This window comes from Pseudomonas sp. MEJ086 (genome assembly GCF_030209025.1).
GTDB lineage: Bacteria > Pseudomonadota > Gammaproteobacteria > Pseudomonadales > Pseudomonadaceae > Aquipseudomonas > Aquipseudomonas fulva_A.
Window position 1 is genome coordinate 1 of the sequence record NZ_JARVSV010000014.1, and the last position, 55,093, is coordinate 55,093.

Below are 55,093 nucleotides of genomic sequence, written 5' to 3' on the forward strand. Positions count from 1 at the left end.
CCGGAAGTGGTGCGCATTATAGGCCCCCACGAAATCAGGTCAAGGGCTTATTTCATCCAATTGCAATAAAACCGCTCAGTCGGCTTTCCCTCTATATAAGCAGCAGCTCAGAAGCCGCTATCTGAGTCCCAGGCGCTTGGCCAGGCGCTGCAGGTTGGCACGGTCCATATCCAGTTCGCGGGCTACATCGGCCCAGCGCCCGGCATGGCGAGCCAGTGCAGCCTCTATAAGGCGCCGCTGGTAGTCATCCACTGCATCGCGCAGCCCTAGGCCAGCGCTCGACGCTTCGGCAGCATCGCTCACGGGGCGCTCTTCTTGCCCTGGAGTCACGGTGGATGGATGCAGGTCCAGTGCGCGGCTATCGATGGTGAGTATCTGCGGGCGTTCCACGCAGGCCGACAACGCCTTGATGGCCGCGCGGCCGATCAGGTGCTCCAGTTCCCGGACATTGCCCGGCCAGTCATGCTGCAACAGGGTTTTCTGAGCATCGGCCGCGAGACGCAGGCTACGCAGCCCAAGCCGTGCCCGGTTATCTTCCAGGAAGTAGCTGGCGAGTAGCAGCACATCGCGCCCCCGCTCGCGTAGTGCCGGCACCTTGAGCGGGTACACGCTAAGGCGATGATAGAGGTCGGCGCGAAAGCGCCCGGCGCGCACTTCTTCGGCCAGGTCACGGTTGCTGGCGGCCAGCACCCGCACGTCCACACGGTGCTCGCGGTCCGAGCCTACCCGTTGTAGCTGGCCACTCTGCAGCACCCTCAACAGCTTCGACTGCACGGCAAGCGGTAGCTCGCCCACCTCATCGAGAAACAGGGTGGCGCCATCGGCCACCTCGAATTTGCCACGCCGCTCACTGACAGCCCCCGAGAATGCCCCACGGACATGACCGAACAGCTCGCTCTCCACCAAGGTATCGGGCAACGCCGCACAGTTGATGCTGACCATCGGCCGCGATGCACGCGCGGATGCCGCATGCAGTGCTTCGGCGACCAGTTCCTTGCCCACACCGGTTTCGCCACTGATGAGGACGGTCAGGTCACTGCCGCCGACCAGCGCTATCTCCTGAAGCAGGGCCTTGTGCCTGGAGCTCTGACCGATCATCTCCCGGGGGCGCACGGCGTCGGCCGCCTGCTTATAGAGTTCGGCGCGGCGCTGTTCGTCCTCCACGCGCCCCATCAGCAGGCTGATCCGCTCGGCGGCGGCCACCGTCGCGGCGGCCAGGCTGGCGAAAGCCTCCAGCATGCCAAGATCGACACGGCCAAAGCTGCTCGACTGCAGCGAGTCCAGGGTCAGCAGCCCCCAGAGCTGCTCCTTTATATAGAGCGGACAACCCAGGCAGTCATGAACCTCGAGATGGCCATGCTGCCCGTCGAGCAGCCCATCATAAGGATCGGGCAGTTCGCAGTCTGCGGCGAAGCGGGTGGGGCCACGGTGCTGCAGCAACTCGTGCAAACGGGGATGCTCGCTCACCTTGAAACGCCGGCCCATGGTATCGGCACTGAGCCCCTCCACCGAGAGCGGCACCAGCACGTCGCCATCGAGCCTGAGCAGTGCCACCGCATCACAGGGGAACAGCTGCCGCAGCGCAGCAAGCAGCCGACGATAGCGCTCGCTTTCGGGTAGTTCACGGGACAGGTCATCGACCAATGGCAGCAGAGAGACAAGCAGGGGGCTGGAGGTCATAAAGACACCAAGAGAGTCATATAGACGCTAAATAGAACGGGTCGAAAAGACTCATAGCACGCGCAAGCCCAGCAATCCAGCGGCTTTGCGAGTTGGCACGGGATCTGTAATGACCAAGGCAACCAATCTTCATGCCTTGCGACAGGAACCATCACCATGCTGACCAGCCAACAACGCACCCTTATCAAAGCCACCGTCCCATTACTGGAAACCGGCGGTGAAGCGCTGACCCGACACTTCTACGCCATGATGCTGAAGGAGTATCCCCAGGTTCGCCCGCTGTTCAACCAGGCCCACCAGGCCAGCGGCGACCAGCAACGTGCCCTGGCCAACGGCGTGCTTATGTACGCCCGGCATATCGACCAGCTCGAAGCACTCGGGCCGCTGGTGGGCCGCATCGTCAACAAGCACGTGGCCCTGCAGATCCTGCCGGAACATTACCCCATCGTCGGCACTTGCCTGCTGCGCGCCATTCGCGAGGTACTGGGCGAGGAGATCGCTACCGATGAGGTGATCGACGCCTGGGCTGCCGCTTACGGGCAGTTGGCAGACATTCTGATCGGTGCCGAGGAAAGCGCCTACCGCGAACACGAGCAGGCGCCGGGCGGCTGGCGTGGTTCACGGGACTTCAAGGTGGTGGCCAGAACCGTGGAAAGCGAGGAGATCACCTCCTTCCATCTGGCGCCCATCGATGGCGGTGACGTGCTGGTTCAGCAGCCCGGCCAGTACATCGGCCTGCGCCTGGTCATCGATGGCAAGGAGCAGCGCCGCAACTACTCGCTGTCCGCGCGGGGCAACGGCCGTGAGTACCGCATCAGCGTCAAGCGCGAGGCAGGCGGCAAGGTTTCCAACTACCTGCACGACCACGTCCAGGTCGGCGATACCCTGGAGCTGTTCCCGCCAGCCGGTGACTTCGTGCTGCGCCAGTCGGACAAGCCTCTGGCGCTCATCACTGCAGGCGTGGGCATCACGCCGGCACTGGCGATGGTCGAAGCCGCCCGCGAGAGCGGACGCCCCATCCACTTCATCCATTACGCGCGCCATGGCGGTGTACATGCCTTCAGGCAATGGATCGAAGAACAGAGCCGCGACTACCCGCAGATCAGCTATCGGTTCTGCTACAGCGCGCCGCGCGATGGCGACAGGCCACACGGCCAGGGCGTGATCAGCCGCGAGCAACTGGCCGGCTGGCTGCCTGGAGAGCGCGACATGGATGCCTACTTCCTGGGTCCGAAACCCTTCATGGCTCAGGTGAAGCGTCACTTGCGGGAACTCGGCGTACCAGCGGAGCAGTGCCACTACGAGTTCTTCGGCCCGGCCTCCGAGCTGGATGCCTGACGCGCGCTTACTAATAGAAGCGGGTCAGATCACTCCCTGACGGCGTAGCGCCTCGATCTGGCTGACGTCCAGCCCAAGCACTTCGGCGAGGACGCGTTCGGTATGCTCGCCCAGCAGCGGAGGTGCCTGGCGGTACTCCACCGGGCTGGCCGACAGGCGCAACGGGCTGGCTACCTGCGGCGTGCTACCGGCCAGGGGGTGTGGCAGATCGATACGCAAACCGCGGGCGATCACCTGAGGGTCGGCGAAGACCTGCTCAAGGTCGTTGACCGGCCCGCACGGCACACCTGCCGCCTCCAGCAGGCCGACCCACTCGACCGTGGTGCGGAACACCGTGGCCTGGCGGATCAGCGGGATCAGCTCGGCACGATGGGCGACGCGCTGACCGTTGCTGGCGAAACGTGGATCGACACCCCACTCGGGATGCCCGGCCACGTCGCAGAACTTGCGGAACTGGCTGTCATTGCCAACCGTGAGGATCAGGTCGCCATCGGCGGTGGGGAACGCCTGATAGGGGACGATATTCGGGTGAGCATTGCCCAGGCGCTTCGGCGACACACCGGTGGTCAGGTAATTCATCGCCTGATTGGCCAGGCAGGCGACCTGCACGTCGAGCAGCGCCATGTCGATGTGCTGGCCTTCACCGGTCTTTTCCCGGTGGGCCAGGGCGGCTAGCACGGCGACCGTCGCGTAGAGCCCGGTAAGGATATCGGTGAGCGCGACGCCGACCTTGACCGGCCCACCGCCCTCCCCGCCATCGGGCTGGCCGGTGAGGCTCATCAGCCCGCCAAGCCCCTGGATCATGAAGTCGTAGCCGGCCCGCTTGGCATAGGGGCCGCTCTGGCCGAAACCGGTGATGGAGCAGTAGATCAGCCGTGGGTTGATCGCCTTCAGGGTGGCGTAGTCCAGCCCGTAGGCAGCCAGGCCGCCAACCTTGAAGTTCTCGATGAGGATGTCCGACTTGCCCGCCAGCTCGCGCACCAGGCGCTGCCCTTCCGCCTGTGTGAAGTCGAGGGTCAGCGACTGCTTGTTGCGGTTGGCCGACAGGAAGTAGGCCGCTTCGCTGGTATCGCGCCCCTCATCGTCGCGCAGGTAGGGCGGGCCCCAGTGGCGGGTGTCGTCGCCGACTTTCGGGCGTTCGACCTTGATCACCTCGGCGCCGAGGTCGGCGAGGTTCTGCCCGCACCAGGGCCCGGCGAGCACGCGGGACAGGTCGAGCACACGGAGATGGGAAAGAGCACCGGACATCGCGGAGGCCTCGTGCAAGCGTGACGCGGAGCGTCACCGGCGGCGTTCCCACGCGGACGGTTCGACGCCTCGACATGGGAACGATCAACAGTCAGAAGAACGCCTGGATCCCGGTCTGCGCGCGGCCGAGGATCAGCGCGTGCACGTCATGGGTACCTTCGTAGGTGTTCACCACCTCGAGGTTGACCAGATGACGGGCCACGCCGAACTCGTCGCTGATACCATTGCCGCCGAGCATGTCGCGAGCCATGCGGGCGATATCGAGCGCCTTGCCACAGCTGTTGCGCTTCATGATCGAGGTGATTTCCACCGCAGCGGTGCCTTCGTCCTTCATTCGGCCCAGGCGCAGGCAGCCTTGCAGGGCGAGGGTGATCTCGGTCTGCATGTCGGCCAGTTTTTTCTGGATCAACTGGTTGGCAGCCAGCGGGCGACCGAACTGCTGACGGTCCAGGGTGTACTGACGCGCAGTGTGCCAGCACGCCTCGGCGGCCCCCAGCGCTCCCCAACTGATGCCGTAGCGGGCAGAGTTGAGGCAGGTGAACGGGCCACGCAGGCCACGTACGTCAGGGAAGGCGTTCTCTTCGGGACAGAACACGTTGTCCATGACGATCTCGCCGGTGATCGAGGCGCGCAGGCCGACCTTGCCATGGATCGCCGGTGCCGACAGCCCTTCCCAGCCCTTTTCCAGCACGAAGCCGCGGATCTCGCCGGCGTCATCCTTGGCCCAGACCACGAAGACATCCGCGATAGGCGAATTGGTGATCCACATCTTGCTGCCGCTCAGGCGGTAGCCGCCGTCGACCTTCTTCGCCCGGGTGATCATCGAGCCCGGATCGGAACCGTAGTTCGGCTCGGTGAGGCCGAAGCAGCCGATGTAATCACCGGTGGCCAGTTTGGGCAGGTACTTCTGCTTGGTGGCTTCGTTGCCGAATTCGTTGATCGGCACCATCACCAGGGACGACTGCACGCTCATCATCGAGCGGTAGCCGGAATCCACACGTTCCACTTCGCGGGCGATCAGGCCGTAGCACACATAGTTGAGACCACTGCCGCCATAGGCTTCGGGGATGGTCGCGCCGAGCAGACCGGTGTATCCCATCTCACGGAAAATCGCCGGGTCGGTCTTCTCATGACGGAAGGCCTCGAGAACCCGCGGCGCCAGCTTGTCGGCGGCGAACTGCTCGGCGCTGTCGCGCACCATGCGTTCTTCTTCGGTGAGTTGCTGATCGAGCAGCAGCGGGTCGATCCAGTTGAAGCTTGCCTTGGCGGCCATCGCAGAATCCTCGTGCATGAACAGGTCTTGTTGGGCTTAGCCTAGGCAGCTAGCCGCCTCTCGGCAAACGAGTAATTCGCACGCAGTTGTGCACCACACTCACTCCGAGATAGCCTGAACAGCCTATAAAAGCACCGATTAGTGAGGTGTTCGCATACATGCGCCGCAAGATCCCCAGCACGGCAGCGTTGATCGCCTTCGAGGCCTCGGCACGCCATCAAAGCTTCACTCGCGCAGCGGACGAACTGGCGCTGACTCAGGGCGCCGTTTGCCGGCAGATCGCCGGGCTGGAGGCGTTTCTTGGCGTGGAGCTGTTCCGCCGTTCGCGAAGGGGCGTAGTGCTTACCGAAGCGGGCACTGCCTATGCTGGCAAGGTCGCCGCCCAGCTCGATGCAGTGGAGCGCGACACCCTTGCGCTGATGGGGGCTCAGGGCGCCATGAGCCTGGAGCTGGCCGTGGTGCCGACCTTCGCCACCCAATGGTTGCTGCCACGGTTGGCGGATTTCCAGCGCCTGCACCCGGAGGTCACCGTGCACCTGACCAACCGCACCCGCCCTTTCCTGTTCGCCGATACCGGTTTCGACGCGGCGATCTACTTCGGCGATGGCGACTGGTCAGGCACTGCGGCGTACTTTCTGATGCACGAACACCTGATGCCGGTGTGCAGCCCCGCGCTGCTCGACGGTGGCGCGGTGAGCGCCGAGCGGATCGCCGAACTGCCGCTGCTGCAGCAGAGCACACGGCCTTACGCCTGGCGCCAGTGGTTCGCAGCGCAGGGGCTGAATGTCGGCCGCGACATGACCGGCCCGCGTCTGGAGTTGTTCTCGATGCTCGCCCAGGCGGCCTGCCACGAGATGGGCGTGGCGCTGATTCCACCGTTCCTGATCCAGCGCGAGCTGGCCGACGGCAGCCTGGTGGTCGCCCTCGACAGCCCGGTGCCGGACAACGGCCGCGCCTATTACCTGACCGTACCGGAGCGCAAGGTCGAGTCCGCGGCGCTCAAGGCCTTCCGTGACTGGTTGTTGGTTGAGGCCCGGCACTATGGGGCATCGGCCTGAGCGGCGCGGTGGGCTGCGAAAAACGGCCGCGCCGGTCGATTTGCAGGGCTGAAGCCCACCAACTGTCGGCCTCAGCGCCCCGATGACGAATGCAACTGCACGCCTGATCGGAGGAAGCCGCACGTGCGCGGCAAATGCAGTATCCTGCGTGTCGTTCTTGACCACTGCCAGAACCGCCTTGTCTCTAATCACCTCCAGCAAAAGCCTCGTTTTCCGGATCATCGCGCTGATGCAGCGCCATCCCGGAGCGATTGCCATATTCGGTTTTCTGTCCGGGTTGGCGAGTTTCGTACTGGTCGACCGCCAGGCCGGGCTGGCCAAGGTGCTGGCTCTGGTGCTGCTGGTCAGCTGGCTGTGGCTCATTCTGGAAAACGTGCTGCGCGAACGCATCGCCGCCCGCTTCGGCTTCGAGCTACCGCGCCCGCTGCTGCGCTACGCCACGCAGATGATCCACCAGGAAAGTCTGTTCTTCGTCCTGCCGTTCTTCTTCATCACCACCACCTGGAACAGCAGCCAGGCCCTGTTCAGCGGGCTGTTGGCCGCGGCGGCGCTGGTCTCGATCACCGACCCGCTCTACTACCGGTGGCTGGCACCACGACGATGGATCTTTCTCGCCTATCACACCCTGGCGCTGTTCGCGGTGATGCTCACGGCGCTGCCGATCATCTTCAAGCTCAACACCACCGAGAGCTATCAGTATTCGCTGGCGGCCGCCGTGCTGCTGTCGTTCCCCAGCCTGTTCAGCATCATCACCGTACGCAAATGGTGGCGCGGCCTGCTGCTGGTCGGCCTGACCCTGGCTATTGGCGCATTCGGCTGGGTAACCCGAACCTGGGTGCCGCCGGCCACGTTATGGCTGACCGAGGTGGCGATCACCACCGAGTTCGACAACCAGAACCGCTCGCCCGGCGAAGGGATCGATCAATTGAGCGCCAGCCAGCTGCGCAGTACGGGTATCTATGCCTACACGGCGATCAACGCCCCGCGCGGCCTCGATGAGCGCATCTATCACGTCTGGGAGCACAACGGCCAGGAGCTGGAGCGCATCGCACTGGATATCCACGGCGGTCGCGAGAAAGGCTATCGCGCCTGGACGCACAAGAAGAACTTCCCGCAGGACGTGGAAGGTGACTGGCAGATCCAGGTGCTCACCGACGCTGGCCAGATGATCGGCGTACTGCGTTTCGAAGTGACACCCGACGCCACTACACAGACGGGCAATCAAGGAGGATTGAATGAACCGCTACCTGAGCAGCCCCCTGCTGCTGATCCTGACGCTGACGATCAGCGCCTGTGACTTCAATGCCGTTCCAGTGGATGAGGAGCGCGAACTGCTGCTCGCCGACCGGGACTTCGCTCATCTGCGCAAGGGCCGGGGCGGCCACTACAGCAAGAACGTGCAATACCTGACACGCACCGTCGAGCTGAGCTACACCTACAACACCGACGACAATTTCTACCTGTACAGCGCAGTGACCATTTACCCCACGGCTGGCGATGCACTGGTCAGCGGCTATGCGGGTAATTTCGGCGCCAGCTACTCATTGAAGAGCAACGGCCTGGAAAAGCGCGCCCTGGCCCTGAGCCCAGGCCACGCCAAGGACTCCAGCCTCGATTTGCTCACCAGAGGCGGCGAGCCGGTCGGCAATCTGTTCTTCACCCGGGTGGCGAACAAGAGTGTGTTCATCCTGTTCACCGGGGTGTACTTCGAGCAGGCCGAGCAGTTCGAGGACTTCATCGCCCCGCGCCTGCAGCGGATACACGACTTCAAGCCGCGTGACCCGCTGGTGACCTGGGCCGGAAGCCTGTTCGGCGGCAGCTCTCAGCCGAAGAACCAATAGCACACGGCGATCGCGGCGACCACGCCGGAGAACTCGGCCAGCAGCGCACAACCCACGGCGTGCCGGGCACGCTGAATGCCCACCGCGCCGAAGTAGACGGCCAGCACGTAGAAAGTGGTCTCGGTACTGCCCTGAATGATCGCCGCAGCCAGAGCCGGAAAGCTGTCGACGCCCTGGGTCTGCATGGTTTCGATCAGCATGGCCCGCGCCGCGCTTCCGGAGAATGGCTTGACCATGGCGGTCGGCAGCGCGTCGACGAAGCGGGTATCCCAGCCGCCCCAGGCGACGATCCAGCGGATGCCGTCGAGCGCCAGCTCCAGAGCACCGGATGCACGCAGCACACCCACCGCGCAGAGCATCGCCACCAGATACGGCAGCAGGCTCTTGGCCACGTCGAAGCCTTCCTTGGCCCCTTCGATGAATTGCTCGTAGACCTGCACCTTGCGCAGCGCTCCGATCACCACGAAGGCGATGATGATGCCGAACAGCGTCAGGTTACCGAGCAGCGATGACAGGGCTGCCAGGGCGGTGGCGGACATGCCGGCGAGCATCGCCATGAAACCGCCGAGCAGCAGCGCGCCGGGAATCATGTAGGCCAGCACGACCGGGTCCCACAGACGCAGGCGCTGCATGATGGCCACGGAAAACAGGCCGACCAGGGTGGAAACGCTGGTCGCCAGCAAAATCGGCAGGAACACCAGCGTCGGGTCCGGCGCACCTTGCTGGGCGCGGTACATGAAGATGGTCACGGGCAGCAACGTCAGCGACGAGGCATTGAGTACCAGAAAGAGAATCTGTGCGTTGCTCGCCGTGGTGCTGCTGGGGTTGAGTTCCTGCAGGGAGCGCATGGCCTTGAGACCGATGGGCGTGGCCGCGTTGTCCAGCCCCAGGCCGTTGGCGGCGAAGTTCATGGTGATCAGGCCTAGGGCCGGATGGCCGCGCGGCACTTCAGGCATCAAGCGTGCGAACAGCGGGCCGAGCACACGCGCCAGGGCGTCCACAAGCCCGGCTTTCTCAGCGATGCGCAACAGGCCAAGCCACAAGGTCAGCGTACCGAACAGCAGTACCATCACCTCGACGGACAGTTTGGCCATGGCGAACAGGCTTTCCACCATCGCCCCGAACACCGCCGGATCGTCAGCCAGCAGCCAGCGGCTGAGCCCTGCTACCGCCGCTACCACGAAAAAGCTCAGCCACAAGCCGTTGAGCATAAGTCACCCCCTAGAACATAGCGGCTGATGATAACGCGGCCAGGCAGGGGATGTGGAAGGGAGAGATAGGGGGTCGAGACGTTTTACCGGACTACAGATAGAGCAACGGCGCCAGAAGGCGCCGTCAGCAGCATCAGTACCAGTTGGGGTCTTTCTTCAACTGTTCCTGCAGCAGTTGCTTGATCCCGTCGTCCGGCTCACCGAGCCAACGCAAATCAGCATGCTCACTGGGCGTCTTGTCCTCGGGTAAACCCTCGGGCAACTGCACCCAGAGTGCGTACGCATCGTCCCGGTCCGGCGTGAAGGCGACGTACAGGCGCTGGTTGAAACAATTGGATGTTTCGCACAACTGCCCGACCAGATACTGGTCGCCGTCTTCTTCCAGCGTCTTCATCGGCGTGGCAACGCCGCTGAGGTTGATCACCCACTCGGGCAAACGCTCCTCGTCCTGGATGAGCTCCTTCCAGGCTTCACGATAGTCAGGATTGCTCCCAAGCAGATCGTTCAGACGGAATTCCCCATCGTTGGCGGCCAAGGCCGCCGCGCTACCGCCCAGCATCAGGGCGGCAACGAGCGTCTTGAATCGATTCATCGTCATGGCCTAGCCCCGAGGGCGGCGACCCATGATGAACGAAACGATGAACATGACCAGGAACACCACGAAAAGGATTTTCGCGATACCTGTGGCAGTGCCTGCGATACCACCGAAGCCCAGAACGGCAGCGACAATGGCGATGATCAGAAAGGTAATGGCCCAACTCAGCATGGCGTTTCTCCTTGGTTTTTTGAGGTCTTGCGGGTGTAACAGTTAAAAATCGGTAGGCGTCTCAGAACACCCAGCGGGTTTGCTTGACCGGCGCTTCCACGGCTTCGGCACGAACCCAGTCACCCGTGGTCCGGGTCTGTGCACTTACGGTCTGCAACGAGGCCGGAGCAGCGGAAGCGGCAGCAGGTTGAACGCTAGCCGGCACATGGGCCTGGCTGGAAACCGGCGACTCGACAGCCTTGGTTTGGGGAGCCTTGAACGACACGCTCATCATCAGGACCAGAACAGCGGCAACCGCAATGATCAGAATCTCGGTGTGGGCGCGGTGAAGGTTCATGTAAGGCTCCTCAAGGTCGTTGCCGAACGGCTAAGCGTTCTTTTCATGACTAGGTAATTGCAGCCTGCGTGCCAGCTCGAAACAAAAATAAAATACTTAAAAATCAACAACTTAAAAAACAAAACCAAGTGCCATCATTGGCATCCTGCACGATCGCGTTACAAAGCTCGGGCGTTCTGCACGACGCCAGGGGCGGCACATCCCTGTGCCAGGTGGGGTTACATGGCGTGTTTCAGGTCACGCATACGGTCATGGCAGGCACGTACCTTGGGCATTTCCACGGCGAGCAATGCGCGCACGTCCGGCTCAGCGCTCTCCAGCGCATCCTCGAAGGCGTGCAGGATGCGGTCTTCCGCTTCTTCCAACTGAGCCACGTAGGTGGCCTCTTCATCACTGGACAGGGTGGCGCGAGCGTCGGCATAGGCCTGACGCAGCTTGCCCACCACGGTGCCGCTGGAGGTGGGCTCCTCCTGATTGGCGGCGACCTTGACCGAAAGGGCCTGAATCACCTGGTTCTTGGTTTGCGACATGTCACGGAACAGTGCCTGCAGGCGCACATCCTTGACCTCATCATGGGCGTGCTCGTAGAAGCGCTGGCCGTCACGGATGATTGCGATCAGTTCGTTGAGTTGCTCGGTCTTGTTGCTCATGGCGATATTCCTGTCTTTATAGGCAGTGCCGTCAGCGGCCCTGCATAGAATGGCGGTCGCTGGCGACCACCTCCCTTGCTGCTCTTTAGCTGGCGATGCGCAGGGCGTCGGCATCGACTCCACGCACGCCACGAATGTTGCGCGCGGTCTCGACGGCGAGGCGCTTCTCGGCATTGCTCAGCACGGTGCCGCTGAGGCTCACGAAGCCCTCGCGGGTATCGACCTTGATGTTCAGGCTGTCGAGGTTGCGGCTGTACAGAAAGCTGGACTTCACCTTGCCGGTTATCCAGGTGTCGCTGATCGACGCAGCGGCGTCGTTGGCAGCGTTCTGCGCCTCGGCCGACGCGCTGTCGGCGGTGTTGATGCTGAGGTGGTTGTGCACCTCACGAACGCCTTCGGTATTGGTGACGAGCTCACCGGCCAGCTCCTTGGCCACCGGGGTACCCGCATTGCCACTCAGGCTGACCACGCCGTTTTCGGCACGCACCTGAATGTCCAGGCCCTCGGTGTTGCTGTTCCACAACAACTTGGATTTCACCGTTGCGGCCAGGGTGGCATCATCGAAACGCTGGGCCAGCGTCTTGTCGGTGGTGATTCGCGCCTGCTCGTCGACAACTGCAGCCTCGATGGCAGGATCGACCTCGAGCTCATTGTTCACCTCACGAACGCCGTCGATACTGCCAGCCAGCTCGGCGGCCAGCTCGCGCTCGGCGGAGTTTTCCACCGCCCCCTTCAGCGTGGCGGTGCCGCCATCTACCGAGACCACTATTTCGAAGGGATTGAGGTGCCGGTTCAGGGCGAATGCCGTATCGATGGCACCCTGCTGCCGGGCATCGCTCAGTTGCCGATCAATCCCCTCCTCGGCCGCCTGTGCAAGCGGTGCCAGGGTGATAAGACCGGTGATGGCAATGGCCAGTGCGGATTGTCTCAACAGCATGTAACGCCTCCTCCTGTGATTCACGAATGCCGCAGCAATGCGGTCAGGAAGGAGTCGCAAGCGTTATGCCAGCCGCCAAAAAAATAAAAACCAACTAAAATCAGTTGTTTAAATCCAAGTCATGGCAGCTGGCCGCTTGCACGATGCAAGATCACGTCATACTTGCCGTGCAACTTGCACGAAGATTCCCAGACTAATCTCTGCCATTCACCCCATGGAGCATGTAAATGGAAGCAACAGGTCAGAGCGGGCGCATCCTGCTGGTCGACGACGAAGCGGCTATCCTGCGTACCTTCCGCTATTGCCTGGAAGACGAGGGCTATCAGGTCACCACTGCCAACAGCGCAGCGCAAACCGAGTCACTGCTGCAGAGGCAGGTATTCGACATGTGCTTCCTCGACCTGCGCCTTGGCGATGAGAACGGCCTCGACGTGCTGGCGCAGATGCGCATCCTCGCGCCCTGGATGCGCGTGGTGATCGTCACCGCGCACTCGGCCATCGACAGTGCCGTGGATGCCATGCAGGCAGGCGCCGCGGATTATCTGGTCAAACCATGCAGCCCGGACCAACTGCGCCTGGCCGCTGCCAAGCAACTGGAAGTACGGCAACTCTCCGCACGCCTGGAAGCCCTGGAAGGCGAAGTGCGCAAGCCCAGCGACGGCATCGACTCGCACAGCCCGGCAATGATGGCGATCCTGGAAACCGCCCGGCAGGTGGCGACCACCGATGCCAATATCCTGATCCTCGGCGAATCCGGTACCGGTAAAGGCGAGCTGGCGCGCGCCATTCACGGCTGGAGCCGCCGTGCCAAGAAATCCTGCGTGACCATCAACTGCCCGTCGCTGACCGCCGAGCTGATGGAAAGCGAGTTGTTCGGTCACAGCCGCGGCGCCTTCACCGGCGCCAGCGAAAGTACCCTGGGGCGGGTCAATCAGGCCGATGGCGGTACGCTGTTCCTCGACGAGATCGGCGACTTCCCGCTGACCCTGCAGCCCAAGCTGCTGCGCTTCATCCAGGACAAGGAATACGAGCGCGTAGGCGACCCGGTGACCCGTCACGCCGACGTACGCATCCTCGCGGCGACCAACCGTGATCTCGCTGACATGGTCAAGGAAGGACACTTCCGTGAAGACCTGCTGTACCGCCTCAACGTCATCACCCTGAACCTGCCGCCACTGCGCGAGCGCGCCGATGACATCCTTACCCTGGCCGACCGTTTCCTCGCTCGCTTCGTCAAGGATTACGCCCGCCCGGCCCGCGGTTTCAGCGAAGAGGCGCTGAAGGCGCTGCTCGACTACCAGTGGCCCGGCAACATCCGCGAGCTGCGCAACGTGATCGAGCGCGCCAGCATCATTTGCCCCGGTGAATGGGTAGAGGTCGCTCATCTGGGGATGAGTGCGTCGGTCACCAACAGCGCCCCGCGTGTGGGCGCCGACCTGAGCCTGGAGGAGCTGGAGAAGGCGCATATCTCGGCGGTGCTGGCCAACAGCGAAACCCTCGACCAGGCAGCCAAGACGTTGGGCATCGACGCCTCGACGCTATATCGCAAACGAAAGCAGCTCGGCCTATGAAGCTGCGCAGCAAGCTGTTCCTCAGCACCAGCGCCCTGCTCACCGTTGCCTTGCTGGGCCTGATGCTGGGCATTTTCAGCGTGCTGCAGCTCACTCAGTCGCAAAACCGCACGCTGGCGCACAATCTGGAAGTCATCAGCGATAGCCTCGATCTCCGCCAGGAGCTGGGCAAGCAGCTATTCATGATGCTTGGCGAGGACTTCGACCAGCAGACGGTGCAGAGCCTGAAGGAGTCCGACCAACGCATCCGCAGATGGATCGACGATGGCTTGCAGGCCAGCCCGACGGAAGCCGACCGTCAGGCGATCGTCGATATCCAGGCCGCCTACCAGAACTTCAGCCGCCTGTTGGAAGACCCACTGACCGTACGCGGCCAACTGCTTACCAACGATGATTTCGCCAGAACCATCGAGACCGTTCGTGACCGCCTCAACGCCCTGCAGGTGAGCTACGTGACGGCCGTCCAGCAGTCGGAAGCCGAAGCCCGTGACCGTGCCTGGCTGATCGCCGGATTGCTGGGGCTGGTCGGCCTCGCCGTGCTGGTGATCGGCTTCATCACCGCGCACACCATCGCCCGCCGAGTCGGTCAGCCGATCGATGCCCTGGCCCGCGCTGCAGACCAGATCGGCCGCGGCGACTTTCAGGTGACCTTGCCGATTACCCCGGTTGCCGAACTGTCCGCACTGAGCCGCCGTTTCGGTCTCATGGCGGAGAGCCTGCGCCAGCTAAAGAGCAGCAACGTCGAAGCGTTGATGGCTGAGCAGCACCGCCTGCAGGCCGTGCTCGACAGCATCGACGACGGCCTGCTGATCTTCGGTCGCGACGGCCTGCTCGAACACTTCAATCCGGTCGCCCAGCGCCAGCTTGGCTGGCATGACCAGCCCCTCGGCCAGAGCCCAAGCCAGGCACTGTCTCGCCCGGAGCTGGATGATCAACTGCAGCACGTACTGCAGGGCCACAGCCTGGAACAGCGCCTGGCGGACCTGCAGGTCGAGGCGAATGGCGAAACCCGCCTGCTCAACTACAGCCTGACACCGGTCAGCCAGGGCCAGGGGCAAATCCTCGGTGCCGTGATGGTGCTGCATGACGTGACCGAGCAGCGTGCCTTCGAACGGGCCAGAAACGAATTCGTGCTGCGCGCCTCCCACGAGCTGCGCACTCCGGTAACCGGCATGCACATGGCGTTCGGCCTGCTGCGCGAGCGCAGCAAGTTCGCCGAGGAGTCCCGCGAAGCGGATCTGGTGAGTATCGTCGACGAGGAAATGGAGCGTCTGGTGCACCTGATCGAGGATCTGCTGAATTTCTCCCGCTACCAGAGCGGCGTGCAGAAACTCGAACTGGCGCCTTGCGACATTCCCGACCTGCTAAGGCAGGCGGCCACCCGGCATGTCGGCAAGGCCCAGGCGCGGCAGGTCAGCCTGGCGCTGGAAAGCGCCGAGGGGCTGCCACGCATTCATCTGGATCAGGCGCAGATCGACCGGGTACTCGATCACCTGATCGATAACGCACTGCGCCACAGCCCAGAGTCAGGAACCATTCGGTTGCTCGCGCAACGTCAGGAGGACAGGCTGCTGATCAGTGTCGAAGATGAAGGTGAGGGCATCGCTTACGGCCAGCAGGCCAGGCTGTTCGAACCCTTCGTGCAGATCGGTCGCAAGAAGGGCGGAGCCGGGCTCGGCCTGGCGCTGTGCAAGGAAATCGTCCAGCTGCACGGCGGGCGCATCGGCGCCGAATCCCAGCCGGGCCAGGGCGCACGCTTCCATATCTCCCTGCCGCTTTAAGCGGCAATCAAGGCAGGGCGCCAGAGCTTCAGGCGCCCTCCCCGCCGGCCTGGTGTCAGGCCTTGCCCATGCGGTTGAGCACCAGAAGAAGCGCGGCGGTTTCCGCGTCGGGCTGACCGTCGTAGAGGCTTTGCCGGTACTTCATCTGGAATGCGCGGATCACGTTGCGTGTCGCTTCGTCGAGCACGCCGCTATCCGGCACCACGTAGCCCTGCGCGGCCAGCTGCTGCTGGAACCACGCGACGTCTGGCAGGCTGAGGGTGTAAACGGCCTGCTCACCGGCGACTGCGGCGGCGTCCGGCCAGGGCATCAGGCCAGCATCGGCCAGTTGCTTCCAGGGGAACAGAGGGCCCGGATCGACCTTGCGCTGCGGCGCGATATCGCTATGACCGATGATGCTGCCAGGCGGCAAGTGGTGACGCGCCATGATGTCCTTGAGCAGCACGATCAGCGCGTCGATCTGCTGCTGGGCATAGGGCTGCCAGTAACGGCCCTTGGGCGTATCGAAGTAACCCTGGTTGATCAGCTCGATGCCGATGGTGGTGCCGTTGAGCCAGGTGCGCCCCTGCCACTCGCTGACGCCGGCGTGCCAGGCACGGCGATCCTCATCGACCAATTGGTAGATGGTCGGCGGCACGGCGTTGATCAGGTAGTGAGCGCTGACCTCTTCCTTGGTGAGCAGCTCCAGCGAGCGTGGCAGGTCGGCCGAGGTGTAGTGCAGCACGATGTACTGCACTCGGCTGCTCTGGCCGCTGGAGGTGTAGCTGTGGTCGATGCGCGGCCCGCTGGCGCAACCAGCGAGCAAGAGGGCGAACAGGACAAGACTTAGGAATTTCATGGCTGGATATGCAATACGCTTTGTAGATTGTCCAACAGCATGTCGACGCTGAGCATGATCAACAGCATGCCCATCAGCCGCTCCACTGCGGTCAGCCCGCGAGGGCCGAGGAAACGCTGCAGGAACGAAGCCTGCAACAGGATGAACGCTGTCGCGGCCCAGGCCAGGATCAGCGCGAGGTAGAGCTCCCAGAGCTCGCCTTCGTGGGTGTTACGCAGGGTCATCAGCACCGCCAGTGCAGATGGCCCGGCCACTGCAGGCGTGGCCAGCGGCACGAGCATCGGTTCACCGTCCGGGACATCCCCGAGCACGCCGTGCGGGCTGGGGAAAATCAGCCGCATGGCGATGACGAACAGGATGATACCCCCCGCGATGGCGGTTGCCTCCCGCGACAGGCCAAGCGAGCTGAGCACTTTGTCACCAAAGGTAAGGAACAGCAGCAGTAATCCCAGGGCGAACAGCAGCTCGCGCGCGGCCACCCACAAGCGCCGCTCGGGGGCGACGTTCTTCAGGGCGGCAATGAAGATGGCAATGTTGCCAAACGGATCGGTGACCAGGAAGAGCAGCACGGCGATGCTGAAGATGTCCATGTTCGGGCTCCAGAAAACAGCCGCACAGTCTAGTGTCTGTAGGAGCTGCCGTCTGTCAGCAATGCGCCTTCGTATTACCGGGCAACGCCTGCCACTGGTCGGCGCCGGACGGCGCTGAACTTGTCGTACCTCTAAACGATCCATAATCAGACGACTATGAGGGAACATTCCATGCGTGCGCTGCTCTGGTTCAAACAGGACTTACGCCTCGACGATCACCCCGCGCTGCAGGCTGCCCTCGGTGCCAATCATCTTGTGCCTCTGTATGTTCTCGATCCGGCGTTGCTGCAACTCGACGAGTTCGGCAGCCGACGCATTGGCGTGCACCGCGCGCGCTTTCTGCTGGAAAGCCTGACAGCGCTCGACAGCGCCTTGCGCCAGCGTGGCTCGAAACTTCTGGTCATCACCGGAAAGCCGGAAGAGGTGGTCGTGCAGGTGGTCGAGCAGTTCGACCTGCAGCAGGTGCTGACCCTCGACGAAATCGCCCCTCAGGAACTCGCTCTGCTCGCTCGTGTACGCGACAGCCTTGGTGGCGTTCCCCTGCGCACGGCGCAAAGCAACAGCCTGTTCAGCGAAGCCGAACTGCCTTGCCCGCTGGCGCAGTTGCCTCAGGTGTACAGCCAGTTCCGCGCACTGGTCGATGCGCGCCAGTACGTGTTCCAGCCGCAAGCAGCGCCGGATCAACTGCCGCCGTTGCCAGATGGCGCCGATGCCCCGGAGTTCGGCCTGCCCACCCAGTCCCAGTTCGGCCTTGGCGATGCCCTGAGCATCGCGCCGAGCGCCTTTCCCTTCTCGGGTGGCGAGGCAGCGGCCCAGGCCCGACTGCGTGATTACCTGTGGGACAGCCAGGGGGTCAGGCGCTACAAGGAAACCCGTAATGGCATGATCGGCAGCGAGTATTCGTCGAAGTTCTCGCCCTGGCTGGCCAACGGCAGCCTGTCGCCACGCCGCACAGCAGCCGAGCTGCGCCGCCACGAATCGCTCTATGGCGCCAACGAATCCACTTACTGGCTATGGCTGGAACTGCTGTGGCGCGAGTTCTTTCGTTGCACCTTGCAGCGCCACGGCCAGGCGCTGTTCGAAGCAGGCGGTTTGAAAGCCACCGAACGCGCGCCGCAGCAGATCGACGAGCGATTCGAGCACTGGGCTCAAGGGCGTACCGGCATGCCGCTGGTCGACGCCAACATGCGCGAGCTGATCGCCACGGGTTTCATGTCCAATCGGGGGCGCCAGGTGGTAGCCAGCTACCTGGTCAGTGATCTGGAGCAGGACTGGCGTCATGGTGCGGCCTGGTTCGAGGAGCATCTGATCGACTATGACCCGGCCAGCAACTGGGGCAACTGGGCGTACCTGGCAGGCGTCGGCAGCGATCCGCGGCTCAAGCGCATGTTCAATGCCCTCAAGCAGGCTCGTCAGTACGATCCTCAGGGGGAATACGTCAGCCTGTGGATACCGGAGCTGCGCAGCCTGCCCGAACACCTGCGCCACACGCCGTTCCTGCTACCGCATCTGCAGCTGGAGGCGATCAACTACCCAAGGCTGGAGCAGATTCCCGAATCCTGGCAGCCGCACCTTCACGCCGTGGCCTGAGGGGAGAACCGAGCGGCCCTGACGGACTGCTCAGCGTTGACCTGCCTACCGAGGATGGTGCTGGTGCGGCTCAGCCGCCTGGGGTGAAGTGCTTCTGAGTGGTGCCACGGGCGATCAGCCGGGACAGGTAATCCAGCTTTTGTGGATCACGGTCCACGAAGCGCAACACCACCTGCAGCCACTCGCTGTCAGGCTTCGGCTCGAAGGCGGCGACACTGTGCAGATAGCCGTTGAGGCGCGCCACTTCGGACGACTCGCCCTGCTCCAGATCGAGCACCACGCTTTCCAGCACTTGTGGAATCAGCTCGCCACGTTTGACCACCAACAATGCTTCCTTGAGGCTCAGTGCCTTGACGACGCAAGCCATGGTGCCGCCCGGCAGGCGCAGTTGGCCCTGGCTGCGGCCCATGGGCGTGCTTGAAGCGGCTTTGGCAGGAGCCGGGCTGGCACTGAACGCCGCCGCTGGCTGAGGCGCAGCGGCCGGACGGACGGTTTCCGCTTTGCCGGCGGTCAGCGCGGCCAGCGAATCATTGGCGAAAGCCCCGGTGCTGAGCATTTTCGGCGGCGCGGCCGACATCAGTGCGGCCAGCTTGCCGCTGCGCTGCAGGGCTTTCTTGACCTTGGTGATCAGTTGCTCGTTGGAGAACGGCTTGCCGATGAAATCGGAAACGCCAGCCTGAATGGCCTGCACGACGTTTTCCTTGTCGCCACGGCTGGTGACCATGATGAACGGCACGCCCTTGAGCGTTTCCTGCTCACGGCACCATTGCAGCAGCTCGAGACCCGACATCTCGGGCATTTCCCAATCGCAGAGGATCAGGTCGATCGGGTTGCGGCCGAGCACCTGCTGGGCCTTGCGCCCGTTGACCGCCTCCTCGATCTGGATACCGGGAAGATGGTCGCGCAGCCCCTTCTTCACCAGATCGCGGATAAAGGTGGCATCGTCCACCACCAATACACTGACTTTGCTCATCGACCACTCCCTCGAATGGCCATTAGCATAGACGCCCGCACTGGCCTAAGGCCAATACTAAAGCGTAACCCTGCGGGAACGCGTGAAGGCAACCGACCGGTGCCGGGCATTCACGCGCGCTCAGGGTGCCAGAGCAACCAGGATCACTCCTTGGCGCCGCCCTGCACTTCTTCCTGCATGCGAGTCAGGCCGATGTGTTTGACGTCGGTGCCGCGTACCAGATAGATGACCAGCTCGGCGATGTTGCGGGCGTGATCGCCGATGCGCTCCAGCGAGCGCAGGGCCCAGATCACGTTGAGCACGCGGGAGATCGAACGCGGGTCTTCCATCATGTAGGTGACCAGCTCACGCAGTGCGGTCTTGTACTCACGGTCGACGGTCTTGTCGTACTGCGCCACGGAAAGCGCCAGGTCAGCGTCGAAACGGGCGAAGGCGTCCAGTGCTTCCTGCACCATCTTGCGAACCTGATCGCCAATGTGGCGAACCTCGACGTAGCCGCGCGGCGACTCGCCTTCCTCGGTCAGCAGGATCGCGCGCTTGGCGATCTTGGTCGCCTCGTCACCGATACGCTCCAGATCGATCACCGACTTGGAAATGCTGATGATCAGACGCAGGTCCGAGGCCGCCGGCTGGCGACGGGCGAGAATGCGTACGCACTCCTCGTCGATGTTGCGCTCCATCTGGTTGATCTGGTCGTCGATCTCGCGCACCTGCTGGGCCAGGCCGGAGTCGGCCTCGATCAGAGAAGTGACGGCGTCGTTGACCTGCTTCTCGACCAGACCGCCCATGGCCAGGAGGTGGCTGCGGACCTCCTCCAGCTCGGCGTTGAACTGCTGGGAAATATGATGGGTCAGGCTGTCTTTGTTGATCATCTGTTTCGCTCCGCGAAGGCTTCAAGCTCCGAGCTTCAAGCTACAAGTCATTGTCTGCGAATCACCCAGGATGGCCGCGTAACACTCGCGGCCCTAGCGACTGTCAGCCGTAACGACCGGTGATGTAGTCTTCGGTCTGCTTTTTGGCCGGGTTGGTGAACAGTGCATCGGTATCGCCGAATTCGATCAGCTTACCCATGTACATGAACGCCGTGTAATCGGAAACCCGCGCAGCCTGCTGCATGTTGTGTGTAACGATGACGATGGTGTACTTGGACTTCAGTTCGTAGATCAGCTCTTCGACCTTCAGGGTGGAGATCGGGTCGAGGGCCGAGCACGGCTCATCGAGCAGCAGGACTTCCGGCTGCACTGCCACGGTACGGGCGATCACCAGACGCTGCTGCTGACCACCGGACAGACCAAGGGCCGAATCATGCAGGCGATCCTTGACCTCATCCCACAGCGCCGCGCTCTTCAGGCCCCATTCCACGGCCTCGTCGAGCACACGCTTCTGGTTGATGCCCTGGATGCGCAGGCCGTAGACCACGTTCTCGTAGATGCTCTTGGGGAACGGGTTGGGCTTCTGGAACACCATGCCGACACGGCGGCGCAGTTCGGCGACGTCTTCACCCTTGCGGTAGATGTCGCGACCATCGATGTTGATCTCGCCTTCCACGCGGCAACCGTCGACCAGATCGTTCATCCGGTTGAAGGTACGCAACAGGGTCGACTTGCCGCAACCGGACGGGCCGATGAAGGCGGTCACGCGTTGCTTGGGGATGTTCATCTTGACGTCGTACAGGGCCTGCTTGTCGCCGTAGAACAGGTTCAGGCCGGGTACTTCGATGGCCACGGTTTCGTTGGCCAGGTTCAGGCTCTGCTTGTCGCGGCCAAGGGCCGAGATGTCGATGCCGTGGGAAGCGGTTTCGTGTTGCATAAGTGCTCACTCCGTTCGCAGCGCCAAGCTGCAAGCTGCAAGCTGCAAGCCCGTTCGCCGCGCTTCTGCTTGAAGCTTGCGGCTTGGGGCTTGCGGCTCGGATTTAGTGGTCCAGGGCCTTGTACTTCTCGCGCAGGCGGTTGCGCAGGTAGACGGCCGTCAGGTTGAGAATCGCGATTACCATTACCAGCAGCAGTGCGGTGGCGTAAACCAGCGGTCGCGCCGCTTCGACGTTGGGGCTCTGGAAGCCCACGTCATAGATATGGAAGCCCAGGTGCATGATCTTCTGGTCGAGGTGCAGGTAAGGGTAGTTGCCATCCACCGGCAGGCTCGGGGCCAGCTTGACCACACCAACCAGCATCAGTGGCGCCACCTCACCCGCAGCGCGGGCCACGGCGAGGATCAGACCGGTCATCATCGCCGGGCTGGCCATTGGCAGCACCACGCGCCATAGCGTTTCGACCTTGGTGGCACCCAGCGCCAGAGAACCTTCGCGCAGTGCCCGCGGAATCCGCGCCAGGCCTTCTTCGGTGGCGACGATCACCACCGGCACGGCGAGCAGTGCCAGGGTCAGCGAGGCCCACAACAGGCCAGGCGTACCGAAGGTCGGTGCCGGAGCGGCCTCGGGGAAGAACAGCCGGTCGATCGAACCGCCGAGCACGTAGACGAAGAAGCCCAGACCGAACACGCCGTAGACGATTGCCGGGACACCGGCCAGGTTGTTCACCGCGATCCGGATGACCCGGGTCAGCGGCCCCTGCTTGGCGTATTCACGCAGATAGATCGCGGCGATCACACCGAACGGGGTGACGATGACCGCCATGATCAGGGTCATCATGATGGTGCCGAAGATTGCCGGGAAGATGCCGCCCTCGGTATTCGCCTCACGCGGATCGTCGCTGACGAACTCCCACAGCTTGCTGCCGTAGAAGCTCAGCTTGTCGAGGTTCGACATGGCGTTCGGGCGAAACGCGCGGACCACTTTGCCGAGGCTGATTTCCAGCTCGCGGCCATCGGCGGAACGCACGGTCATGCTGTCGCGATTGAACTGCTGGTGGCGCGCATTCAGCTCGGCCTCGAGCACCTTGTATTCGGCATCCCAGCGGGCGCGTTCGGCAGCGAGGTCAGCCTGAGCGGCCTCGGTCAGCTCACCGCTGAGTTCGAGCTTGCGGGTCTCCAGACGTACGCGCTCGAGACCGGCGTTGATACGGCCGATGTCACGCTTCTCGAGTTGCACGATCTGGCTGTGCAGACCGTCGACGCGGGCGATGCGTTTCTGCAGCTCCGCCCAGGCAGCGTCGCCTTCGGCAATCAGCTTGCCGTCTTCCTTGACGTTGATCAGGTAGCCGTAGAAGTTGCCCCACTCGCGGCGCTCGAAAGCGCTCAGGGTTTCAGGCCTGCGCTGCTCACCGAGCCATTCGCCGACCACCCAGGAGAAGTCGGCGCCGTACAGATCACGGTTACCGACCTTGAGCAGCTCGCGGGTCATGAACTCGCCGCCGTCGACATTTACCGGCAACCCGGCGGAGGCCAGGCGGGCACGGGGAATCTCTTCCTTCTGCACCACCTCGCCCGCCATGATCTTGGCTTCCTGACCAGGGATCTGGTAGGTGGCCTCGATGATGTCGGACGGCCAGAAGTGGGCCAGGCCACGGGTAGCGATCACGGCCAGCAGACCCAGGGTCATGATGATGGCGATGGATACCGCACCGGCGTTCATCCAGATCCAGGGCGAACCGCTCTTGAACCAGGATTTCATGTTGTGCTGTTTCACGGACATAGTCTTGCAGTCCTCAGAGCGAAGCGTACTTGACGCGCAGGCGCTGACGCACCAGCTCGGCCAACGTGTTCATGACGAAAGTGAACGACAGCAGCACCAGGGCGGAGAGGAACAGCACCCGGTAATGGGTACCGCCGACTTCCGACTCGGGCATTTCCACCGCCACGTTGGCTGCCAGGGTGCGCAGGCCTTCGAAGATGTTCATGTCCATGATCGGCGTGTTGCCGGTGGCCATCAGCACGATCATGGTCTCACCGACGGCACGGCCCATGCCGATCATCACCGCCGAGAAGATGCCCGGGCTGGCGGTCAGGATCACCACGCGGGTCAGGGTCTGCCAGGGCGTGGCACCCAGGGCCAGGGAACCGAACGTCAGGCTCTTCGGCACGCTGAACACGGCGTCTTCGGCGATCGAGTAGATGTTCGGGATCACCGCGAAGCCCATGGCCAGACCGACCACCAGCGCGTTGCGCTGATCGAAGGGTATGCCCAGGTCGTCGCTCAGCCAGGCACGCATGTTGCCATCGAACAGCCAGTTCTCCAGGTAGCCGCTCATGCTCAGCGAGACGATGCCGACCAGCAGAATCACCGGGATCAGCAGCGCCGCTTCCCAGCCATCCGGCACGCGCAGGCGCACGGACTCAGGCAGGCGGCTCCACAGGAAGCCCGCCAGCAGGATGCCGATCGGCGTGAATATCAGCAGGCTGAAGATGCCGGGCAGGTGTCCCTCCACATAAGGAGCGAGGAACAGACCGGCGAAGAAGCCGAGGATCACGGTCGGCAGCGCTTCCATCAATTCGATGACCGGCTTGACCTTGCCGCGCATGGCCGGCGCCATGAAGTACGCGGTGTAGATCGCCGCGGCGATGGCCAGCGGAGCGGCCAGCAACATGGCGTAGAACGCGGCCTTGAGAGTACCGAACGCCAGGGGTGCCAGGCTCAGTTTCGGCTCGGCGTCGGTGTTGGCCGACGTGGACTGCCAGACGTAAGCAGGCTTGTCGTAGTTCTCGTACCAGACCTTGCCCCACAGCGAGCTCCAGGAAATCTCCGGGTGCGGGTTATCGATCAGGATGCGCTCGATCTTGCCATTGGCTTCGACCAGAGCCCGGTTGGCGCGCGGCGACAGCGCGGCGATGTTGTGACCTTCGGCGACCGGCTCGACCAGCAGGGTGCGGTGCGCGGTACTGTGGAAAATACCCAGGTTGCCCTTGTCGTCCAGGGCGATGAAGCCCTTGCGACGCTCTTCGGAGATGATCTGGGTGACCGGGCTGTCGGCGAGCTTGAACTCACGAACCGGCTTGAGCGAAGAATTGCCATCTTCGTCACGCACCATGAACCATTGCTGGATGCCGCCAGTGCTATCACCGGTCAACAGCGAGATGCCACCCAGCAGGGAGGTCGCGTAGGTGATTTCGCGGTTGCCATCGTTGAACAGTTTGTAGCGACCGTTGAGAGCCTTGCTGCGCAGATCGAATACATCGGCAGTGGCGCGACCGTTGATCACGAACAGCCAGTGCTGACGTGGGTCGATGGTCAGTTCCTTGATCGGCTCGGCGATCTGCGGCAGCGACAGGCGCTCTTCGCTGACCTCGACCTCACCGGTCATCATGTTCTCGTCGCGGCTCAGGCTCAGCACCTGCAGCTCGCTCCCCACCGAACCGGCGATCAGCAGCGTACCGCTGTTCACGCTGATGCCCATGTGCTCAAGCGGGCGACCTTCGGGGTCGATGGTCAGCGGCGCCTCGCCGAACGGGTAGACGATGGACGGGGTGATGGTCTTCACGTCGTTCGGGTAGGAAATGCGGTAGGCGTGCTCGAACACCAGCGCCTGGCCATTGGACAGGCCAAGGGCAACACGGTGGCTGCCCGGCTGATCTTCACCGACGGAGACCACCTGGCTGCCGGCAGGCAGGGGCAGGTCGATGCTGGTCAGTGCGGCCATGCTCTTGGCATCGAAGAACTGGATCTTGCCGTCGCCAGACAGGCGCATACCGACCTGATTCTGTTCTTCGAGCGCCATCAGCAGCGGCTCACCGGCATCGGCCAACCAGGCTGGCTGTATGGCGTCACGTTTCTCGATGTCGGCGCCCTGGAACATCGGCAGCACGACATAGGCGAGGTAGAAGAAGATCAGGGTGATGGCGCCAAGCACCGCCAGGCCACCGATCGACACGCACCAGCGGGCCAGGCGGTCCTTGAAGGCGCGTATGCGGCGCTTGCGTTGCAGAGCCGGAGTATTGAAGTCCAGCCCGAGGGAATTTGGAGAGGCGGTCATGGGTTCACTTGCCAAGTCATTCATAGTGGAGAGCGTCTCTGCGCGGCCATGAGCGCGCCGTATTTTCAGTCCGTTTCACGAGCCCGGCCAATCTAGCGCGTTCGTGTGACAGAAAAGTTACAGCACGGTGACGTGGCGAAGCCCGCCTCTCGGAGAGAGGCGGGCTTCGCGAATTGCAGGTTGCTAGAGGCTTACAGCCCCAGCTCCTTGCGGGTCTTCTCGATGACCTTGAGCGGCAGCGGGATGTAGCCATCCTTGACCACGACGTCCTGGCCCTGCTTGGACAGGATCAGCTTGAGGAACTCTGCATCCAGCGGGCTCAGCGGCTTGTTAGGCGCCTTGTTCACGTAGATGTAGAAGAAGCGAGCCAGCGGGTACTTGCCCGACAGCGCGTTGTTCTCGTTGGCTTCCTCGACTTCTCCCTTCTTGTTCACCAGGGGAACGGCACGGACGCTGGCGGTACGGTAGCCAATGCCCGAGTAACCGATGGCGTTGACGGTGCTGGAGATAGACTGCACCACGGAAGCCGAACCTGGCTGCTCGTTGACGTTGGACTTGAAGTCGCCTTTGCACAGGGCTTCTTCCTTGAAGTAGCCGTAGGTGCCGGATACCGAGTTACGACCGAACAGCTGGATCGGCTTGGTAGCCCACTCACCGCTCAGACCCAGCTCGCCCCAGGTTTTCAGTTCCTTGGGCTCGCCGCACAGACGGGTGCTGGAGAAGATCGCATCGACCTGTTGCATGGTCAGTTGCTTGATCGGGTTGTCCTTGTGGACGAACACGGCCAGGGCATCGATGGCGACTGGAACGGCAGTCGGCTTGTAGCCGTACTTCTGTTCGAAAGCCTGGATTTCGCTGTCCTTCATGGCGCGCGACATCGGGCCGAGGTTGGCAGTGCCTTCGGTCAGCGCAGGTGGCGCGGTGGAGGAACCGGCGGCCTGGATCTGGATGTTCACGTTCGGGTAGGACTGCTTGTAGTTCTCAGCCCACAGGGTCATCAGGTTGGCCAGGGAATCGGAGCCAACGCTGGACAGGTTGCCCGATACGCCCGAAGTCTTCTCATAGGTCGGCAGAGCCGGATCGACAGCGGCAACCGCATGGGCAGTGGCGACGCCAGCTGCAACAAATGTCATGGCCGCCATCAAACGCTTCAGTTTCATGCCTTGCTCCTAGCAGAGTGGTAATCATTGGAAGGCCGGCGTGCCGTGGTCGTAGCGCCCGATTTACCGCCTTCTCACGATTGGGGTCGTGTTGGTTGGAACGGGGCTCAGTATCGTCAGCCCATGTGACCACTCTATGTAACCAATATGACAGTTGGATGACGGCGCAGGAGGGACGTCGGCGATGCGAATACGGGTGCATGGGCGGGCGCAACGCGCTAAGGTCGCGGGGCGACCACCCAGTCGGTATACTTTCCCGGCCCCATCAACGGGCCCACCACAGCGCCGCGAGCCGTGAACAGATGAAAGACTTCGAACAGGAAGACCCGATACCTCAGGGCGATCTGGCACTGCAGATCACCGCTCTGCCACGCGAGACCAATGGTTTCGGTGACATTTATGGTGGCTGGCTGGTTTCGCAGATGGACCTGGCCGGCACGGCCATGGCGAGCAAGGTCGCTGCCGGCCGCGTGGCAACCGTGGCCATCGATCGCATGGCCTTTCTGGTTCCGGTGGCGGTGGGTGCGCAGTTGTCCTTCTATACCCAGGCACTGGAGATCGGCCGCAGCTCGATCCAGATGCTGGTGGAAGTGTGGAGCGATGACCCGCTTTCCAGCGAATGGCGCAAGGTCACCGAAGCGGTATTCGTGTTCGTCGCCATCGACGGCAGTGGCCGCACCCGCTCGGTGCCACCGCGCCGCTGAGTGCAACCGACCGCGTGTAAGCCCACTGCATGACCGCTTCTTCAGTCCTTAGCGGCCCTGCCCGATCAGCTCGCTGACCCGCGCGCGATCCGCTGCGAAGCTGCTTTCCGCCTGCTTGCGCGCCGCCTGGTGACGCTCGATGTCCTTCTTCAGACGAACCTGCTCATCACGCTGACCGTTGATCTGGGCAAGCAGTTGCTCCGGCACCTGACGCCCTGCCCGCTCCTGATCCGCCGCCTGCTTCTGCAGGTTGGCCTGCTGCAAGCGAACCGATTGCAGGTTGCCATTGGCCACACCGATCAGCCCATCCAATTCGGCCAACTTGCGGGCGCGGGCACGGTCGACGTCTTCGGGGCTGCTATATAGACGCAGCAACTGGGTATCGGACTTGGCCCGCTCGCGGTCAGCCAACAGCTTCTTCATTTCATCGGCCGTCGGCGCTGGCGGCACCACACGCACGACACGCCCCTGCTCGTTGAGCACGTCATAGCCCTTGCCGATGAACTCGCTGGGCACACCCTGGCGGTCGATCACCGTGATGCCCTGGGCATTGGTGTAGCGATACATCTCGCTGGCGCTCGCCCATAGCGGCAGCAGCAGACCAAGCCAGAGGGTGCGACGCATGATGGGCGATTTGAACATGGAGCGCGCTCTCTCGGCTCGTCAGACTCAGATGCCGTACTCGGCCCGATAGGCCTCCACAGCAGGCAAGTATTGCTTCAGTTCAGCATCATCGGCCAGATATTCCAGCACTTGCTGCAGAGAAACGATGCTCACCACCGGAATATTGAAGTCGCGCTCCACTTCCTGAATCGCCGACAGCTCGCCACGACCGCGCTCCTGACGGTCCAGCGCGATCAGTACACCGGCCGCCTGGGCGTTCTGCGCCTGGATGATCTGCATCACCTCACGGATCGCGGTACCAGCGGTGATCACGTCATCGATGATCAGCACGCGGCCTTCCAATGGCGCGCCGACCAACGTGCCGCCTTCGCCATGATCCTTGGCTTCCTTGCGGTTGAAGCACCAGGGCAGGTCGAGGTCATGGTGCTCGGCGAGCGCCACGCCTGTGCTGGCGGCCAGCGGAATGCCCTTGTAGGCCGGGCCGAAGAGCACGTCGAAGGGGATGCCGCTGTCGACCACCGCGGCCGCGTAGAAGCGCCCGAGGCGGGCCAGCGCGAGGCCACTGGCGAACAGCCCGGCATTGAAGAAGTAAGGGCTGACGCGTCCCGACTTGAGGGTGAACTGGCCGAAGCGAAGAACGCCTCGCTCGATGGCGAAACGAATGAAATCGCGCTGATACGTTTGCATGAATGACCCTGAGGCGGCACTGGATGTGGCTTGGAATTACTAAATGGCGTCTAGCTCAGGTATCATACACGCACGTGTTTTTGGGGGCCATTTATGCGGATCATCAGTGTGAACGTGAATGGTATTCATGCTGCAGTCGAGCGCGGTTTGCTCAGTTGGCTGCAAGCACAGAATGCCGACGTGATCTGCCTGCAGGATACCCGTGCCTCCGCCTTTGAGCTGGACGACCAAGCCCTCCAACTGGATGGCTATTTCCTCTATGCCTGCGATGCAGAAGTGCCAAGCCAAGGTGGCGTGGCACTCTACTCGCGGTTGCAACCCAAGGCGGTAATCAGCGGACTCGGCTTTGAAACGGCCGATCGCTACGGGCGCTACCTGCAGGCAGATTTCGACAAAGTGAGTATCGCCACGCTGCTGCTGCCTTCGGGCATGGGCGGTGACGAGAACCTGAATCAGAAATTCAAGTTCATGGACGATTTCTCCAAGTACCTGGACAAGCAGCGCCGCAAGCGCCGTGACTACATCTATTGCGGCTCGCTGTATGTCGCCCATCAGAAGCTGGACGTGAAGAACTGGCGCGACTGCCAGCAATCACCCGGTTTCATGGCGCCCGAGCGCGCCTGGATGGACGAGATCACCGGCACCATGGGTTATGTCGATGCCGTGCGCGAGGTCAACCGCGAGGCTGACCAGTTCAGCTGGTGGCCGGACAACGAACAGGCGGAGATGCTCAACCTGGGCTATCGCTTCGACTACCAGTTGCTCACCCCGGGCATGCGTCGCAGTGTTCGCACCGCTCGCCTGCCACGTCAGCCGCGCTTCTCCCAACATGCGCCGCTGATCGTCGACTACGACTGGACGCTGACCGTCTGATCGATGCCGCTGACACGAAAACGCCCCGACCTGTTCGGGGCGTTTTCATTTGCGCTGTTCTGTATTGGGAAAAACGCCGCCAACTGTGACGTGCCAGCGTGAACCATCCGCGCTAGCCTGCGCGTCCGCATACCACCACACGAGGCCGCGCCGATGACACCCAAGGACATACTGCTGGCTGCCGTGGTGATCGTCGCCTGGGGCGTCAACTTCGTGATCATCAAGGTCGGCCTCGAAGGCGTACCGCCAATGCTGCTCGGCGCCCTGCGTTTCGCGCTGGCGGCGTTTCCGGCGATTCTCTTCATCCGCCGCCCGGACATGCCGCTGCGCTGGCTGCTCGCGTATGGCCTGACCATCTCCCTGGGGCAGTTCGCCTTTCTGTTCTCGGCGATGTACGTCGGCATGCCCGCCGGCCTGGCATCGCTCGTACTGCAGGCACAGGCCTTCTTCACCCTGGGTTTCGCTGCGCTGTTCATCGGCGAAACGGTGCGTCGCAGCAGCCTGATCGGACTGGTCGTGGCGGCCGCAGGGCTGTTGCTGATCGGCAGTGAAAGCGGGCGCAGCTTCACCCTTGCCGGCTTCGTGCTGACCCTGTGCGCGGCGGCGATGTGGGGGCTGGGCAATATTGTCACCAAGCGCATCGGCAAGGTGAATCTGGTCAGCCTGGTGGTATGGGGCAGCCTGATTCCACCGCTGCCATTCCTGGCGCTGTCGCTGATGCTCGAGGGCCCGGCGCAGATCGAAACGGCGCTGCGCACGATTTCCCTCAACTCGCTGCTGGCCATCGCCTACCTGGCGTTCATCGCCACCCTGCTGGGCTACGGCCTGTGGAGCCGCCTGCTGTCACGCTACCCGGCCAGCCAGGTGGCGCCCTTCTCGCTGCTGGTGCCGGTGGTCGGCCTCAGCTCGGCCTGGCTGCTGCTGGGCGAAGGCCTGAGCACGGCACAATGGATTGGAGCGGCCGTGGTCATGCTGGGGTTGCTGATCAATGTGTTCGGCGCACGCCTGTTGCAGCAGTTGCGCGGCGTTTCGGCCTGACGGGGACACTGCTGGGGCAGCGACCGAGCTGAACCTTCAGCTCCGCGCGGCCTCCGCCAACGGTATCGACGGCAAGGACCAGGCGATCCGACTGATCGGCCCGATCAGTCGATGCGCTCGAACTTCAGGTCCCACACGCCGTGCCCCAGGCGCTCACCACGGCGCTCGAACTTGGTCACCGGGCGCTCGGCCGGGCGCTCCACGCAGCGGCCATCGGCTGCCTGGTTGCGATAGCCAGGTGCGACGCTCATCACTTCCAGCATGTATTCGGCATAGGGTTCCCAGTCAGTGGCCATGTGCAGCACACCGCCGACCTTGAGCTTCTGACGTACCAGTTCGGCGAACGCCGGTTGAACGATACGGCGCTTGTTGTGACGCGCCTTGTGCCAGGGGTCCGGGAAGAACAACAACACGCGGTCGAGGCTGGCGTCGGCCACGCACTGACGCAACACTTCCAGCGCATCGCAGCTGTACACCCGCAGGTTGCTGAGGTTCTGGGTCATCACCCCGTTGAGCAGCGCACCAACACCCGGCCGGTGCACTTCCACGCCGATGAAGTCTTGCTCAGGCGCGGCGGCGGCCATTTCCAGAGTGGAGTGGCCCATACCGAAACCGATTTCGAAGGTGCGCGGCGCCTTGCGCCCGAATACCGCGTCGAAATCCTGCAGGCCATCGCTCAACGCCAGGCCGAACTTCGGCAGGCCCTGATCGAAGCCGCGCTGCTGGCCTTCGGTCATGCGCCCGGCCCGCATCACGAAGCTCTTGATGGCGCGCATGTGCCGTGGGGTTTCTTCGGCTGGGGTTTGTTCGATATCGCTCATGGAGTACTCGGGACACGGAATAGGGAAAGAGAAAACCGCGAACGGGGACTGCCGGTCCCCGTTCGATACCTGTACGGCAGGCTGCGCTCAGCGGATCATGCCCTCCAGGGGCGACGACGCACTGGCATAAAGTTTCTTCGGCATGCGCCCGGCCAGGTAGGCCAGGCGGCCGGCCTCGATGGCGTATTTCATGGCCTGGGCCATGAGCACCGGCTGCTGGGCATGGGCGATGGCGCTGTTCATCAGCACCGCCTCGCAGCCCAGCTCCATGGCGATGGTGGCGTCGGAGGCCGTGCCAACGCCGGCGTCCACCAGTACCGGAACGGTCGCCTCCTCAAGGATGATGCGCAGGTTGTAAGGGTTGCAAATACCCAGCCCGGTGCCGATCAGACCGGCCAGCGGCATCACCGCGATGCAGCCCATTTCCGCCAGCTGTCGGGCGATGATCGGGTCGTCACTGGTGTACACCATCACGTCGAACCCTTCCTTGACCAGCACGTCGGCGGCCTTGAGGGTTTCGATCACGTTGGGGAACAGGGTCTTCTGATCAGCCAGCACTTCCAGCTTGACCAGTTTGTGACCATCGAGCAGTTCACGGGCCAGGCGACAGGTACGCACGGCTTCGACCGCGTCGTAGCAACCGGCGGTGTTCGGCAGGATGGTGTAGCGATCCGGCGAAATCACCTCGAGCAGGTTGGGCTCACCCGGGTTCTGGCCGATGTTGGTACGACGCACCGCCACGGTAACGATCTCCGCGCCCGAGGCCTCGATGGCGGCACGGGTCTCGTCGAGATCCTTGTATTTGCCGGTACCGACCAGCAGGCGCGACTGATAGGTACGGCCAGCCAGGGTGAAGGGCTTGTCGCTGACAACGTGGCTCATGGGGATTCCTCTGCACGGGAGAGTTGGAAGGGCGTGGCGCAGGGCTCAGCCGCCGCCGATGGCATGTACCACTTCGAGGCTGTCGCCCTCGGCCAGCGCGGTGCTGGCGTACTGGCTGCGCGGAACGATATCGAGGTTGCGCTCGACTGCAACGCGGCGGCCTGCCAACTGCAGGTGCTCGATCAGGTCGGCGACACTGGCACCGTCGGGCAGCTCGAGGGCTTCACCGTTCAACTGGATATGCATGGCGACACGTCACAACAGGAGAAAGGGCCGGCATTCTAGCCCGATCACCGGCGATGACCAAGGCGCTGGCCGGCCATTCGTCTCAGGCCATGCGCCAGGCGAGCAGCCCCAGGCAGGCCCAGCCAGCCAGAAAAGCCAGGCCGCCGAACGGGGTGACGATACCCAGCTTGCTGACACCACTGAGGGTCAACAGATAAAGACTGCCGGAAAACAGCACGATGCCCAGGGCGAAGAAGCTACCCGCCAGATTCACCAGACGGCCTGGCACCAGCAGGGCGAGAACCGCCACACCGAGCAATGCCAGGGCATGGATCAGCTGATAATGGGTGCCGGTCTGAAACACGGCCAGGTACTCGGGGCTCAGCCTGCTCTTCAGGCCATGGGCAGCGAACGCCCCCAGAGCGACCCCGGAAAAGCCGGCAAAGGCCGACAGCAGCAACCACAGACGAACCATAACGTCCTCACCGATCATCAAGGGATGAGGCAGTTTACGCCCTCGACCGCCCCCACGCGCGCTCCCGATTGCCGCAGCGCCCGCAGCGTTGCCCGCAACGGCGCAGGGAGCCGTATAATGGTCGGCCAATCAAGCCTGGCTCCCCGCGCATGCTCCGATCCATTCGCCGCGTTCTGCTGAAGCTGCTGTTCTGGTCTATCGCCGGCTCGGTCCTGCTGGTGCTCGCCTTTCGCTGGATTCCGCCACCGGGCACGGCGCTGATGGTCGAGCGCAAGATCGAATCCTGGATCGACGGCCAGCCCATTGACCTGCAGCGCAGCTGGCGCTCCTGGGAGCAGTTGCCCGACGACCTGAAGATCGCCGTCATCGCCAGTGAAGACCAGAAGTTCGCCCAGCACTGGGGCTTCGATGTCGACGCGATCAAGGCCGCGGTATCGCACAACCAGCAGGGTGGTTCGGTGCGCGGTGCCAGCACGCTGAGCCAGCAGGTGGCGAAGAATCTCTTTCTCTGGTCCGGCCGCAGCTGGCTGCGCAAGGGTTTCGAGGTGTGGTTCACCGGGCTGATCGAGCTGCTGTGGCCCAAGCAGCGCATTCTCGAGGTCTACCTCAACAGCGCCGAATGGGCCGATGGCGTATTCGGCGCGGAAGCGGCGGCGCAGCATCACTTCAATACCGGCGCGTCGTACCTCTCGGCGCGTCAGGCCAGCCTGCTGGCTGCCGTACTGCCCAACCCGCGGCAGCTGGATGCAGGCCGCCCCAGCGGCTACGTCAACCAGCGCGCCAACTGGATTCGCCGGCAGATGCGCCAACTCGGCGGCAGCCACTACCTGAACCAGCTACAGGCACCACGGCCAAGCTGGTGGCAGAAGTAGGCTGGACCGGGATACCTAATGAGCGTGATGCGGGCAATGGGTGCGCCGAAGCCCCCAGGAGCATGAACCCTAGGGTGGAGCTTCAGCCCACCAAAGCCATTCAACCCGACGGTAGCGCATGCGGTTCAGCGCCTCGGCCTGTGGGCGTTGTGATGGTGGGCTGAAGCCCACCCTACCCGATCGAACGGAGAGCGTGGGGCTGTCGCCACTTTGCGCCAATCCGCAAACGGCCTACAAACGAAAACGCCCCGAGCGATGTCGGGGCGTTTTGGGTTCAGCAGGCCGGAATCAGGCGGCGATGGAGCCCTTGAGCTTGTTCATCGCGTTCTTCTCCAACTGGCGGATACGCTCCGCCGAGACGTTGTACTTGGCCGCCAGTTCGTGCAGCGTGGCCTTTTCCTCAGCCAGCCAGCGCTGCTGGAGGATATCGCGGCTGCGCTCGTCGAGCGCTTCCAGGGCCTCGTGCAAGTTGGCACTGGAGGTATCGCTCCAGTCCTCGTCTTCCATCTGCTTGGCCGGGTCGTAGCGATGGTCTTCCAGATACTGAGCGGGCGACTGGAAGGCACTGTCGTCGTCGGCATCGGCAGCCGGATCGAACGCCATGTCATGACCGGTCAGACGGCTTTCCATCTCGCGGACCTCACGGGCCTCGACGCCCAGGCTCTCGGCCACGGCATTGACTTCGTCGTTGTTCAACCAGGCCAGACGCTTTTTCTGGCTGCGCAGGTTGAAGAACAGCTTGCGCTGAGCCTTGGTGGTCGCGACCTTGACGATGCGCCAGTTGCGCAGGATGAACTCGTGGATTTCGGCACGAATCCAGTGCACGGCAAAGGACACCAGGCGCACGCCCATTTCCGGGTTGAAGCGCTTGACCGCCTTCATCAGGCCGACGTTGCCTTCCTGGATCAGGTCAGCCTGAGCCAGGCCATAGCCGGAATAACTGCGCGCGATGTGCACGACGAAACGCAGGTGGGCCAGCACCATCTGGCGGGCGGCCTCGAGATCCTGGCTGTAGAAGAGATTGCCGGCCAGTTCGCGCTCCTGCTCGGGCGTCAGCAGCGGAATGCTGTTGACCGCATGCACGTATGCTTCCAGGTTTGCGCCTGGAACCAGAGCATGAACAGGTTGCAAGGAAGTGGACATTTGAATCCTCCGATTCACGTAACGTACGCAGTGTAGCACTGCGCAATATGACCGGAAGCCACCATCCTGGTTCCCCGGTCAATAGTCAATATCAACCAAATCAATAACTTGGCGAGGCGTCAAGCTAGCGCCTCAGCGGGGCGCAAGCTCCCTCAAGTGTCGCGCCACCGCCAGCCACGCACCGATATACCCCAACAGCACCGCTCCCAGCAATAGGGAAAAGCCGTCTGCCGGTGGTACGCCGGCCAGTGCGAAGTCGCTGCCGTACAAACCGGACAGGCGTACCACGGCATCGTTCAACCAGTTCAACCCGAAGGCCAGCACCAGCCAGGACAGCACACCGGCGCCCAGGCCGTAGAGCGCGCCCATATAAAGAAAGGGCCGACGCACGTAGCTGTCGGTACCACCGACCAGTTTGATCACTTCGATCTCGGTACGACGGTTCTCGATATGCAGGCGAATGGTGTTACCGATCACCAGCAGCAGCGCCATGATCAGCAAAACCGTGAGACCAAAAACGAAACGGTCGCCCAACTTGAGGATCGCGCTCAAACGCTCGACCCACACCAAGTCCAGCTGTGCCTGCTGCACGTTGGGCAGCTCTGCCAACCGCAAACGCAACGCCTCGAGCGTGGCTTTGTCGACTTCCTTGGGCGTTACCAGCACAGCGCCGGGCAACGGGTTGTTAGGCAGTTCCTTGAGAGCTTCGCCCAGCCCGGACTGCTGCTGGAACTCTTCCAGGGCCTTGTCGCGGCTGATCCATTCGGCTTCGGCGACGTCGTCCATGCCGGCAATTTCTTCGCGCAGGGCCTGGCCCTGACTATCGCTGGCGTCGATGGTGAGGAACACCGAAATCTGCGCGGCACGCTCCCAAGTGCCGCCAAGACGCTCGACATTGCCAAGCAGCAGCGACAGGCCCATGGGCAGGCTCAGCGCCACGGCCATCACCAGGCAGGTGAAGAAGCTGCCGATCGGGTGCTTACCGAGACGGCGCAGGCTGTCGACCAGGCTGGCACGGTGGTTTTCCGCCCAGGCGCGCGCCAGGGTGCGGAAATCCGGTTCATCGTTCGGGCCTTGAGGCTCGGCGTTCTTCGGTGCCGCGCCGACACGCTGGGCTGGCTGGGGTGGTGGTACGCGAGAGGCACTCATTCCGCGGCCTCCCCGTCACCGATCAGGCGGCCACGCTGCAGGGTGAGCATGCGATGGCGCATGCGAGCGATCAGGGCCAGGTCGTGGCTGGCGATCAGCACGCTGGTGCCAAGGCGGTTGATGTCTTCGAATACGCCCATGATTTCCGCCGCCAGACGCGGGTCGAGGTTACCGGTGGGTTCGTCGGCCAGCAGCAGGGCCGGACGATGAACGATGGCGCGGGCGATGCCGACGCGCTGCTGCTGGCCGGTGGACAGGTCGCCCGGGTACAGCTCGGCCTTGTCGCTGAGGGAAACCCGTTCCAGTGCAGCGCCGACACGGCGGCCGATATCGCTCTTGGAAAGGCCGAGAATCTGCAACGGCAGGGCCACGTTGTCGAACACGCTGCGGTCGAACAGCAACTGATGGTTCTGGAACACGACGCCGATCTGCCGACGCAGAAAGGGGATCTGCGCGTTGGTGATCTGCGAAAGGTCCTGGCCGGCGAGCAACAGCTTGCCCGACGTCGGTCGCTCCATGGCCAGCAGCAAACGCAACAGTGTGCTCTTGCCGGCGCCGGAGTGGCCGGTGACGAACAGAAACTCGCCGCGACGGACGCGGAAACTCAACTCATGCAACCCGACATGACCGTTGGGGTAACGCTTGCCGACCTGCTCGAATCGGATCATCACTGCTCCCGTTGCTGGAAAAGCGCCTGAACGAAGGGTTCGGCCTCGAAGGTGCGCAGATCGTCGATGCCCTCACCAACGCCGATATAGCGAATCGGCAGGCCGAACTGCTTGGCCAGGGCGAAAATCACACCGCCCTTGGCCGTACCATCCAGCTTGGTCAGGGCCAGGCCGGTCAAGTTCACCGTCTGGTTGAATTGTTTGGCCTGGCTGATCGCGTTCTGACCGGTACCGGCATCCAGTACCAGCAGCACTTCGTGAGGCGCGGTGTCGTCGAGCTTGCCGATCACCCGGCGCACCTTCTTCAGCTCTTCCATCAGATTGTCCTTGGTGTGCAGACGACCGGCGGTATCAGCGATCAGCACGTCCATGCCACGGGCCTTGGCAGCCTGCACCGCGTCGAAGATCACCGAAGCGGAATCGGCACCGGTGTGCTGGGCGATCACCGCGATCTTGTTGCGCTCACCCCACACCTGCAACTGCTCGACGGCAGCGGCGCGGAAGGTATCGCCGGCGGCGAGCATGACCTTCTTGCCCTCGCCCTGGAGTTTCTTGGCCAGCTTGCCGATGGTGGTGGTCTTGCCGGCGCCGTTCACGCCGACCACCAGAATCACGAAGGGCTGCTTGCCGGTATCGATGCGCAGGGGTTGCTCGACCGGGCGCAGCAGCGCGGCGAGCTCCTCCTGCAGGGATTTGTACAGTGCCTCGCTGTCGGTCAACTGCTTGCGCGCGACTTTCTGGGTCAGGCTCTGGATGATCGCCGTGGTGGCCTCGACACCAACATCGGCGGTGAGCAGACGGGTCTCGATCTCGTCGAGCAGATCGTCGTCGATGGCCTTCTTGCCAAGGAACAGGCTGGCCATGCCCTCGCCCAGGCTGGCGCTGGTCTTCGACAGGCCCTGGCGCAGACGGGAAAACCAGCCGCCCTTGTTGTCCGACGGCTTGTTCTGCTCGGCGACCGGCGCGGCCACTTCGACAGGCGCTGCCAGCACGGCGGCCGGGGTCGCCGGCACAGCGTGATGCACGTCGCTACCGCTGGCCAGTTCGACCGGGTGCGCACGCGCGGCGGCCGGTTGCTCGGCAACCGGCTCGTCCAGCGCCTCGGGGCCATGGCGGGTCGGCAGCGGATCGCTGGCCACTGGCTCTGGCTCTGGCTCTGGCTCTGGCTCTGGCTCTGGCTCGGCGATGATCACCGGCTCTACAGGTGCAGGCACCTCGGCCACGACCGGCTCGGGAGCCTCCAAAGCGGGCTGTGGTTCAGGCTCTGCCTGAGGCGCTGCAGGCGCGGGTTCCACAGGCTTCTTGCGCAACCAGCCAAACAGGCCGCGCTTCTCGGTAGCTTTCTCTGCGCCCTGTTCGGCGCTGGCATCAGGGGCCGGGATCTTGTTGTCGTCTTTTGAACCAAACATGGAGGACGGCTATCTCAGAGGGGCGAACGCCATGGCCCTCGCACGGTAGGGCTGAGGGCGGTGCTTGGCGGCAGGCGCACGGGGGATTCGCACACCATCGCTGCACAGACGTGGTCGCCGGTAAAACGGATGCGTATCCTAGCACCTCCGCGCCGCTCACGGCTAAGCCAAGCACGCCGTCCGGCGATGCGCGAGCACACTGCATCAGCGCGGCCCACCCTTGCCGCAATCGCCACGCTTGCCGTGGTTCAACGAGGAGAGAGGTTTGTCCAGTTCACTCGCCCGCCATCTCGCCGGCCTGCTACTAGTCTGCGCCCTGCCCCTGGCAGCCCAGGCCGCGGCGCCGCAACCGACCCATGAATTCACCCTCGACAACGGCCTCAAGGTCGTCGTGCGCGAGGATCACCGCGCCCCGGTGGTAGTTTCTCAGCTTTGGTACAAGGTGGGCTCGAGCTACGAGACCGCCGGCCAGACCGGGCTGTCCCACGCCCTGGAACACATGATGTTCAAGGGCAGCCGCAAGCTCGGCCCGGGCGAAGCCTCAAGGGTGCTGCGCGATCTGGGCGCCGAAGAGAACGCCTTCACCAGCGACGACTACACCGCTTACTACCAGGTGCTCGCCAGCGATCGCCTGGGTGTCGCCTTCGAACTGGAAGCGGACCGCCTGGCCAGCCTGCGCCTGCCGGCCGACGAGTTCTCCCGCGAGATCGAGGTGATCAAGGAAGAGCGCCGCCTGCGCACCGACGACAAGCCCTCGGGCCTGGCCTTCGAGCGCTTCAAGGCCATGGCCTACCCGGCCAGCGGCTACAGCATCCCGACCATCGGCTGGATGGCCGACCTCGATCGCATGACCGTGGACGAACTGCGCCACTGGTACCAGACCTGGTACGTACCCAACAACGCCACCCTGGTGGTGGTCGGCGACGTGACCCCGGATGCGGTCAAGGCCCTCGCCCAGCGCTACTTCGGCGCGATTCCCAAGCGTGAGGTACCGGCGGCCAAGATTCCGCTGGAACTGCCGGCGCCGGGCGAGCGACGCATTACCCTGCACCTCAAGACCCAGTTGCCGAGCCTGATGATGGGCTTCAACGTACCTGGTCTGCCCACCGCCAAGGCGCCACGCGACGTGCATGCCCTGCGCCTGATCGCCGCCCTGCTCGACGGCGGCTACAGCGCGCGCCTGGCAACCCGCCTGGAGCGCGGCGAGGAACTGGTTTCCGGGGCAGGCGCCTGGTACAACGGCTACACCCGCGGCGACAGCCTGTTCATGGTCTCCGCCACACCCAACGTGCAAACCGGCAAGACTCTGGAGCAGACCGAAGCAGGCATCTGGCGCGAGCTTCAAGACCTGCAGAAGAACCCGCCGTCGGCCGAAGAGCTGGCCCGTGTGCGTGCCCAGCTGATCGCCGAACTGGTCTATGACCGCGACTCGATCACCAGCCAGGCCACCGCGATCGGCCAACTGGAAACCGTTGGTCTGTCCTGGCAACTGATCGACCAGGAACTGGCCGAACTGGAGGCCGTGACCCCGGCCGATATCCAGAATGCCGCCAAGACCTATTTCACCCGCGACCGCCTCAGCGTCGCCCACGTACTGCCCGAGGAGAAGCGCGATGAGTAAGCGTAACGGCCCGCGCTACGCCCTGCTGGGGCTGTTCCTGATCGCCCTGCTGGTGGCCCTGACCTTCACCGTGCAGCGCTCTCCCGACGCCGCACCGGCCGCCGCCGACGCGCCGAAGACCGATGACACCCAGTTGCAATCCCTGGCCGAGCTGGATGGCAAGGCGCCCGAGCGGCGCAAGCTGGACATCCAGAGCTGGCAGACCGCCGAAGGCGCCAAGGTGCTGTTCGTGGAAGCCCGCGAGCTGCCGATGTTCGACCTGCGCCTGACCTATGCCGCTGGCAGCAGCCAGGATGGTGACGTGCAGGGCCTGGCCATGCTGACCAACGCCATGCTCAACGAAGGCGTACCCGGCAAGGACGTCGGCGCCATCGCAGCGGGCTTCGAAAGCCTAGGCGCCGAATTCGGCAATGGTGCTTACCGCGACATGGCCGTGACCAGCCTGCGTAGCCTCAGCGATGCCGAGCAGCGCCAGCCTGCCCTGAAGCTGTTCGAGCAGGTGATCGGCCAGCCGACCTTCCCCGCCGACTCCCTGGTGCGCATCAAGAATCAGGTACTCGCGGGCTTCGAGTTCCAGAAGCAGAACCCCGGCAAGCTGGCCAGCCTCGAGTTGTTCGAGCGCCTCTACGGCAACCACCCGTATGGTCATCCCAGCGAAGGCACCCCCGCTTCGGTTCCCGGCATCAGCCGCGAACAGCTGCAGGCCTTCCACGCCAAGGCCTATGCCGCCGGCAATGCGGTGATCGCGCTGGTCGGCGATCTGTCTCGGGAAGAAGCCGAGGCGATGGCCGCGGAGGTCTCCGCAGCGTTGCCCAAGGGCCCGGCGCTGGCCAAGACCATCGCTCCCGAGGAACCGAAAGCCGGCCTGACCCACATCGACTTTCCGTCCAACCAGACCCACTTGCTGATCGCCCAGCTCGGTATCGACCGCCTGGATCCGGATTACGCCGCGCTGTACCTGGGCAATCAGGTGTTCGGCGGTGGTGGTTTCGGTACCCGGCTGATGACCGAAGTGCGCGAGAAGCGCGGCCTGACCTACGGTGTCTACTCCGGCTTCAGTGCCATGCAGGCCCGCGGCCCGTTCATGATCAACCTGCAAACCCGTGCCGAGCTCAGCGATGGCACCCTGCAACTGGTCAAGGACCTGCTCGGTGAGTTCATCGCCAACGGTCCGACCCAGGAGGAGCTGGACGCGGCCAAGCGCGAGACGGCCGGCAGCTTCCCACTGTCCACCGCGAGTAACGCCGCCATCGTCGGCCAGCTCGGCGCCATCGGCTTCTACGATCTGCCGCTGACCTATCTGGAAGACTTCATGGCCCAGGTGCAGGCGCTCAGCGTCGAGCAGGTGAAAACCGCCATGGCCAAGCACCTCGACCCCGAAGCGCTGGTGATCGTCACGGCAGGACCAGAGGTCGAACAGAAGGAGCTGCCGCCGCCCACCGACAAGCCAGTCGAATTGCCGACCGGCGTTCCGGAGCACTGATGGCCAGACGACCCACTCCCGCCAAGCCACCCGTCGCCCATGGTGGCGACGGGCAGTTGCGCATCATCGCTGGTCAATGGCGCAGCCGGCAGTTCGGCTTTCCCATGGCCCACGGCTTGCGCCCGACGCCCAACCGCGTGCGGGAAACCCTGTTCAACTGGCTGGCCCCCTACGTCGAAGCGGCCAAGGTCCTCGATCCGTTCGCCGGCAGCGGCGCGCTGTTTCTCGAGGCCCTGTCACGTGGAGCGGGCAGCGCCCTGGCGCTGGATCTCAACCCGGCAGCGGTGAACAGCCTGCGCGGTCATCTGGCGACCCTGCGCTGCGATAACGGCCAGGTGCTGCAGAGCGATGCCATCGCCTACCTGCAAGGCCAGCCGGCAGTGCCTTTCGATCTGGTGTTTCTCGACCCGCCGTTCAGCCAGGACTTGCTCCTGCCTGCTTGCGAGCTGCTCGAACGGCGCGGCTGGCTGGCCGACGATGCCTGGGTCTATACCGAGAGCGAGCAGCCGCCGTCGAGCCTGGGCATGCCCGGCAACTGGCGCCTGCACCGTGAACAGAAAGCCGGCCAGGTGCATTACGCACTGTGGCAGCGCAGCCATGCATGAGGCCACTCGAGCACTGCGCCAGGCCCTTGTCGATCAGGGCCTGAACCTGCGTGAGCAAGGCGCTGACGAGTGGCAGGGGGAAATTCCCCTGCCTGCCGATCTCGCGCGCTTCTACCGCGAGATCGGCCCGCATGACTGCGCACTGGAAACCAGCGGCAACCCGTTCTTCATTCCTTCGCTGGCGCGTCTGTGGAGGCTGCAGGCGGGCTACCGCTGGCATGGCGTGAGCGGCGAGCGCCTGACGGACTGGCACGATGACTGGCTGGTAGTAGCCGATCAGGGTGGTGACCCGTTCATTTTCGAGATAAGCAGCGGCAAGGTATTGCACGATCGCCACGGGGCTGGCGGCTGGCAGCCTTCGCCGGTGTTCAGCGGGCTGGAACAGATGATTGCCTGCCTGGCCTGCTTCGATGCGGTATGGAACAGCGCTGGCGACGACATCTTTCTCGACGACTTCAGCGTCAACCCGGTGCACCGCGAGCATCTGGTCGCGGCTCTGCAGCCGCTGCTGGGTGAGCGCGCTGCCGCACGGTCACTGGCTGAAGAGTTCGGCTGGTAATGAGCGTACCAGGCGTCTGCCGATGACCAGCACACCGCGCTTCGCCCCCGCCTGGTGGCTGTCGGGGCCGCATCTGCAAACGCTGTGGGGCTCGCTATGCCGCCGCCCACCGGTCCTCGAACGCCAACGCGAGCGTCTATGGCTGGAGGACGGCGACTTCCTCGACCTCGACTGGCACGGCCCTCACGACGCCCATGCACCTCTGGTACTGGTGCTGCATGGCCTGACCGGCTCATCGAGCTCCCATTACGTACTCGGCCTCCAGCGCCAGCTGGCAACCCAGGGCTGGGCCAGCGTGGCGCTGAACTGGCGTGGCTGCTCAGGAGAACCGAACCTGCTGCCGCGCGGCTATCACTCCGGGGCCAGCGAAGACCTTGCCGAAACCGTGCGTCACCTGCGCGCCAAGCGCCCCATGGCGCCGCTCTATGCAGTGGGCTACTCGCTAGGCGGCAACGTGTTGCTCAAGTACCTCGGCGAGAGTGGCGCCGAAAGCGGCCTGCAGGCTGCCACCGCGGTGTCGGTGCCCTTTCGCCTCGATCAGTGCGCGGATCGCATCGGCGTCGGTTTCTCGCGGGTGTATCAGGCCCACTTCATGCGCGCCATGGTCGCCTACGTGAAGGACAAGCAGCGTCTGTTCGCCCATCAGGGCCAGGCAGACCGCCTGTCGATCCTGGAAAAGCTCGGCCCGCTGGACGGCATGCGTACCTTCTGGGATTTCGACGGCCGCATCACCGCGCCGTTGCACGGTTTCGAAAACGCCGACGACTACTATCGCCGTTCCTCGAGCCGCTATTACCTGGGGCGCATCCAGACACCGACGCTGCTGATCCAGTCCAGCGACGACCCGTTCGTATACCCCCACAGCCTGCCAGAGGCCGATGAGCTGGCGCCCTGCATCACCTTCGAGCTGCACGCCCGGGGCGGTCACGTGGGTTTCGTCGATGGCACCGCGCGCCAGCCCGGTTACTACCTGGAGCGCCGCATCCCCGCTTGGCTGCTGGCGATGGATCGGAGTATCCAACCCCGACCCGCCATCCCGATCGGTTCGTAGAGGAGCCAGGTATGGCCGACAACCCAGGTTTCGTGCAGAACGAGCAGCAAATCGACGCGCTGCACCAGCGCTTCGAGGCACAGCGCGAGGCCTTCGTGGCCAACCCGATGCCCTCGGCCGATCAGCGCATCGCCTGGCTCGACAGCCTCAAGGCTCGCCTGCTCAGCGATCAGGATGAGCTGGTTCGCTGCATCAGCGAGGACTTTGGCAATCGCAGCGCCGATGAAACCCTGCTCGCCGAAATGCTCCCCACCGTGCACGGCATCCGCTATACCCGCAAACGCCTGCGCCGCTGGATGAAGCCTTCGCGTCGGCATGTCGGCCTGCCCTTCATGCCGGCCTCGGCGCGGGTGATCTATCAGCCGCTGGGGGTGGTCGGCATCATCGTGCCGTGGAACTACCCGCTATTTCTCGCCATCGCACCGCTGGTCGGCGCCTTGGCCGCCGGCAACCGGGTGATGCTCAAGCTCAGCGAGGCCACCCCGCAGACGTCGCAGCGCCTCAAGGACATGCTGGCGAGCATCTTCCCGGAAGACCTGGTCAGCGTGGTACTCGGCGAAGCCGATGTCGGCATGGCCTTCGCGAAACTGCCGTTCGACCATCTGCTGTTCACCGGCGCCACCAGCATCGGCCGCCACGTGATGCGAGCCGCCGCCGAGAACCTTACCCCGGTTACCCTGGAGCTGGGTGGCAAATCACCCGCAATCGTGTCCAGCGACGTCCCGCTGGAGCACGCTGCCGAACGCATCGCTTTCGGCAAGACCCTGAACGCTGGCCAGACCTGCGTGGCCCCTGACTACGTGCTGGTGCCGCGCCAGCGGATGGAGGGCTTCGTCGACGCCTATCGCCGTGCGGTGCAGCGTTTCTATCCACAGATCGAGGGCAACCCGGACTACACCAGCATCATCAACGCCCGCCAGCGGCAGCGCCTGCTCGGTTATCTGGACGACGCCCGTGACAAGGGCGCGATGGTGATTCCGCTGGCCGCCGAGTGCGCGGACCGGCGCATGCCCCATAGCCTGCTGCTGAATGTCGACGACAGCATGCAGGTGATGCAGGACGAAATCTTCGGCCCGCTGCTGCCAGTCGTGCCCTACGACAGGCTCGACGACGCGCTGGCGTACATCGCCGCGCGCCCAAGGCCGCTGGCGCTCTACTACTTCGGCTACGACCGCCGCGAGCAGCAACACGTGCTCCACCACAGCCACTCCGGCGGCGTATGCCTGAACGACACCCTGCTGCATGTCGCTCAGGACGACATGCCCTTCGGCGGCGTCGGTGCCTCGGGCATGGGCCACTACCACGGTCACGAGGGCTTTCTGACCTTCAGCAAGGCCAAGGGCGTACTGACCAAACAACGCTTCAACCCCGCCCGCCTGATCTACCCGCCCTATGGCAAGGCGCTGCAGAGGCTGGTCTACAAGCTGTTCATCCGCTGATGCGCCGTTCAGCAGCGCGATTAACGCCCACATCCGCAGCGCTCGGCAGACCGTCGACTTGGCCCGCCCCGGCGTGCTGCGCTACCATCCCAATCCCCAACGCTCCCGCCAGGACGTCACGATGAATCGAGTGTTATACCCAGGCACCTTCGACCCCATTACCAAGGGGCACGGCGATCTGGTCGAGCGCGCCTCGCGCCTGTTCGACAGTGTCGTCATCGCGGTCGCTGCCAGCCCGAAGAAGAACCCGCTGTTCTCCCTCGAGCAACGCGTGGAGCTGGCCCGTGAAGTCACCAGGCACCTGCCCAACGTCGAAGTGATCGGCTTCTCCACGCTGCTCGCCTCCTTCGCCAAGGAACAGGGGGCCAACGTCCTGCTGCGCGGCCTGCGTGCGGTATCGGACTTCGAGTACGAGTTCCAGCTGGCGAACATGAACCGCCAACTGGCGCCCGACCTGGAAAGCCTGTTCCTCACCCCATCGGAGAAGTATTCGTTCATTTCCTCCACCCTGGTGCGGGAAATCGCCAACCTCGGCGGCGACATCACCAAGTTCGTCCACCCCGCCGTGGCACAGGCCCTGAGCGAACGCTTCAAGGCGCAGTGATCCCTGAAGCAGCGCGCGGACAATCCCACACGCTGCGCAGGGGCGTCATTCCGTACGGCGCCCGAGCGTGCGCTGGCGACGACAATCCGGCACAATCCTGCATTCCTGTTTGAATGTGTCGCGGCCAGTGGCCCGGCAGGAGCTTGCCTTTCATGTCCCTGATCATCACCGACGATTGCATCAACTGCGACGTCTGCGAACCTGAGTGCCCGAACGCGGCGATCTCCCAGGGTGAGGAGATCTACGTGATCGACCCCAACCTGTGTACCGAATGCGTGGGCCATTACGACGAGCCCCAGTGCCAGCAGGTCTGCCCCGTGGACTGCATTCCCCTCGACGAAAACAACGTCGAGAGCAAGGAGCAGTTGATGGAGAAGTACCAGATCCTTACCGGCAAGGCGTGAGTGTGGGCCGCTCCACCCGCGGCCGGAACGCCATCTCGGCGCTGTTCAGTACGCTGTTCCTGCTGTGCAGCCTCGGCCTGCAGGCCAGCGAGCAGCCTGGGCGCAGCGCCATCACCACCGCGCACCCGGCAGCCACGGTAGCTGGCCGAGAAACCCTGGCACTGGGCGGCAATGCCTTCGACGCTGCAGTCGCCATCAGTGCGGCTCTCGCAGTGGTCGAACCCTATGGTTCGGGCCTCGGCGGCGGTGGTTTCTTCCTGCTGCGCAAGGCCGACTCCAGTTACGATTTTCTCGACGCCCGCGAACGCGCGCCTGGCGCTGCCCATGCCGACCTCTATCGACGCGATGGGCAGGTGCAGACGGCGCTGTCCCGCGATGGCGCCCTGGCAGCAGCCATCCCGGGCCTGCCTGCGGCGCTGGTGGAACTGGCTGAGCAACACGGTCGCCTGCCGTTGCGCGACAGCCTGGCCCCGGCGATCCGCCTGGCCCGCGAAGGCTTTCCGGTCGACCGCGTATACCGCGAGCGTGCCGAAATGCGCCTGGCGGCCATGCGTGACGATGCAGAAACCGCACGGCTGTTCCTGAGCGACGGCGCGGTGCCCGCAGAGGGCACGCTGCTGCGCCAGCCGGAGCTGGCCGACACCCTGCTGACCATTGCGCGCGAAGGCCGCAATGGCTTCTATGCCGGGCCACTGGCCGAACGGCTGGTGGCCGGCGTGCGTGCTGCGGGTGGGATCTGGACGCTGCAGGACCTGGCCGACTACCGAACCGTGCAGCGCCAACCCATTCGTGTACCGCTGGCCGAAGGCCGCGAGCTGATCAGCGCACCGCCCCCCTCGGCCGGCGGCCTGGCTTTGGCCCAGAGCCTGCTGATTCTGCAGCGCCTGCCCTGGCGGGAGGCAGAACCGGTGCAGCGCAGCCATCTGGTGGTAGAAACCCTGCGCCGCGTCTACCGCGACCGCGGCCTGCTGGGCGACCCGGATTTCGTCGACAGCCCAACGGCCAGCCTGCTCAACCCGGACTATCTGCAGCGCCTGAGTGACGGCATCGACCCGCAGCGGGCCACGCCGAGCAGCGAACTGCCGCCCGCCGGTACCTGGAAGGAAGGCGACCACACCACTCACTTCACCGTACTGGACGCCAGCGGTAACGCGGTAAGCGCCACCCTGTCGATCAATCTGCCGTTTGGCGCCGCCTTCACCGTGCCCGGCACCGGCGTGCTGCTCAACGATGAAATGGACGATTTCGCCGCCGATCTGGCAGGTGCCAACGCCTACGGCCTGACCGGCAGCCACGCCAACGCCATCGCCGCCGGCAAGCGACCACTGTCGAGCATGAGCCCGACCTTCGTGGAAAGTCCCGGCGAATTCACCAGTTTCGGCACGCCAGGCGGCAGCCGTATTCCGAGCATGGTGCTGCTGTCGATCCTCGAGTACCTCGACGGCCAACCGATCGAGCGCTGGCCAGCGGTACCGCGCTATCACCACCAGTACCTGCCGGACGTCATCGAACACGAACCGCAGACCTTCAGCGCCGAGCAGATCGCCGATCTGCAGGCCCGTGGCTACAGCCTGAAGGCGCTGGAGCGGACATACGGCAATCAGCAGGTGCTGCGCTGGAACAAGACCAGCGGCAAGGTGGAAGCGGCCAGCGACCCCCGTGGCGTCGGCAGCAGCGACGTGCAAAAGGCACGGTAACGCTCAGCCGGCAGATCGAAACTCAACAAAAAGCCCCCTGACTCGATGAGAGTCAGGGGGCTTCTGGTTCGCGCGCATAAAATTACTGGCGCTGGTTGTAACCATCCCCGGTGCAGCCCAGGCAACGCACGAAAGCCGCCTTGCCAGGTTCGACCACCAGCGCACGACCGGTGGCGCCGATGCCGCCGCCCATCGCGGTGAACGGTAGAGCGACGACAAAAGCGACTGCGCCGATGGCCGTAGCGCCGATCAGCAGCGGACGTGCGATCAGCAGGTCACCGATCATGGCGAAACCATCCGGGGCCTGAACGGTGTAAAGCGGGTCTCCACTGACGTTCTGCTGCACTTCTTGCGCGTTGGCAGTCAGCGCCAGCGAGGCAGCAGTCAGCGCCACAACAGCAGCGCAAGAGCGAAACAGTTTCATGGGGCGATCCTTCGAAGGTATACGGACAATGTAGGTAACTATATCAGTGAGCGGGCGATTGTCGCGTGATGGCCGTCAATCGCTGAGCAACTGGTCATTCCATAGGAACGAACGGGCTAGCGCTGACACTTTGGGCAATAGACGCTGGCCCGCTGCCCCAACTTGACCTCGCGTAGCGTGCTGCCACAAACCTTGCAGAACTGGCCGCCGCGGCCATAGGCGAACAGCTCCTGCTGGAAGTAGCCAGGCTGGCCGTCGCCGCCGACGAAATCGCGCAGGGTAGTGCCGCCGCGCTCGATGGCGTGGGCCAGCACGCGCTTGATCTCGTGGGCGAGGCGCACGTAGCGTGCTCGCGACACCGTACCGGCGGCACGGCGTGGATCGATACCCGCAGCGAACAACGCCTCGGTCGCATAGATATTGCCCACCCCGACCACCACGGCGTTATCCATGATGAATGGCTTGATCGCCACAGCCTTGCCGCGGGACAGCTGATACAGGCGTTCGCCATCGAACAGATCGGTCAGCGGCTCCGGCCCCAGCCGCGCCAGCAGCTCATGTTCCAGCGGCAACTCACTCCACAGCAGCGCGCCGAAGCGACGCGGGTCGGTGTAACGCAGTGCCAGGCCCGACTCCAGCTCGATATCGACGTGCTCGTGCTTGGCAGCCGGCAAGCCGACCTCGACCAGGCGCAGGTTGCCGGACATGCCCAGATGGCTGATCAGCGTGCCGACCTCGGCCTTGATCAACAGGTACTTGGCGCGGCGCTCCACCTTCTCGATACGCTGCCCGGACAGGCGCACATCGAGATCTTCGGGGATCGGCCAGCGCAGGCGCCGCTCACGGACGATCACCCGGCTGACGCGCTGGCCTTCAAGATAGGGCGCGATACCACGACGGGTGGTTTCGACTTCTGGCAATTCGGGCATGGCGACTACTTCGGCAAGAGGCAAGGCAGCAACCCTAGGCGCTGCCAGGTCGTGGCGTCAACCGTCGAGGAGGGCGCGGGTCAGGCGGCGCCGAGGTCGCGAATGCTCTCGCGCAGGCTCTCGAAGTCATAGTTGGAGAGCCCGACATAATCGAGGATCAGCGGCTCGATGCTCTGCCACTCGTGATCCTCGCTCTGGTTACCCAACACCTGATAACTGCGGCAGATGTGCTCGGCCATCTTGAGGATCGCCAGCAGGTTCTTCAGTTGCGCGTCACGGTCGTTTTCATCGGCGAAGATGGCCAGGGCATTGTGATGATTGGCGATGGCATCGCACAGATGAAGGGGCAGGTTCCAGGATTTTGCCGTGTAGTAGCCGACCACCGCATGATTGGTGTTGAGTACGCGGTTCTCGGTATCGACGATGCGCCGCTCGGCACTTGCGCTGGCGTAGGACTCCTCGAGCACCGTCATGTAATCGGGAAAGCGCTTGAGCATCAGCGGGATGCCGCAGTTGTGGAACAGGCCCAGGGTATAGGCCTCGTCCACGGACTCGTAACCGATGCGCTTGGCCAGGGTCAGACAGGTCATGGCCACATCCTGGGCGGTGTCCCAGAAGCGGTTGAGGGTGACGATGGTGTCGTCGCTCATCTCGCCACGGATCGACAGCGCATTGACCATGTTGATCACCGAGCGGCTGCCCAGCAGGTTGACCGCCCGCTGGATCGAGCCGATGCGGTTGGCCAGGCCGAAATACGGCGAATTGACGATCTTCAGCAAGGCACCGGAAAGCCCCGGATCCTGGCTGATCAGCCGCGCAATGGCCTTGAGGTCCGGACTGGGCATGTATTGCTCGAACTGCAGGTCAACCATGATCTGCGGTTGCGGCGGCACGCTGATGCCCTGCAGAAACGTCTGGATCTGCTCGGCGGAGAGTTCTTTTTCCATGGGGGATGCGGGGCATGAAAGGTGATGGAGCGCACAGTTTACCCTGTGGCAGATGACTTTTACCCGACGGTTACAGAGTAAATTTACCGGTCATCGCCTCACGTCCAATCCAGGCCGCTGAACCAAGCGCCGGACTCACGGACATTGGACCGGCGGCTGGCTTTTTCGACTGTCACCAAGCGCCCAGCGGGCCGCTCGTTTAGAATGCGCGTTTTTCTCGACGGAGCCCACCATGTCCCTGCCCAGCCTGCGCCTGAAAGCCAACGCCGACCGACGCCTGCGCGCCGGCCATCTGTGGGTCTACAGCAACGAAATCGATGTTGCCGTCACACCGCTCAACGCCTTCGAGGCCGGCGATCAGGCGATTCTCGAAGCCGCCGGAGGCAAGCCGCTGGGCATCGTCGCTCTCAGCCCGAACAACCTGATCTGCGCACGCCTGCTGTCCCGTGACGTCAAGCACGTGCTGGACAAATCCCTGTTGGTGCATCGCATCAACGTGGCCCTGAGCCTGCGCGAGCGGCTGTTCGACACACCCTGCTATCGCCTGGTGTACGGCGACTCCGACCTGTTACCGGGCCTGGTAGTCGACCGTTTCTTCGACATTCTGGTGGTGCAACTGGCCTCCGCGACCATGGAACGCCACAAGGATGACGTACTGGCGGCACTGATTCAGGTGATCAAGCCCAGCGGCATCCTGCTCAAGAACGACTCCGCCGCCCGCGACGCCGAGGGCCTCGAGCGCTATGTGGACACCGCATTCGGTGTGGTGCCGCAATGGGTCGCGCTGGAAGAGAACGGCGTCAAGTTCGAAGCACCGGTGATCGAAGGCCAGAAAACCGGCTGGTTCTACGACCACCGCATGAACCGTGCCCGCCTGGCGCCTTACGTGCAGGGCAAGCGGGTACTCGACCTGTTCAGCTACATCGGTGGCTGGGGCGTGCAGGCCGCGGCGTTCGGCGCCAGTGAAGTGTTCTGCGTGGACGCCTCGGCCTTCGCCCTCGACGGTGTCGAGCGTAACGCCACGCTCAACGGCTTCGCCGAGAAGATGACCTGCGTGGAGGGTGACGTATTCGCTGCGCTGCGCGAACTCAAGTCCGCCGAAGAACGTTTCGACGTGGTCATCGCCGACCCGCCCGCCTTCATCAAGCGCAAGAAGGACATCAAGAACGGCGAGGCTGCCTACCGTCGCCTCAACGAAACCGCCATGCGCCTGCTCAACAAGGACGGCATTCTGGTCAGCGCCAGTTGCTCGATGCACCTGGAGGAAGACAACCTGCAGAACATCCTGCTGACCAGTGCACGCCACCTCGATCGCAATATCCAGCTGCTCGAACGTGGCGGCCAGGGCCCCGACCATCCGGTGCATCCGGCCATCGGCGAAACCCGCTACATCAAGAGCCTCACCTGCCGGTTGCTGCCCAACAGCTGACGGGCCGTTGCCTGCCAGTCGACGCCGGTCGCTGGCAGGCACCTGCAAACACGGCAAGAAAACGATTTATCGCCGACATTTGTTGCACATTGCCTATTATCGATGATGGATTGCCGGGCATCGCCGAACCCTTGGGGTCGAGCGCGGTCTTTGCTGGGCAGGCCTGAAACCCGGGCCTCGCATGATGATGCATCTTCTTCTGTCACCACCAACGGCGTGGACGATATGCTAAGTCCTCATCAGCACAGAATTCAGACTCCGATGATCTACCCCTCTTCGCGCAGCGCCAGGCGCCTGATAGTCACCGCACTCGCCCCACCTTCGGCATGCAGTGGTCACCGGTGCGCCAGCAACTACCGCTGACGAGTCGGCCCCTGACTGACTGGCAGGCAAAGCAGCGAGCCAGCGCAACCCCGAGCCCTCGGGGGCGACAGTGATCCCCGCTTCCGGTACGGCACGACCTCACGCAGCGAGGCGGTCGCACCTCAGCAATACTCACGACGGGTTGATCGCTGGCAAGCGCACCCCGTTCTTGCGTGTATCGCTCGCTGCATCTTTTGCCAGCACTACCGCTCCACTCGACCACGTCGCATACGCTCCGGTGGCAGAACCCGGTACCCCGTCATAAGAAGAGAGAAGAGCCAACGTGAACGACGCAACGATGCTCTCCAAACGATGCAGCCAAGGCAGGACACAGCAGAACGAGGACACCGATGCCGCCCGCCGCCGCAAACGCCAGGCCAAGCTGTACGCCATGGCCAGAGCCCAGGAACGCAAGCGGATCGCCCGCGAACTGCATGACGAGCTGGGTCAGCAGTTGACCGCCCTGCAGCATGGGCTCGGCGTGCTGCGCATCCACCTGAGCCGGGAACGCCCCGATCTGAGCGAGCAGATCCTTCACCTGATCAACATTTCCCACAGTGCCATCGATGCCATACGCGACGTCCAGTTCGGCGGCCCCATCGGACGCTTGCAAGAGGACCTCGAAAACACCCTGCAGACCCTCGCCGAGGAGTTCCGGCAACTGTCTGGAATAACCTGTCGCTGCAGCCTGCCCTCCACACCGATCGACCTCGCCCCCGACCAGGCCTCGCACCTGTACCGCATCGTGCAGGAATCGCTGACCAATATCCTGCGCCACGCCAATGCCAGTTGGGCGGCGGTCAGTCTCGAACGGCGCGACAACGATTACGTGCTGGAAATTTCCGACGACGGCTGCGGCTTCACCCTCAGCGATACCTTGCCGGACTCCACCGGATTGTCCGGCATGCGCGAACGCGGCAAGCGCCTGGGCGGGCCGGTGATCATTTTCAGCCACCCCGGCCAAGGCACCATCGTGCAGGCGATTTTCCCGGTAAAACCCCGCTCTTAAGGACCCCTCCATGATCAATCTGATGATCGCCGACGACCACATGATCATGCGCGAAGGGCTGAAACGCCTGTTCGAGCTCTACAACGACATCCACATCGCCGCAGAAGCGGCCGATGGCCCGCAGGCCCTCGAACGACTGCGCGTCACCCCGGTGGATCTGCTGCTGCTCGACATCAGCATGCCCGGCCTGAGCGGAGAGGCGCTGATCGCCCGGATCAACCACCAGTACCCGACCCTGCCGATTCTGGTGCTGAGCATGCACAGCGACCCGCACGTCGCCATGCGCGTGCTGCGCTGCGGGGCAGCTGGCTACCTGACCAAGAGCCAGTCACCGGAAGCCCTCATCGATGCGGTCAGAAAGGTCAGCGGCGGCGCCCGCTACATCGATCCCGACCTGATGGAGCCGATCGCCCTCAGCAGCCTCAAGCCAAGCACCCGCAACGGGCTCGACAGCCTGACCAATCGCGAGTTCCAGATCATGCGGTTACTCGCCGGCGGGCTGAGCGTGAATCACATCGCCGAACAGCTGATGATCAGCAACAAGACGGTCAGTACTCATAAGATCAATCTGATGGAGAAGATGAGCTTCTCCAGCAATGCCGACCTGATCAAGTTCGCCTCCAGCCTCATCGAATCCGAATACAGATAAGAATATCCCTAGTCTTTATCGGTATTTATGCACACCGATAAATCAGCAATACCCGATGCCGCCTGCTTGGATGCTTAATGCATGCTGCGGACGTCCAAAGGAATGACTGGTCACCGCGTAGGAAGCCCCCGCCCGATACCCGTTCCGTGGAGACATGAGTCCAGTCCACCGCGGAGCGATGACGTGCAAGATAGAACCTCTCACCTGATTGCCCCGTCGCTGATTCTGGTTGCCGGCATCGCCGCCGTACTGCTGGTCGGCCAGGGCATACTGGGCACACTCCCCGTGCTGTGTGGCCTGATCGTGCTTGGCACCGTGGCGATCCTGGTGCTACGCAAGCAAACCTCGACGCAGGCCTCGCTGCAATCCATCGACGCGGAGCCGGACGCGCCCGGCGCGGCCCACGCCGACAATCTCGATCGCCTCTGCGAGCAGACCCTGCCGCTCTGGTCACAGCAGATCGAGACCGCGCGCAGCCACACCGAAGAATCCATCAGCGCCCTCAGCGAGCGCTTTGCCCTGTTGGCCACGCGCATCCAGAACAGCCTTGGCGGCAGCACGGAGCGTGAGGCGGGCAAACGCCTGGTGGCGCTGTTGTCGACCTGTGAATACGAGTTGGACATGATCGTCCTGGCCCTGCGCGAAGCACTGGCCAGCAAGGAATCGCTGCTCAAGGAAGTCATGCAGCTTTCCACCTTCACCGAGCAGTTGCAGGACATGGCGCAGGATGTCGCCAACATCGCCAAACAGACCAACCTGCTGGCCCTCAACGCAGCCATCGAAGCGGCTCGCGCGGGCGAAAGCGGACGCGGCTTCGCCGTGGTCGCCGACGAAGTGCGCAAGCTCTCGTCGATGTCGGGGGCCACCGGGCAACGCATCGGCGAGACCGTGGTGATCGTCAACGACGCCATCCACAAGACCCTGAGCATTTCCCAGGAATACACCAAGACCGACACCGCCACCCTGAACAAGGCCAGTGAAGTCATTGCCGGGGTGATCAACCGCTTCAACCAGAACGCCACCGACATCGTCAATCACAACGAAACGATGCGCGCACAGAGCGAAGCCGTCGCCCAGGACATCGCCGAAGTACTGGTGGCGCTGCAATTCCAGGACCGCACCAGCCAGATGCTCGGCCACATCGCCGGTGACCAGGAAAAACTGCTCGCCTACCTCCACGAACGCAACGCCCAGCGTCGCCAGGGTCTGAGCCCGGCGCCGCTGGATGTCGAGCGCTGGCTGCGCGAGCTGGCCCAGACCTACACCACACCCGAGCAGCACGACGTGCATCGCGGTGACAGCTCCGCCAGGCGCAACGATTCTGAAATCACGTTTTTCTGAGGTTCCCCCATGAGCAAGACCGTACTCATCGTCGACGACTCCACCTCCATCCGTCAGGTCGTCAGCATTACGCTCCGTGGGGCCGGCTATCAGGTCATCGAGGGCTGTGACGGCAAGGATGCCCTGAGCAAGCTCGATGGCCGCAAGGTGCACCTGATCATCAGTGACGTGAACATGCCGAACATGGACGGCATCACCTTCGTCAAACAGGTCAAGCAGATGCCCGCCTACAAATTCACCCCGGTGATCATGCTCACCACCGA

General features: G+C 63.5%; 54 protein-coding genes and 1 pseudogene (1 of these 55 cut by a window edge). 25 read left to right on the forward strand and 30 right to left on the reverse strand.

What is annotated here, in order from left to right; all coding sequences use genetic code 11:
• Positions 1-117 precede the first annotated feature (117 nt).
• On the reverse strand, positions 118-1,680 hold the full coding sequence (gene norR, locus QRN22_RS10150) for a nitric oxide reductase transcriptional regulator NorR (protein WP_042555982.1): 1,563 nt from the start codon (positions 1,678-1,680) through the stop codon (positions 118-120).
• A gap of 156 nt (positions 1,681-1,836) precedes the next feature.
• On the opposite strand from norR, the gene hmpA reads away from it, so the two are divergent.
• Positions 1,837-3,018 (forward strand): NO-inducible flavohemoprotein, encoded by a 1,182-nt coding sequence (hmpA, locus tag QRN22_RS10155; protein WP_042555981.1) that lies wholly within the window; start codon positions 1,837-1,839, stop codon positions 3,016-3,018.
• Positions 3,019-3,042: 24 nt separating this feature from the next.
• Here hmpA and QRN22_RS10160 read toward each other — a convergent pair whose 3' ends face one another.
• Positions 3,043-4,266 carry a CaiB/BaiF CoA transferase family protein gene (locus QRN22_RS10160; RefSeq protein WP_042555980.1) on the reverse strand — a complete coding sequence of 408 codons (1,224 nt, stop codon included), beginning with the start codon at positions 4,264-4,266 and terminating at the stop codon, positions 3,043-3,045.
• 91 nt (positions 4,267-4,357) lie between these two features.
• Entirely contained in the window at positions 4,358-5,539 is a 1,182-nt protein-coding gene (locus tag QRN22_RS10165; RefSeq protein ID WP_042555979.1) for an acyl-CoA dehydrogenase, read from the reverse strand.
• Positions 5,540-5,697: 158 nt separating this feature from the next.
• Here QRN22_RS10165 and QRN22_RS10170 point away from each other — a divergent pair, with 158 nt between their 5' ends.
• The 3 genes from QRN22_RS10170 to QRN22_RS10180 all read left to right on the forward strand — a co-directional run bounded on the left by QRN22_RS10170 (position 5,698) and on the right by QRN22_RS10180 (position 8,438).
• Complete coding sequence (locus tag QRN22_RS10170) at positions 5,698-6,597, forward strand: LysR family transcriptional regulator (RefSeq protein ID WP_042555978.1); 900 nt, start codon at positions 5,698-5,700, stop codon at positions 6,595-6,597.
• Positions 6,598-6,784: 187 nt separating this feature from the next.
• Positions 6,785-7,894 carry a DUF5924 family protein gene (locus tag QRN22_RS10175; protein ID WP_269432936.1) on the forward strand — a complete coding sequence of 370 codons (1,110 nt, stop codon included), beginning with the start codon at positions 6,785-6,787 and terminating at the stop codon, positions 7,892-7,894.
• On the forward strand, positions 7,833-8,438 hold the full coding sequence (locus QRN22_RS10180; RefSeq protein ID WP_042555977.1) for a hypothetical protein: 606 nt from the start codon (positions 7,833-7,835) through the stop codon (positions 8,436-8,438). The genes QRN22_RS10175 and QRN22_RS10180 overlap by 62 nt, the downstream gene beginning before the upstream one ends.
• On the opposite strand, the gene QRN22_RS10185 is transcribed toward QRN22_RS10180, so the two are convergent.
• From QRN22_RS10185 to QRN22_RS10210, 6 genes are all read right to left on the reverse strand, one after another.
• Complete coding sequence (locus QRN22_RS10185; RefSeq protein WP_042555976.1) at positions 8,420-9,649, reverse strand: spore maturation protein; 1,230 nt, start codon at positions 9,647-9,649, stop codon at positions 8,420-8,422. The genes QRN22_RS10180 and QRN22_RS10185 overlap by 19 nt on opposite strands.
• 133 nt (positions 9,650-9,782) lie before the next feature.
• Positions 9,783-10,247: an inhibitor of vertebrate lysozyme family protein gene (locus tag QRN22_RS10190; RefSeq protein WP_082045883.1), complete on the reverse strand. Its 465-nt coding sequence runs from the start codon at positions 10,245-10,247 to the stop codon at positions 9,783-9,785.
• A gap of 3 nt (positions 10,248-10,250) precedes the next feature.
• A complete protein-coding gene (locus QRN22_RS10195; protein ID WP_013789335.1) occupies positions 10,251-10,415 on the reverse strand; it encodes a DUF1328 domain-containing protein in 165 nt (54 codons plus the stop codon).
• A 61-nt stretch (positions 10,416-10,476) separates the two neighbouring features.
• Positions 10,477-10,752, reverse strand: a complete 276-nt coding sequence (locus QRN22_RS10200; protein WP_042555974.1) for a hypothetical protein — start codon at positions 10,750-10,752, stop codon at positions 10,477-10,479.
• Between the two features lie 218 nt (positions 10,753-10,970).
• Entirely contained in the window at positions 10,971-11,402 is a 432-nt protein-coding gene (locus QRN22_RS10205; RefSeq protein WP_042555973.1) for a PA2169 family four-helix-bundle protein, read from the reverse strand.
• A gap of 85 nt (positions 11,403-11,487) precedes the next feature.
• Entirely contained in the window at positions 11,488-12,339 is an 852-nt protein-coding gene (locus tag QRN22_RS10210; protein ID WP_042555972.1) for a BON domain-containing protein, read from the reverse strand.
• A gap of 227 nt (positions 12,340-12,566) precedes the next feature.
• Here QRN22_RS10210 and algB point away from each other — a divergent pair, with 227 nt between their 5' ends.
• Positions 12,567-13,910, forward strand: coding sequence for a sigma-54-dependent response regulator transcription factor AlgB (gene algB, locus QRN22_RS10215; RefSeq protein ID WP_042555971.1), 1,344 nt, complete (start codon positions 12,567-12,569; stop codon positions 13,908-13,910).
• Positions 13,907-15,691 carry a KinB sensor domain-containing domain gene (locus QRN22_RS10220; RefSeq protein WP_042555970.1) on the forward strand — a complete coding sequence of 595 codons (1,785 nt, stop codon included), beginning with the start codon at positions 13,907-13,909 and terminating at the stop codon, positions 15,689-15,691. Before algB ends, QRN22_RS10220 begins: the two co-directional genes overlap by 4 nt.
• 55 nt (positions 15,692-15,746) lie before the next feature.
• On the opposite strand, the gene QRN22_RS10225 is transcribed toward QRN22_RS10220, so the two are convergent.
• Both QRN22_RS10225 and QRN22_RS10230 read right to left on the reverse strand, forming a co-directional pair.
• Positions 15,747-16,529 (reverse strand): N-acetylmuramoyl-L-alanine amidase, encoded by a 783-nt coding sequence (locus QRN22_RS10225; protein WP_042555969.1) that lies wholly within the window; start codon positions 16,527-16,529, stop codon positions 15,747-15,749.
• Positions 16,526-17,119, reverse strand: coding sequence for a MarC family protein (locus QRN22_RS10230; RefSeq protein ID WP_042555968.1), 594 nt, complete (start codon positions 17,117-17,119; stop codon positions 16,526-16,528). Before QRN22_RS10230 ends, QRN22_RS10225 begins: the two co-directional genes overlap by 4 nt.
• A gap of 171 nt (positions 17,120-17,290) precedes the next feature.
• On the opposite strand from QRN22_RS10230, the gene QRN22_RS10235 reads away from it, so the two are divergent.
• Positions 17,291-18,709 (forward strand): DASH family cryptochrome, encoded by a 1,419-nt coding sequence (locus QRN22_RS10235; protein WP_042555967.1) that lies wholly within the window; start codon positions 17,291-17,293, stop codon positions 18,707-18,709.
• A 70-nt stretch (positions 18,710-18,779) separates the two neighbouring features.
• On the opposite strand, the gene QRN22_RS10240 is transcribed toward QRN22_RS10235, so the two are convergent.
• From QRN22_RS10240 to QRN22_RS10265, 6 genes are all read right to left on the reverse strand, one after another.
• Positions 18,780-19,682 carry a response regulator gene (locus QRN22_RS10240; protein WP_042555966.1) on the reverse strand — a complete coding sequence of 301 codons (903 nt, stop codon included), beginning with the start codon at positions 19,680-19,682 and terminating at the stop codon, positions 18,780-18,782.
• A gap of 143 nt (positions 19,683-19,825) precedes the next feature.
• On the reverse strand, positions 19,826-20,554 hold the full coding sequence (phoU, locus tag QRN22_RS10245) for a phosphate signaling complex protein PhoU (protein ID WP_042555965.1): 729 nt from the start codon (positions 20,552-20,554) through the stop codon (positions 19,826-19,828).
• A gap of 103 nt (positions 20,555-20,657) precedes the next feature.
• Positions 20,658-21,491, reverse strand: a complete 834-nt coding sequence (gene pstB, locus QRN22_RS10250; protein WP_042555964.1) for a phosphate ABC transporter ATP-binding protein PstB — start codon at positions 21,489-21,491, stop codon at positions 20,658-20,660.
• A gap of 103 nt (positions 21,492-21,594) precedes the next feature.
• Positions 21,595-23,271: a phosphate ABC transporter permease PstA gene (pstA, locus tag QRN22_RS10255; protein WP_197077052.1), complete on the reverse strand. Its 1,677-nt coding sequence runs from the start codon at positions 23,269-23,271 to the stop codon at positions 21,595-21,597.
• A 13-nt stretch (positions 23,272-23,284) separates the two neighbouring features.
• Positions 23,285-25,570 carry an ABC transporter permease family protein gene (locus QRN22_RS10260; protein WP_042555963.1) on the reverse strand — a complete coding sequence of 762 codons (2,286 nt, stop codon included), beginning with the start codon at positions 25,568-25,570 and terminating at the stop codon, positions 23,285-23,287.
• A gap of 167 nt (positions 25,571-25,737) precedes the next feature.
• The gene (locus QRN22_RS10265; RefSeq protein WP_042555962.1) at positions 25,738-26,706 is read right to left on the reverse strand and encodes a PstS family phosphate ABC transporter substrate-binding protein; all 969 of its coding nucleotides are present in this window, start codon (positions 26,704-26,706) and stop codon (positions 25,738-25,740) included.
• Positions 26,707-27,008: 302 nt separating this feature from the next.
• On the opposite strand from QRN22_RS10265, the gene QRN22_RS10270 reads away from it, so the two are divergent.
• On the forward strand, positions 27,009-27,410 hold the full coding sequence (locus QRN22_RS10270) for an acyl-CoA thioesterase (RefSeq protein WP_042555961.1): 402 nt from the start codon (positions 27,009-27,011) through the stop codon (positions 27,408-27,410).
• 48 nt (positions 27,411-27,458) lie between these two features.
• On the opposite strand, the gene QRN22_RS10275 is transcribed toward QRN22_RS10270, so the two are convergent.
• The gene (locus tag QRN22_RS10275) at positions 27,459-28,052 is read right to left on the reverse strand and encodes a hypothetical protein (protein ID WP_042555960.1); all 594 of its coding nucleotides are present in this window, start codon (positions 28,050-28,052) and stop codon (positions 27,459-27,461) included.
• A 27-nt stretch (positions 28,053-28,079) separates the two neighbouring features.
• The gene (gene pyrE, locus QRN22_RS10280) at positions 28,080-28,721 is read right to left on the reverse strand and encodes an orotate phosphoribosyltransferase (RefSeq protein WP_042555959.1); all 642 of its coding nucleotides are present in this window, start codon (positions 28,719-28,721) and stop codon (positions 28,080-28,082) included.
• A 93-nt stretch (positions 28,722-28,814) separates the two neighbouring features.
• Here pyrE and crc point away from each other — a divergent pair, with 93 nt between their 5' ends.
• Positions 28,815-29,594 (forward strand): catabolite repression control protein Crc, encoded by a 780-nt coding sequence (gene crc, locus QRN22_RS10285; protein ID WP_042555958.1) that lies wholly within the window; start codon positions 28,815-28,817, stop codon positions 29,592-29,594.
• A 153-nt stretch (positions 29,595-29,747) separates the two neighbouring features.
• The gene (locus tag QRN22_RS10290; RefSeq protein WP_042555957.1) at positions 29,748-30,632 is read left to right on the forward strand and encodes an EamA family transporter; all 885 of its coding nucleotides are present in this window, start codon (positions 29,748-29,750) and stop codon (positions 30,630-30,632) included.
• Positions 30,633-30,736: 104 nt separating this feature from the next.
• Here the strand turns inward: QRN22_RS10290 and trmB are convergent, their stop codons facing one another.
• From trmB to QRN22_RS10310, 4 genes are all read right to left on the reverse strand, one after another.
• On the reverse strand, positions 30,737-31,408 hold the full coding sequence (gene trmB, locus QRN22_RS10295; RefSeq protein WP_218878705.1) for a tRNA (guanosine(46)-N7)-methyltransferase TrmB: 672 nt from the start codon (positions 31,406-31,408) through the stop codon (positions 30,737-30,739).
• 132 nt (positions 31,409-31,540) lie between these two features.
• Positions 31,541-32,335 (reverse strand): thiazole synthase, encoded by a 795-nt coding sequence (locus QRN22_RS10300; RefSeq protein WP_042555955.1) that lies wholly within the window; start codon positions 32,333-32,335, stop codon positions 31,541-31,543.
• A gap of 45 nt (positions 32,336-32,380) precedes the next feature.
• The gene (gene thiS, locus QRN22_RS10305) at positions 32,381-32,581 is read right to left on the reverse strand and encodes a sulfur carrier protein ThiS (protein ID WP_042555954.1); all 201 of its coding nucleotides are present in this window, start codon (positions 32,579-32,581) and stop codon (positions 32,381-32,383) included.
• A gap of 82 nt (positions 32,582-32,663) precedes the next feature.
• Positions 32,664-33,035, reverse strand: a complete 372-nt coding sequence (locus QRN22_RS10310) for a DUF423 domain-containing protein (protein ID WP_042555953.1) — start codon at positions 33,033-33,035, stop codon at positions 32,664-32,666.
• 149 nt (positions 33,036-33,184) lie between these two features.
• Between QRN22_RS10310 and mtgA the strand changes: the two genes are divergently transcribed.
• Positions 33,185-33,907 carry a monofunctional biosynthetic peptidoglycan transglycosylase gene (gene mtgA, locus QRN22_RS10315; protein ID WP_042555952.1) on the forward strand — a complete coding sequence of 241 codons (723 nt, stop codon included), beginning with the start codon at positions 33,185-33,187 and terminating at the stop codon, positions 33,905-33,907.
• A 288-nt stretch (positions 33,908-34,195) separates the two neighbouring features.
• Here mtgA and rpoH read toward each other — a convergent pair whose 3' ends face one another.
• The 4 genes from rpoH to ftsY all read right to left on the reverse strand — a co-directional run bounded on the left by rpoH (position 34,196) and on the right by ftsY (position 38,276).
• On the reverse strand, positions 34,196-35,050 hold the full coding sequence (gene rpoH, locus QRN22_RS10320) for an RNA polymerase sigma factor RpoH (protein WP_042555951.1): 855 nt from the start codon (positions 35,048-35,050) through the stop codon (positions 34,196-34,198).
• 132 nt (positions 35,051-35,182) lie between these two features.
• Positions 35,183-36,199, reverse strand: a complete 1,017-nt coding sequence (gene ftsX / locus QRN22_RS10325) for a permease-like cell division protein FtsX (RefSeq protein ID WP_042555950.1) — start codon at positions 36,197-36,199, stop codon at positions 35,183-35,185.
• Positions 36,196-36,867 carry a cell division ATP-binding protein FtsE gene (gene ftsE, locus QRN22_RS10330; RefSeq protein ID WP_042555949.1) on the reverse strand — a complete coding sequence of 224 codons (672 nt, stop codon included), beginning with the start codon at positions 36,865-36,867 and terminating at the stop codon, positions 36,196-36,198. Before ftsE ends, ftsX begins: the two co-directional genes overlap by 4 nt.
• Positions 36,867-38,276 carry a signal recognition particle-docking protein FtsY gene (gene ftsY, locus QRN22_RS10335; protein ID WP_042555948.1) on the reverse strand — a complete coding sequence of 470 codons (1,410 nt, stop codon included), beginning with the start codon at positions 38,274-38,276 and terminating at the stop codon, positions 36,867-36,869. The genes ftsE and ftsY overlap by 1 nt, the downstream gene beginning before the upstream one ends.
• Positions 38,277-38,541: 265 nt before the next feature.
• Between ftsY and QRN22_RS10340 the strand changes: the two genes are divergently transcribed.
• The 9 genes from QRN22_RS10340 to ggt all read left to right on the forward strand — a co-directional run bounded on the left by QRN22_RS10340 (position 38,542) and on the right by ggt (position 47,739).
• The gene (locus QRN22_RS10340; protein WP_042555947.1) at positions 38,542-39,897 is read left to right on the forward strand and encodes a M16 family metallopeptidase; all 1,356 of its coding nucleotides are present in this window, start codon (positions 38,542-38,544) and stop codon (positions 39,895-39,897) included.
• Positions 39,890-41,380 carry a M16 family metallopeptidase gene (locus QRN22_RS10345; RefSeq protein ID WP_042555946.1) on the forward strand — a complete coding sequence of 497 codons (1,491 nt, stop codon included), beginning with the start codon at positions 39,890-39,892 and terminating at the stop codon, positions 41,378-41,380. Before QRN22_RS10340 ends, QRN22_RS10345 begins: the two co-directional genes overlap by 8 nt.
• Positions 41,380-41,985, forward strand: coding sequence for a 16S rRNA (guanine(966)-N(2))-methyltransferase RsmD (gene rsmD, locus QRN22_RS10350; RefSeq protein WP_042555945.1), 606 nt, complete (start codon positions 41,380-41,382; stop codon positions 41,983-41,985). Before QRN22_RS10345 ends, rsmD begins: the two co-directional genes overlap by 1 nt.
• Positions 41,978-42,544 carry a hypothetical protein gene (locus QRN22_RS10355; RefSeq protein WP_042555944.1) on the forward strand — a complete coding sequence of 189 codons (567 nt, stop codon included), beginning with the start codon at positions 41,978-41,980 and terminating at the stop codon, positions 42,542-42,544. Before rsmD ends, QRN22_RS10355 begins: the two co-directional genes overlap by 8 nt.
• 22 nt (positions 42,545-42,566) lie before the next feature.
• Positions 42,567-43,595, forward strand: a complete 1,029-nt coding sequence (locus QRN22_RS10360; protein WP_042555943.1) for a hydrolase — start codon at positions 42,567-42,569, stop codon at positions 43,593-43,595.
• Between the two features lie 11 nt (positions 43,596-43,606).
• Positions 43,607-45,034, forward strand: a complete 1,428-nt coding sequence (locus tag QRN22_RS10365; RefSeq protein WP_042555942.1) for a coniferyl aldehyde dehydrogenase — start codon at positions 43,607-43,609, stop codon at positions 45,032-45,034.
• Positions 45,035-45,155: 121 nt separating this feature from the next.
• Positions 45,156-45,638 carry a pantetheine-phosphate adenylyltransferase gene (gene coaD, locus QRN22_RS10370; RefSeq protein ID WP_042555941.1) on the forward strand — a complete coding sequence of 161 codons (483 nt, stop codon included), beginning with the start codon at positions 45,156-45,158 and terminating at the stop codon, positions 45,636-45,638.
• Positions 45,639-45,790: 152 nt separating this feature from the next.
• Positions 45,791-46,042 (forward strand): YfhL family 4Fe-4S dicluster ferredoxin, encoded by a 252-nt coding sequence (locus tag QRN22_RS10375; protein WP_042555940.1) that lies wholly within the window; start codon positions 45,791-45,793, stop codon positions 46,040-46,042.
• A gap of 2 nt (positions 46,043-46,044) precedes the next feature.
• Entirely contained in the window at positions 46,045-47,739 is a 1,695-nt protein-coding gene (gene ggt / locus QRN22_RS10380) for a gamma-glutamyltransferase (protein WP_082045882.1), read from the forward strand.
• 82 nt (positions 47,740-47,821) lie between these two features.
• Here the strand turns inward: ggt and QRN22_RS10385 are convergent, their stop codons facing one another.
• The 3 genes from QRN22_RS10385 to QRN22_RS10395 form a co-directional block, all read right to left on the reverse strand.
• On the reverse strand, positions 47,822-48,163 hold the full coding sequence (locus QRN22_RS10385) for a hypothetical protein (protein ID WP_042555939.1): 342 nt from the start codon (positions 48,161-48,163) through the stop codon (positions 47,822-47,824).
• A gap of 116 nt (positions 48,164-48,279) precedes the next feature.
• Positions 48,280-49,092 carry a bifunctional DNA-formamidopyrimidine glycosylase/DNA-(apurinic or apyrimidinic site) lyase gene (mutM, locus tag QRN22_RS10390; RefSeq protein ID WP_042555938.1) on the reverse strand — a complete coding sequence of 271 codons (813 nt, stop codon included), beginning with the start codon at positions 49,090-49,092 and terminating at the stop codon, positions 48,280-48,282.
• Between the two features lie 80 nt (positions 49,093-49,172).
• A complete protein-coding gene (locus tag QRN22_RS10395) occupies positions 49,173-49,985 on the reverse strand; it encodes an HDOD domain-containing protein (protein WP_197077053.1) in 813 nt (270 codons plus the stop codon).
• A 286-nt stretch (positions 49,986-50,271) separates the two neighbouring features.
• Between QRN22_RS10395 and QRN22_RS10400 the strand changes: the two genes are divergently transcribed.
• The 5 genes and pseudogenes from QRN22_RS10400 to QRN22_RS10420 all read left to right on the forward strand — a co-directional run.
• Positions 50,272-51,468 carry a class I SAM-dependent rRNA methyltransferase gene (locus tag QRN22_RS10400; protein ID WP_042555936.1) on the forward strand — a complete coding sequence of 399 codons (1,197 nt, stop codon included), beginning with the start codon at positions 50,272-50,274 and terminating at the stop codon, positions 51,466-51,468.
• A gap of 646 nt (positions 51,469-52,114) precedes the next feature.
• Positions 52,115-52,840: a sensor histidine kinase gene (locus tag QRN22_RS10405; protein WP_042555935.1), complete on the forward strand. Its 726-nt coding sequence runs from the start codon at positions 52,115-52,117 to the stop codon at positions 52,838-52,840.
• 10 nt (positions 52,841-52,850) lie between these two features.
• Positions 52,851-53,489, forward strand: a complete 639-nt coding sequence (locus QRN22_RS10410; RefSeq protein WP_042555934.1) for a response regulator — start codon at positions 52,851-52,853, stop codon at positions 53,487-53,489.
• Positions 53,490-54,215: 726 nt separating this feature from the next.
• Positions 54,216-54,830, forward strand: a pseudogene (locus QRN22_RS26595) (methyl-accepting chemotaxis protein); the annotation flags it as partial.
• Positions 54,831-54,839: 9 nt separating this feature from the next.
• Positions 54,840-55,093: the 5' portion of a response regulator gene (locus tag QRN22_RS10420; protein WP_042555932.1), read on the forward strand. Its footprint extends 115 nt past the window's final position; the window shows 254 of its 369 coding nt (coding positions 1-254); it begins with the start codon at positions 54,840-54,842; its stop codon lies off the right edge, out of view.

Excerpts from the sequence above, each read along its gene's own strand:
- norR (WP_042555982.1), bottom strand. The coding sequence starts at position 1,680 with ATGACCTCCAGCCCCCTGCTTGTCTCTCTGCTGCCATTGGTCGATGAC.
- hmpA (WP_042555981.1), top strand. The coding sequence starts at position 1,837 with ATGCTGACCAGCCAACAACGCACCCTTATCAAAGCCACCGTCCCATTA.
- QRN22_RS10160 (WP_042555980.1), bottom strand. The coding sequence starts at position 4,266 with ATGTCCGGTGCTCTTTCCCATCTCCGTGTGCTCGACCTGTCCCGCGTG.
- QRN22_RS10165 (WP_042555979.1), bottom strand. The coding sequence starts at position 5,539 with ATGGCCGCCAAGGCAAGCTTCAACTGGATCGACCCGCTGCTGCTCGAT.
- QRN22_RS10170 (WP_042555978.1), top strand. The coding sequence starts at position 5,698 with ATGCGCCGCAAGATCCCCAGCACGGCAGCGTTGATCGCCTTCGAGGCC.
- QRN22_RS10180 (WP_042555977.1), top strand. The coding sequence starts at position 7,833 with ATGAACCGCTACCTGAGCAGCCCCCTGCTGCTGATCCTGACGCTGACG.
- QRN22_RS10185 (WP_042555976.1), bottom strand. The coding sequence starts at position 9,649 with ATGCTCAACGGCTTGTGGCTGAGCTTTTTCGTGGTAGCGGCGGTAGCA.
- QRN22_RS10190 (WP_082045883.1), bottom strand. The coding sequence starts at position 10,247 with ATGACGATGAATCGATTCAAGACGCTCGTTGCCGCCCTGATGCTGGGC.
- QRN22_RS10195 (WP_013789335.1), bottom strand. The coding sequence starts at position 10,415 with ATGCTGAGTTGGGCCATTACCTTTCTGATCATCGCCATTGTCGCTGCC.
- QRN22_RS10200 (WP_042555974.1), bottom strand. The coding sequence starts at position 10,752 with ATGAACCTTCACCGCGCCCACACCGAGATTCTGATCATTGCGGTTGCC.
- QRN22_RS10205 (WP_042555973.1), bottom strand. The coding sequence starts at position 11,402 with ATGAGCAACAAGACCGAGCAACTCAACGAACTGATCGCAATCATCCGT.
- QRN22_RS10210 (WP_042555972.1), bottom strand. The coding sequence starts at position 12,339 with ATGCTGTTGAGACAATCCGCACTGGCCATTGCCATCACCGGTCTTATC.
- algB (WP_042555971.1), top strand. The coding sequence starts at position 12,567 with ATGGAAGCAACAGGTCAGAGCGGGCGCATCCTGCTGGTCGACGACGAA.
- QRN22_RS10220 (WP_042555970.1), top strand. The coding sequence starts at position 13,907 with ATGAAGCTGCGCAGCAAGCTGTTCCTCAGCACCAGCGCCCTGCTCACC.
- QRN22_RS10225 (WP_042555969.1), bottom strand. The coding sequence starts at position 16,529 with ATGAAATTCCTAAGTCTTGTCCTGTTCGCCCTCTTGCTCGCTGGTTGC.
- QRN22_RS10230 (WP_042555968.1), bottom strand. The coding sequence starts at position 17,119 with ATGGACATCTTCAGCATCGCCGTGCTGCTCTTCCTGGTCACCGATCCG.
- QRN22_RS10235 (WP_042555967.1), top strand. The coding sequence starts at position 17,291 with ATGCGTGCGCTGCTCTGGTTCAAACAGGACTTACGCCTCGACGATCAC.
- QRN22_RS10240 (WP_042555966.1), bottom strand. The coding sequence starts at position 19,682 with ATGAGCAAAGTCAGTGTATTGGTGGTGGACGATGCCACCTTTATCCGC.
- phoU (WP_042555965.1), bottom strand. The coding sequence starts at position 20,554 with ATGATCAACAAAGACAGCCTGACCCATCATATTTCCCAGCAGTTCAAC.
- pstB (WP_042555964.1), bottom strand. The coding sequence starts at position 21,491 with ATGCAACACGAAACCGCTTCCCACGGCATCGACATCTCGGCCCTTGGC.
- pstA (WP_197077052.1), bottom strand. The coding sequence starts at position 23,271 with ATGTCCGTGAAACAGCACAACATGAAATCCTGGTTCAAGAGCGGTTCG.
- QRN22_RS10260 (WP_042555963.1), bottom strand. The coding sequence starts at position 25,570 with ATGAATGACTTGGCAAGTGAACCCATGACCGCCTCTCCAAATTCCCTC.
- QRN22_RS10265 (WP_042555962.1), bottom strand. The coding sequence starts at position 26,706 with ATGAAACTGAAGCGTTTGATGGCGGCCATGACATTTGTTGCAGCTGGC.
- QRN22_RS10270 (WP_042555961.1), top strand. The coding sequence starts at position 27,009 with ATGAAAGACTTCGAACAGGAAGACCCGATACCTCAGGGCGATCTGGCA.
- QRN22_RS10275 (WP_042555960.1), bottom strand. The coding sequence starts at position 28,052 with ATGTTCAAATCGCCCATCATGCGTCGCACCCTCTGGCTTGGTCTGCTG.
- pyrE (WP_042555959.1), bottom strand. The coding sequence starts at position 28,721 with ATGCAAACGTATCAGCGCGATTTCATTCGTTTCGCCATCGAGCGAGGC.
- crc (WP_042555958.1), top strand. The coding sequence starts at position 28,815 with ATGCGGATCATCAGTGTGAACGTGAATGGTATTCATGCTGCAGTCGAG.
- QRN22_RS10290 (WP_042555957.1), top strand. The coding sequence starts at position 29,748 with ATGACACCCAAGGACATACTGCTGGCTGCCGTGGTGATCGTCGCCTGG.
- trmB (WP_218878705.1), bottom strand. The coding sequence starts at position 31,408 with ATGCGCGCCATCAAGAGCTTCGTGATGCGGGCCGGGCGCATGACCGAA.
- QRN22_RS10300 (WP_042555955.1), bottom strand. The coding sequence starts at position 32,335 with ATGAGCCACGTTGTCAGCGACAAGCCCTTCACCCTGGCTGGCCGTACC.
- thiS (WP_042555954.1), bottom strand. The coding sequence starts at position 32,581 with ATGCATATCCAGTTGAACGGTGAAGCCCTCGAGCTGCCCGACGGTGCC.
- QRN22_RS10310 (WP_042555953.1), bottom strand. The coding sequence starts at position 33,035 with ATGGTTCGTCTGTGGTTGCTGCTGTCGGCCTTTGCCGGCTTTTCCGGG.
- mtgA (WP_042555952.1), top strand. The coding sequence starts at position 33,185 with ATGCTCCGATCCATTCGCCGCGTTCTGCTGAAGCTGCTGTTCTGGTCT.
- rpoH (WP_042555951.1), bottom strand. The coding sequence starts at position 35,050 with ATGTCCACTTCCTTGCAACCTGTTCATGCTCTGGTTCCAGGCGCAAAC.
- ftsX (WP_042555950.1), bottom strand. The coding sequence starts at position 36,199 with ATGAGTGCCTCTCGCGTACCACCACCCCAGCCAGCCCAGCGTGTCGGC.
- ftsE (WP_042555949.1), bottom strand. The coding sequence starts at position 36,867 with ATGATCCGATTCGAGCAGGTCGGCAAGCGTTACCCCAACGGTCATGTC.
- ftsY (WP_042555948.1), bottom strand. The coding sequence starts at position 38,276 with ATGTTTGGTTCAAAAGACGACAACAAGATCCCGGCCCCTGATGCCAGC.
- QRN22_RS10345 (WP_042555946.1), top strand. The coding sequence starts at position 39,890 with ATGAGTAAGCGTAACGGCCCGCGCTACGCCCTGCTGGGGCTGTTCCTG.
- rsmD (WP_042555945.1), top strand. The coding sequence starts at position 41,380 with ATGGCCAGACGACCCACTCCCGCCAAGCCACCCGTCGCCCATGGTGGC.
- QRN22_RS10355 (WP_042555944.1), top strand. The coding sequence starts at position 41,978 with ATGCATGAGGCCACTCGAGCACTGCGCCAGGCCCTTGTCGATCAGGGC.
- QRN22_RS10360 (WP_042555943.1), top strand. The coding sequence starts at position 42,567 with ATGACCAGCACACCGCGCTTCGCCCCCGCCTGGTGGCTGTCGGGGCCG.
- QRN22_RS10365 (WP_042555942.1), top strand. The coding sequence starts at position 43,607 with ATGGCCGACAACCCAGGTTTCGTGCAGAACGAGCAGCAAATCGACGCG.
- coaD (WP_042555941.1), top strand. The coding sequence starts at position 45,156 with ATGAATCGAGTGTTATACCCAGGCACCTTCGACCCCATTACCAAGGGG.
- QRN22_RS10375 (WP_042555940.1), top strand. The coding sequence starts at position 45,791 with ATGTCCCTGATCATCACCGACGATTGCATCAACTGCGACGTCTGCGAA.
- QRN22_RS10385 (WP_042555939.1), bottom strand. The coding sequence starts at position 48,163 with ATGAAACTGTTTCGCTCTTGCGCTGCTGTTGTGGCGCTGACTGCTGCC.
- mutM (WP_042555938.1), bottom strand. The coding sequence starts at position 49,092 with ATGCCCGAATTGCCAGAAGTCGAAACCACCCGTCGTGGTATCGCGCCC.
- QRN22_RS10400 (WP_042555936.1), top strand. The coding sequence starts at position 50,272 with ATGTCCCTGCCCAGCCTGCGCCTGAAAGCCAACGCCGACCGACGCCTG.
- QRN22_RS10410 (WP_042555934.1), top strand. The coding sequence starts at position 52,851 with ATGATCAATCTGATGATCGCCGACGACCACATGATCATGCGCGAAGGG.